Raw genomic sequence first — 52,808 nt, forward strand, 5'->3', positions numbered from 1 at the left:
CGGTGCTTGTGCGGTGTCGTCGATGACGGCGCACGAGATGTGGCAGGGGTCCTGCGTTATTCAGGGTGTGCGGTGCCCCGCGTCCGGAGGGTGCAGCACTGGGGTCTCCGGAGCGCCGGGCGTGCGGGGTGGGACGGGTCACGTGGTCGACCCGGCCCGTTCGGGCAGGGAGGTCAGGTGGGCGTGGTGCTCACGAGACCCCCAGCTGTCCGGACAGGACGAGGACGGCGGCCCCTGCGAGGACGACGTCTTCGTCGAGCGTGGCCATCCGCACCTGGAGCCCGCTGCCGATGACGGGCATCGTGCGACCACGGATGGTCTCGAGCGCTGCCTCCCGCAGGGGTCCGTCGAGCAGGTCCGCCGGACCGCTGATCAGGACCTCCGCGAGGTTCAGCGCACTGACGACAGGCGCGAGCGCGATGCCCAGCGTCCTGCCGACCGACGCCAGCGCAGCGTCGGACGTCTCGGTGTCGAGCCCGTCGACCGCGCGCCGCAGCGCCGGGACGGACAGGACGGTCTCCAGGCAGCCCCGGCGCCCGCAGGCGCACAGGTCGCCGTCGTCGACGACGGTCACGTGGCCCAGCTCGCCGGCCGCGTCCCCGTGCCCGCGCACGCGCGCGCCGTCGACCATGATGCCGGCGCCCACGCCCTCGCCCACGGTGAGGACGAGCAGGCCGTCCCCCGCGGCGCCGCCGAACGTGAACTCGCCGAGCGCGGCGATGTTCGCGTCGTTCGCGACGTGCACGGCGAGGCCGAGCTGCTCGGTGAGCTGCGCCGCGAGCGGCACGTCGTACCACCGGCGGTTCGGCGCCTCCACGACGCGGCCGACGGCGTCGACCACCCCCGGGGAGCCGATGCCCACGCCGATGACGGGCTGCGTGGCCGAGGCGATGAGGCCGCGGCAGAAGCGCGTGAGCAGGTCGACGAGCTCCGTGCCGGTCCGGCCGTCGACGGCGAGGCTCTGGCGCACCACGAAGTCCCCGGTGAGGGTGAGCACGGCGCCGCGCAGGACCTCGTCGTCGGTGAGGTCCACCGAGACGATCTGATAGGCGCTCGTGCGCATCCCGACGAGGATCGCGGGCTTGCCGACCCGCTGGCCCGGGCGCACGCCGAGCTCCTCGACCAGGCCCTCCGCGATGAGCACGGAGACGAGGTCGGAGATCGTGACACGGGTCAGCGACGTCGCCCGGGCGAGGTCGGCGCGCGAGGTGGGGCCCTCGTGGAAGAGGTGCTGCAGCACGAGGGAGCGGTTGTGGGCCCGAGCGTGCTCGGGGAGCACCTTGGAGGTGGGTCTGAGCCCTGAGCTCAGCCTCCTCCGCGGGGCACCGGTCCCGGTGACTGCCGTTGTCATGTTTGTTAGTAGACCGCCTTTACTAAGTGGGTGTCAACCTGCTCGCCCGGTCGTGACCGAACCGTTGTCGAGCGGCAACGTGGGCGACACGCGGCCCGGGCCACCGGTCCGTCGCACCTCCGCCCCGAGGGCGCACGGACCCTCGGTCAGCCGGCCGCTCGCGCGGAGATCCAGCCGCGCGCTCCCGCGTGCTCGACCGATCGCGTCGCGACGGTGACGGCGCTAACGAGCGCAGCGGCGAAAGGCTCCCCCGCGCAGAGCGCGGCCGCGAACGCCCCGTGGACGACGTCCCCCGCCCCCAGCGTGTCGACGACGCGGCGCGGCGACGGCACGGCCACCTGCGACCGGCGCCCGTCGTGCAGCACCTCGACCGGGCGCGCACCGCGCGTCCGCGCGACGAAGCGCGGACCGCGCCGCGCGAGGTCCGCCAGGGTCGCGTCCGAGCCCCGCCCCGACGCGTCCTCGTCGTCGAGCGGGACGCCCGGGACCCGGAAGTCCGCCGACAGCACGACGGCGTCGCAGAGCGCGACCATCTCCGGCGCCTGCGGCTTCCACGAGCCCCCGTCGAGCACGACGACGCACCCCGCGTCCCGGGCGCGTCGCGCCACCGCGAGCGCGAGCGGGGCGAGGTGACCGTCGAGCAGCAGGACGTCGCCGGGTCCCACCGGGCCGAGCAGGGCGTCGACGTCGTCCGCTCCCCCCGGCGGCACGAGGTCGCCGAGCGTCGTGGCGTTCGTGCTCACCACCGCACGCTCCCCCGACCCGGCCGTGACGAGGACGGTCGAGAGCGCAGGCTGCACGGCACCCCGGCGTGCCGCCGGGACGGCGTCGACGAGCTCGACGCCGGCAGAGACGACGTCGGCGCGGACCGCGTCCGCCAGCGGCCCGCTGCCGACCGCCGTCACCAGACGGGTCGACACCCCGAGCGCGACCGCCGTCGCCGCCGCGTTGGCGGCGGGCCCACCGAAGGTCGCGTCGAGCGAGCGGGCCACGACCTTCTCGTCGGGGCCTGGCAGGCGGTCGACGACCTGGACGACGTCGAGCGTCAGGAGTCCGCAGCACACGAGCACCCGCCCATCCTGCCGTCGAGTGGCGGCATGTGGCGACGAGGTCACGACCAGTTCACAACACGGTCACGATGTCCGGGAGCGTGTCCGGTTCGCACGCTTGGCCCCCTACTCTCGCAGCATGCGCACCAGCACCCGCCGGCTCCCCGCCCTCGTCGTCGCACTCGTCCTCGGCGGGGCTCTCCTCGCGGGGTGCTCCGGCGACGCCGGCGACGCGGAGTCGGGCGCCGCGCCCCTGACCTCCGAAGACCGCGCCGTGGAGGGCGACGCCGGGGGCGAGCTCGCCGAGGCGGGCTCCGACGACCCGGTGTCGGGCATCGCGACCGGCGACGAGGCCGCCCAGGCCGAGTCCGCGCGGGAGGTCGTCACGACCGGGTGGGTCACGGTCGTGACCGCGGACCCCGTCGCGGGCGCGGAGGAGGTCGCGGACCTCGCGGAGAGCGCCGGTGGGCGCGTCGAGACCCGCAACCAGTCGGGCGACGCCGAGGAGGGGACCGCACACGCCGAGCTGACGATCCGGGTCCCGGCCGACCGGACGACGGCCACGATCGACGCGCTCGGGCAGGTCGGCGAGGTGGACGACCTGTCGGTCGAGGCGGTCGACGTCACCGGCGCCGCGCGTGACCTCGACGCCCGGGTCGAGGCGCTCACCACGTCCGTGGACCGGCTGCGCGACCTCATGGGATCGGCCGGCACCACCGAGGACCTGCTCGCCGCCGAGCAGGAGCTCACGACGCGCCAGGCAGAGCTCGAGTCCCTCCAGTCGCAGCGGGCGGCCCTCACGGACCAGGTCGCGATGTCGACCGTGACCGTCACGCTGGTCCAGGTCGCACCCGTCGAGCAGCTCTCCCCCGGCGGCTTCCTCGGCGGGCTGGAGAACGGCTGGAACGCCCTGCTCGCGACGCTCAACGGGCTCGTCGTGGTGCTCGGGGCCCTGCTGCCGTGGCTCGTGCTGGGCGGGGCCGTCGCGCTCGTCGTCCGGTGGGTGCTGCGCCGTCGTCGGCGCGCCACCGCCGGCGGGACACCGCCGTCGGCGGGTGACCCGGCCGCACCCGACGGCGGACCCGGAGCAGCGCCCGGCGAGGGCGCGGAGGCCGGCGCCCAGCCGCTCGTCGGGGCGACGCGTGACTGACGGATCCACGGACCCGGACGGTGCCCGCGGCGAGGTGGGGCGGCTCTGGGACGCGGACCCGAGCGGCCCGGACGGCTCGGACGGCCACGCGGTCGGGTACCTGGTGACGCGAGAGTGCACGCACTGGGACACCGTCGGTCCGCACGCGTTCCCGCGGCACGTGAACCCCGAGCCGCGGCTGCAGTGGCGGGCCCATTTCGACGACCCGGCACGCGACGACGTGTACTGCGACGACCCGGACGCCCCGCGCGTCGGGCGCCACGACGACACGCTGACGATCGCGGGCGACGTCCTGCACGTGCAGTGGCTCGAGGGCACCGACGCGGAGACCGCCTGGGCGCGCCACGGCTGGTGAGCCGGCCATCCGGCTGCCGCGGCACGGAAGACGACGGACGGCCCGCACCGAGAGGTGCGGGCCGTCCGTCGCAGGGGTGGAGGTGCGGGGAATCGAACCCCGAACGGGTGGTTTGAGTGAACCCATATGGCACAACGGTTTTCACCCGTGCCGCCGTGACCCATAGTGGGGTCTCATGGGGCTACGATGGGCTCGTATCCGCAGTCGATGCATACGCCGTATGCATCGGCAGCACCGGAGAGAAGCGCGCCAGCGACCGCGAGGCCCAGCGTGCGAACACCCCGGAGTGCGACGACCTATGCGCCCAGGAGGAACCGTGAGCCAGGACTACGTGCCGACCGACAACGAGGTGCGCTCGATGTTCTGCGTCGGCATCTCTGACCCGACTAACCCCGAACCCGTCCCCGCGCGGCAGGCTTACGACGGGTATGACCGGTGGCTCGTGGCACGCGATCGCGCCGCGTTCGAGTCCATCGACGTGGACGCCCTCGCGAAGGAGTTGGCGCGGCACGTGACGTGGACCACGGAGACCCTGGCCGACGGAAAGATCGAGTCGGTGTGCTCAGCCTGCGGGTGGGTGATCGACAGCACCAGACAGTGGATGGCTGGTGACCAACTGAACCTGCACCACGCCACGGCGATCAAGGCGCACCTGCTGGGCACCACATGATCACTCCCCGCCCGCGCAAGTCACGCGACGGCACCGTGTCGTGGCAGATCATGTTCCGCCACGACGGCCGCATGACGTCGCGCACCTTCCCCACCGAGAAAGGCGCGCGCGAGTTCGCCAGACTCCTCGACCAGCTCGGGAAGGCCGAAGCGCTCAAGGTTCTCGACGAGCGCGAGGGGGCCGACGCCAACACCCCCACGTTCGGGGCATGGGCGCGCGAACACGTCGACTCCCTCACAGGCGTCACCGACGGCACCCGCGACCGCTACCGCCGCATCCTCGACACCAGACTCGCCGGACTCACCCCGCTGCCCGTCGACTCCGTAACGCCCGCACGTGTCGCCGCATGGGTCAACGGCCTCGAACGCGAAGGGTTGTCCGGGAAGTCGATCAGCAACCTGCACGGCTTCCTGTCGTCCGTCTACAAGGCAGCCATGCGCCGCGGACTCGTCACCGCCAACCCCTGCGACGGGACGCGCATCCCCAAGACCGAGCGCGAGGAGATGGTCACGCTCACCGACGTCGAGTTCGCCACATTCCTCGCGCACGTCCGCCCCGACGCACGCGACATGGTGACCTGCCTCCCCTTCACCGGGCTCCGATTCTCCGAGCTCGCCGCGCTGCAGGTCCGGGACGTCGACTTCAACGCCGGGATGCTCACCGTGACCCGCGCATGGAAGTACACGGAGAACAACGCGCTCGTCCTCGGCCCGCCCAAGTCGCGCCGGTCACGACGAACCATCCCCGTGCCGCGCGTCGCACTCGAAGCCCTCGCACGCGCCGCCGACGGGAAAGCCTCGACCGACTACCTGTTCACCAACACCGCCCGCAAGCCCTGGACCCGCTCACGCTTCCACGAGGGCGTGTGGCAGCCCGCCGCGAAGACGGTCGCGCCCATCATCGGGAAGAAGCCCACACCGCACGGCATGAGGCACACGTGCGCGTCGTGGATGCTCAAGGGCGGGGCGCCGATGGTTGTGGTGCAGCGTCACCTCGGGCACGAGTCGATTGCCGTTACCGAGTCCGTCTACTCACACCTCGAGCCGTCCCTCATCGCATCCGCGGTGAACGCGCTGGACCACGCCGGCGCCACCGCGTTCCCCCAGATCGAAGGATGACCGCGCCCGTTTGGCGGGGTGCTCGTAGCGCGTGTAGTGTCTCGCTCCGTCGGCGGGCTGTGGCGCAGCTTGGTAGCGCACCTGACTGGGGGTCAGGGGGTCGCAGGTTCAAATCCTGTCAGCCCGACCACCGAAGGCGGATCGTGCCTAACCGGCGCGGTCCGCCTTCTCTATGCCGCACCCTAGTCGCCCACGCACAGCAGCGCGCATAGCAACCCAGGCACGAGACCCGTCGGCCGGTCCTGCGACGGCTCAGGTGCGGGCGTGCTGGCAGGCTGCACGGGCTCAGGAGGCGTCACGGGTGCAGGCTTCGGGGCGGGCGCAGGCGCAGCAGGCGCCGGTGCAGGGGCCACCACCTCGGGCGCCGGTTGCGGTGCAGGCTCCGGCGCATCCACCTCCTGCACCGGCTCAGGCAGCGGCTCCACGTCCACCACGACCGGCGGGGTAGCGTCCTCAGGTGCCGGCTCAACCGTCGCAGGTGGCGAGCTGGGAGACGGCTTCGGTGTCGTCGGCGTCGGTGTGGGTGACTGGCCGACGTTCTGCTCCACGCCCTGCCGCTGATGCACCTCCTGCCGCAATGGCTCCTGCATCGCTGCACGGTTCACCGCCGCCAACCAGAACACCACCGACGCGACAAACAGGGCAGCACACACCACGACGGCGACCACCCAACCGGGCGGTCGCCGTCTTTTCTCGTCTCCGGGCTCGTGGTCACGCTCGCGGTAACCGTCCAACACCCCTTGCGCGTAGGCGTCGTCCTCTGGCTTCATCCCGCCGTCGTCCTCGTCGACAACCCGCAGCATCCCTCTGCCCTCCCTGGCACTTGCGTACCAGGTGCACGCTAGCCCGCGCGATGCTCCTCCGCACTCGGGGGCGTGTCACCGTCGATCGTCTCCAAGCCGTCCACGATTCGCTGCGCACGGCCCGTCAGCTTGTCGTGCGACGTGCCGAGCGCGACCGCGATACGGCGGATGTGCGCCAGCGTCATCGGCGCCTTGCCGTGCACCAGCTTGGACAGGGTCGTGCGAGGTATACCCGTGCGCTCCGCAAGATCGGTCGCGGACATGGCCGGTGTCTGACCGGCCATGCGGCTACGGACCAGTGCGGCGAGGACACGGTCGAACTCGTCAGGCTGCGGGCGCGTTCCACTAGGCATACCTGTAATGATGCCACCACCAGCACGTTTGATACAGATCTGGCGCACCTCTTGCGTGAGTCGTGCCACATGTGGCACAGTTCTCCACATGGAACGCACCAACCTCACAGAAGAGGACGCCGACATGGTCCTCGACGCCGAGGCGTCGCGGCGCATCACCACGATCCGCAAGCAGCACAGGATCAGCATCCGGGCACTCGCCGCCGGAGCCGGCATGTCGAAGCGAACGCTCGACCGCCGCATCGACGAAGGCGGCTGGTACCTCCACGAGCTGCGCGCCATCGCCAACCACCTGGGCGTCTCCATCGGGGACCTCACGGCCGACTAGCGCGCCCTCCACCGTTCCATATGGAACACACCGCACGACTCAACTGCACAGCGGCCGTACCCACTACCCGCAAGAGCGCGACTCGCGCCACGACGGCGGCAGGACAGGGATCGACTCGTGAGAGCCCCGGGGGAACGAAGAGGGAGGCATCCCTTCAACGATGCGCGATCAGCAACGGCTACCCCGCAAGCACCAGGGCGGCATGCCGTGAACCCCGGTTAGCCAAAGCACGGGGTGTCGCGCACGTACAGCAGCACCCCCCTGTTCACGCGCCCGGCATCGACGTCGGTCGCCCCCCGAGAGGAAGTGCCCCGTGGCACTCAAGTTGAACCTCACCGCTAAGCGTCGGCAGGCGCTGCAGGATGTGGCGGACGGAAAGGTCGAGTTGTACTGGCCGATTGCCCCGAACGCCCCCATCTACTTCGAAAAGGACGGTGGATTCGGGCGCCAGGCAGACACTCGGTCCCTGAACTGGCTCCGAGCCGAGCGCCTCATCACCCACTCGCCGAGCGACCGCTACCGCCGCTCCTCCGCCATCCTCACGAGCGACGGCCGGGCCGCACTCGACGGCCCGTCCGATGACTGACGAACTCGACGCCGTTGCGACCGACTGGCGCCCGTCCGCACGTGACGACCGTGCCGCGATCCACGACGCGATCGAACGAGCCGCAGCAGCCAACGACGGACACGTGCACATCGCCGACGTCCGCGGCTACCTCACCCGCGACGTCGACCCCCACCGTGTCGGCGCCGCCATCTGCGCGCTCGTCCGTGCCGGAGTCCTCGTCGGCACCGGCACCTACCGCGACAACGGCAACCACCGCAGCCGCAACCGCACCAGGCCCGCCGAGGTGCGCTACCTCACCCAACCCATCCCGGAGGCCACGTGAGCGACGACCTGGACTTCCACGACGCCGCCTGGTTCGCCCAGCGCATCGACATGTCCCTCGACTGGGTGCGCCGCCACACCAACACACTCCCCCACCACCGCATCGGCCGCCTCGTGAAGTACGACGCCCACTGCGTCGCCCTCTACCGCGATCGCACAGCCACCAACCCTGACGAAATGCGCCGGACACAGCGGTCCCGCGCAAGGAAGTGAGCCCACCATGTTCAACCCGTTCCGCCGCCTGCGCGCGGCTTTCAACAACCACCCGTTCTCCGCAGCCTCCGTCGAGACGTTCCTCGCCGACGATCACGGCACCAACGACGCCCCGGCCCACACAGGCACGCGCACCCCGGTCTACGACGGCCTCGTCGCGGAGAAGCTCGCCACCGCCCGCGACGCCATGCCGCCCCTGCCGAGCACGCAGCACATCGCCGAGATGGTCGAGGAGGGCAAGGCCGACGCCGACCTGTACGACGACCTCCTCGACGCCCTCGTCGCATCCCCCGAGCAGGTCTGGGACATCTTCACCGTGGACACGGGGTCGGACCGATGAGCGCCCTCGCCATCATCCTCGGCCTCGTCGCCCTGGACCACTGGCTCAAGCACCGCCACGACGCCGACATGCGCCGCATCGAGGCCTACGCGAACGAGGTGTCGTCATGAGCGCCGCCGTGCCGACCTGGAACCCTGACGCGCACGAACCGTGGCACCCGTCCACGTACTGGGACGAACTCAAGAACCAGGGCCTAATGCCCGAGCCGTTCGCCACCGTCAGCCCCGAGGGCCCCGCGAACATCCCCGAGCCGATGCCCGAGATCGACCGCCCTGTCGGCGAGGTGCTGCCCGACGCGATCACCGTCCCCGGCGCGCTCGTCATCCCGCCGAAGCAGGCACACCGACCCGCCTACGCCAACCCCACGTTCCGCAACCTCATGGGGCGCATTGGTCCCGGTGCAGCGGACCAGGTCGAACGTGAGCTGTCCCGGGCGCGCGCGTTTGAGGTTATCGCACGGGCGGCGGTCGAGTTCGTCGAGGACAACAGCGACGAGAAGCAGGCCGTGCTCATCGAGGCCGTGCGCGAGAACCGGGCGGCGGTGCAGACCGATGGTTGACGCCCGCTTCCTCACCGTTGCGGTCGAGATCTTCGATCAGGAGTACGGCGTCTGGTGTGACGCGTGCTCGCTGCCGTCCGCCAAGACCGTCACGTTCGCTACGACTATCGGCGACCGGACTCGACTCGGTAGCCGGACAGTCTGCGTCGACTGCGGAGCCACGTCGTGAACCGCTCCGACGAGCCCCTCCACGACCAGCGCATGGAGGACCGGCACCGGCACGAAATGGACGCCGCCCGCCAGTACGCGCTCGACACCATCCGACTCGCCGACCCCGACCCGCCCAAACGCCGCGAGCCACGACCCCCGCGACCACCCGAACCGCGATGGGGCGACGACATCCCCGACCCGATCAACGACCCCGGCATCGAGACCGACGCCGAGTACATCGCCAGCGTCATCGAGCACAGGAGGAAGTTCCCATGGTGAACGCTCAGCAGTTCCGCAAGAAGCCTGTCGTCATCGAGGCCATGCAGATGGCCAACCAGCGCCAGAACTGGACCGACGACGAAGCCGAAGAGATGACCGACCACCACGCCGACGTTGCGCGCTGGATCGAGTCACACGGTGGCACGGTCGAGGACTATGGCGTGAACTTCCTCGAGATCGAGACGCTCGAAGGAACCATGAACGCGAGCCTCGGTGACTGGGTCATCCGCGGGGTGCAGGGCGAGTTCTACCCCTGCAAGCCCGACATCTTCGCGGCGACCTACGAAGCGGTCTAGCCATGACCGCCGACACCAAGGCCGAGGGCGACCTGCTGGCCGAACTCGCAGCCCGTGACGACGAGGTCCTCGCAGCATCCGAAGCACTCCGCCGCGTCGAGGACTTCAACACCCCCGAATGGTTCGACGCGCACGGCATCTGGGCCGACGCCGTAGACCGCCGCGACGAGGTCATCCGCCGCATCGACACACACCAGGAGTCGTGATGGTCGCCAAGCGATCCGAAGTGGAACGCGCCGTGGTCGTGCTGATGCGGAACCTCGCGCCGGAGAAGTGGCAGCACCCGGACGGATGGGCCGACGCTTTGCCGCCCGAAGCGCGCGACGACATCTTGACCGTCATCGGCGCATTCATCACACTCCGCTACCAGCTCGACAGCACTCGGGCCGAACTCCACGCGACACGCGCTGCACTCCGCAAGTCCGTGTCTCGTGCGACGCAGGCCCGTGAGCGCATCCCCCTGCTCCATCGCGCTCCCGCCCGTGACTTCATCGAGCGTGTCCTGTCCGAGCACATCCTCCTCGGCTATGGGCAGTGCTCATGCGGCGCAGCCTTCCCCACGCAAGGGCACTACTCGCGCGACCACCGGCAGCACCTCGCCGTCGTGATCGTCGCCGCTGTCGAGGAGAACGAGAAGCGCGATCGACGCGCCACCATCCGCGACATGACCGGCGACGCGACCGCAGACGGGCCGACCGGCGACGGATTCGAGGCCACCCGATGAACGCCCGCCGCGAGCTGATCACCGACGTCCTCAACACCCTGCACCTGCACCTCGACCGCGAGAAGCAGGAAGTCACCCTCCACCCACGCAAGCCGCGCATCAAGATCCGCCGCGACGACCGCGTGTACCTCATAACCATCAAGGAGAAGCGATGAGCACGTACATGTACCTCGTGTGCCGCGACCACCAGCCACCTCTCATCGCTGAAGAGGAGTCGGGCCAGCACTTCTATGACCTGCCGCGCATCCGCGAGGAGATCGCCAACCGAGCCGCCCTCGCCACAGCGCACGAATCGGGCGACCTCTGGCGTCAGTACGACCAGATGGGATCCGGCCATCCCGATGCTGCCGCCGCCTACTTCCGACGTAACTCGGGCGCGTTCCTCTCGCGGCACCTTGAGTGCCGCATCGGGATCCGCGACGAGTACGGCCGCGACCACACCGAACCGGAGCCGGGCGAATGACAGCCGCCGACACGGTCCCCGCAGCCGCCACCCTCCGCCACGCCATCGAACGCGAGAACGCATCCCTCGGCCGCTGCCGAGGTGATGAGCGGTGCCACAACGACCATCTCGACCTCCTCAACCAGTACCGCCGCGCCCGCGACGTCTTCGCCGAGGATGCGCCCACCGACGACGACAAGAAGTGGGCACTCGGCATCCTCTACAACGCCCGCAGCACCTACGGGACAGGAGCAACGTCATGACCGCACCCCTCATCTTCATGGACACCGAGACCACCGGCCTGTCGCTCGACGACGACATCTGGGAGTTCGCCGGCATCCGCCGCCACCCGGATGGCCAGGAGATCGAACTCCACCTGTTCATCGACCACGACGTCGCGAAGTGCGGCAGGCTTCCGGACTCGTTCCATCGCGACCACATGGCGCGGTGGCCCAGCGGGTCGGTAGGTGCGGTCGCGCATGCGGACGCGGCCCGTCAGATCTCGCGCTTCCTCGCCCGGGATGTCGAGCACGGCAAGGCTCATGTTGTCGGCGCTGTGCCGAACTTCGACACCGAGCGCCTGGCGCTGCTGCTGACCGCGCACGGATATCCGACCGGCTGGCACCACCACCTGATCGACATCGAGAACCTCGCCGTCGGATGGCTTGCCGGGCAGGCCGCAGCGAACAACGGCACCGATGCTCCCGTGCCCCCGTGGGACTCCGACGACCTGTCCCGCGCGGTCGGTGTCGAACCCCCGACCGACGAGCGGCACACCGCCATGGGAGACGCGCGCTGGGCCATGGCCGTCTACGACCGCGTCATGGGAGAGAGGCCATGACCGCCACGACCGAGCTTGCACCCGGCATCCACCTCGGCATCCGAGACGGGGACTACCACCCGATGCCCGGCCTGTCCTCCACCGGCATCAAGAACATGCTCAAGTCGCCCGCGCACTACCAGTGGTACCGCACGCACCGGAAGGAACGGCTCGCGTTCGACCTCGGCCACGCAGCCCACGCCAAGATCCTCGGCGTCGGCCTCGGCGTCATCGCCTACCCCGACGAACACCTCACGCCGTCCGGGAACGTGTCCACGAAGGCCGCGACCATCCAGTGGGCCACCGAGCAGCGCGCACATGGTCTCGTGCCCATCGCACCCGACCAGATCACCGCCGTCGACAACATGGCCAAGGCGATCGAGGACCACCCCATCGCCGGACCGCTATTCACGAACGGCGCACCCGAGGTGTCGCTCTTCTGGGACGACCCCGAGACCGGCGTCCGGTGCAAGGGCCGCATCGACTGGCTACGTGGTGAACCCGTCGCCGTCGACCTCAAGACCGCGCGCACCGCCGACCCCCGACGGTTCGGACGCACCGCCGCCGACTACGGGTACGCCGAACAGGCCGTCCACTACCTCAACGGGCTGCAGGCCACACGCGGCGACACCGACGCCCGGTTCTTCCAGGTCCTCGTCGAGACCGACGCTCCACACTTCGTGTCCGTCGTCGAGCTCGACGAGACGTTCCGCATGCTCGCCGCCGAACGAGTACGCCGTGCCATCGACACCTACGCCGAATGCGTCGCGACCGGCGAATGGCCGGGGTACGCGCCCACGATCCACCCCGTCGCCGCGCCTTCCTGGTACGCCGCAGATGAAGAGGAGTTGCCCGACTCATGGACCTGACCGAAGCCGCTGCCCCCCGCAGCGACCAGCTCAACGCTGACGACCTCATCGGCGGGCCGATCACCGTGACGATCACCGAGGTGAAGATCGTCGGCGGAGAGCAGCCCGTACAGGTGCACACCATCGAGACCCCCGGACGCCCCTGGAAGCCCAGCAAGGGGATGCTCAGGGTTCTCATGGCCGCATGGGGCAAGGACGAGTCCGTGTTCGCCGGCCGTCGCCTCACCCTCTTCCGAGAGCCCAAGGTGAAGTGGGCGGGCCAGCAGATCGGCGGCGTTCAAATCTCGCACATGTCGCACATCGACAAGCCGCTGGTGACGAGCCTGACGACGGCGAAGGGTAAGCGCGAGGCGTTCACCGTTCAGCCCCTCACATCCGAGCCCACCGCCGAGCAGGTCGCCGCATGCGACGACCATGCCCAGCTGCGTTCCATGTGGAACGCATCCGGCCCCGAACGGCGCGCCCAGATCGAGGCGCGCGTCAAGGAGCTCCCGACCGCACAGGAGGACGAGCAGCCATGACCACCCAGCGATTCGACCTCCGCAAGACTCACGCCCCGCTTAAAGAGCGTCTCTTGAGGCGCACCGCCCGAGTCGGCGAGTGCTGGATCTGGGGCGGCTATCTGACCTCAGACGGCTACGGGCGAATCGGCACAGTCCGCAACCGAACCGCTGCCACACACCGCGTCTCCTACGAACTGTTCGTCGGACCCATTCCGCAAGGGATGCAGCTCGATCACCTATGCCGGAACCGCGCGTGCGTGAACCCCGACCACCTCGAGCCGGTCACGCCCGGGGAGAACACCCGCAGGTCTCCGGTGACTCGGGCCTCAATCAATCGCGTCAAGACCCACTGCATTCGAGGCCACGAGTTCACCCCGGACAACACGTACACCTACGCGGAGAAGAAGCGAGTGTGCATCACCTGCCGACGCGCGCGAGATGTCGCCCGGCGCGCCGGGCGCCGGGCACAGAGAAGCGGAGAAGCAGCATGACCGGAATGCGATACGCGATGGGACTCGGCCAGAGCCCCGCGCCCGGCTACCGCGAGAACACCAACGACTGGCGACTCCGGGCAGCCTGCCGCGACGCCGACCCCGAACTGTTCCACTCGGTCGAAGGTGAACGCGGCTACGCCAAGCTGCGGCGCGAGGTCGAAGCGCTCGCCATCTGCAAGGAGTGCCCCGTCCGCGAACTCTGCCGCGCCGACATCCTCGACTACGCCGTCAACGGACTGCACCCCGGACTTGCTGAATGGGGAGTCATCGGCGGACTCGCCGAGGATCAGCGCAAGCCCATCATCCGAGAGGCAAGGGCGGCAGCACGCGAGGCACGCAAGACGGGACAGGCAGAGCCCAAGCACCGCCGTGCCGCATGCGGCACCCCATCCGGCTACACCCTGCACTTCCGCCGCGGAGAGAAGCCCTGCGAAGCATGCCGCGCCGCAGGAACCGAAGCCCAGCGCCGGCGCCGCGCAGTCACCAAAGCCGCCTGCGCATCCCCCGACTGCCCGAACAAGGCCCGCTCCCACGGCATGTGCCGCAACCACCACCTGCAAGCACAGGCCGCAGCATGAACCGGCCGAAGATAGTCGACTTGTTCTGCTGCGCCGGCGGGGCAGCTACGGGCTATCACCGCGCCGGGTTCAACGTCGTCGGTGTCGACATCGCCCCCCAGCCCAACTACCCGTTCGAGTTCCACCAGGGAGACGCGCTCGACTTCATCTCCGAGCACTGGCGCGAGTTCGACGCCATCCACGCGTCGCCCCCGTGCCAAAGCCACACCGCACTGACCAAGGGGAACCGGAAGCGCGACGGATGGACCGACGAGCATGTCGACTTCATCCCCGAGGCCCGGCGCCTACTTCACGCGACCGGCCTGCCCTACATCATCGAGAACGTCCAGGGCGCACCCGTCCGACGCGACATGACGCTCTGCGGCGAGATGTTCGGACTCGGCGTCATCCGACACCGGTACTTCGAGCTCGGGCGCTGGGCCGGCGCGGCTCCCGCACACAAGCCGCACCGCACCGGGGCCGAGTGCGCGGGTGGCGGCACGGCGAGTACTTCGACGGCCCCTACTTCGCCGTCCATGGTGACGGCGGAGGCAAGGGCACCGTTGTCGAGTGGCAGCAGGCCATGGGTATCGACTGGTCCGACGTCCGCCGCGAGATCGCCGAGGCCATCCCCCCGGCGTACACGGAGCACATCGGCACCCAGCTCCTCGCCCACCTCTCGAACGAGGCCGCCGCATGATCCGCCACCTCACCGTCTGGTCGGGCCTGTTCCTCATCGCGTGCCTCGCCGCAACCCAGTGGGCGCGCACCATGCACCCCGAGATCGTGCCCGGCTGGTGGTGCATCAACGCGATCGTCGCCGGGTTCCTCGTCGCTTCCCTGTTCATCCGAAGGAGTTCCGATGAGTGAGCCGACGACGATCCACGTCGACCTCCCCGCGGGCCTGTGGTGGACGTCGAACGACCTGCGCGGGTCGCATCACAAGTGGGACTCGAAGGTTCGCGCGGTCCGGATGCTCGGCAAGTCCGCCGCCATCGCCCAGCGCGCACGACGCCACAACGTCGTCGAGCTCGAGGTCTGGGTCGGCTACCCCACGAACGTGCGCGCCGATCCGCCCAACGTCGCAGGCACCGTCTCGAAGCACTGCCTCGACGGCATGGTCGACGCCGGGATCCTGCCCGACGACGACTCCCGCCACATCACCGCCACCACCTACCGCCGCGAACCCAACCGGTGCGCGCGCGGCATCCACACACTCCGCTTCGTACTCACTGAGGTGACGCCATGACCGCCACGACGCACGTCCCCATCCTCGACGCCGAGACGCTGTGCGAGGAAGGCGCCTGGAACGCCTACCTCGACCGCGTCGGACCCGGTGCCGCGCGAAACGCCATCTGCGAACTCAAGGCCGACCTGCGCGCGCAACGTCGAGCGAGAATCCCCGACGGAGCAGGCAAGCAGGCAGACCGTGAGTACAAGGCATGGCTCCGAACCCAGGCACGGTTCGAGGGGCACGTCAACCGCCGCCTCGGTGAGGTGCAGGCGCTCATCAGGACCACCTCCGAGCCCACCGGAAACGTCCTGCGCCGAGCCATGACCGAGCTCGTCGACACCATCGCCGCGCTCACCAAGGCCATCGACGACACCGACCTCGAACACCTCCTCGACGACCACTTCATCGTCCTGGGCAACGAGCGCATGACGCTCGCAGAAGCGCTCGACACCGGGCTGTTCGATCGGCGCCAGCGATGACCCCCGCAACCCTCCGCGAGCAGGCCGCCATGCGCCGCGCCGACGCCTGGGTCTGGTGGATCAGCACCGCACGCCCTCACGGCTTCCCCGAGAACCAGTGGGACACCGACGCGCGCGACACCTACTACACGGCCCGCGACGCACTCACCGCAGCACGGGAGGACCAGTGAGCACGCCCAACGTCTGCGGCTGCGGCAAGCCCTACGACACCACCCCCACCGGCCGGCTCTGGCACAAGACCATCTACGGCCACGGACCATCCCCCGCACGAGAGGAGGCGCAGTGGACCCCTACGACCCCTGGGACAACCAGCAACTCGCACGCGTGATCGCCCGCACCAAGTCCATCCTCGGCCACGCAGACGGGCGCGAGAAGCAGGCCATCGACGAAGCCCTCCTCGTCCTCCAGGGCGCCACCGACGCCGAGATCGCGATGCTCCGGGAAGGGGCGAGCTGATGGCACGCATGCGCTACATCAAGCCGGAGTTCTGGACCGACTCGACCATGGTCAGCCTGTCCCGCGACGCACGGCTCTTCTACATCGGCACGTGGAACTTCACCATCTGCGAGCAGGGCCACCTCGAGGACGACCCGGTGCGGCTCAAGATGCAGATCTTCCCCGCCGACAACGTCGATGTTGGATCACTTCTGGATGAGTTGATCGACTCCGGTCGGATCATCCGAATGGAGTCCAACGGACGCACGTTCCTTCAGGTCAAGGCCCTCTCGAGCCACCAGAAGACCGACCCTCGTTGGGCGCCCAGGTGCGTGGCCTGCAAGAACGCTGACGAAACCTCACCGAACCCCACCGAAACTCGGGAGAGTTCCGGAGAGTTCTCCAAGACTCCCCGGAAAACGCCCAAGGAGGGGAGGGGAGGGGATAGGAGAGGAGAAGAGACTTCGTCCAACGCTCCGCGTCGGACCAGCGCGGCAGACCCCGGCTTCGACTCCTTCTGGGAGGTCTACCCCCGGCGCGAAGCCAAGAAGGCAGCCGAGAAGGCATGGGCCAAGGCAGCCAAGGAAGCCACCCCCGGCCGCATCATCCTCGGAGCCAAGCGCTACCGGGACGACCCCAACCGCGAGGCACCCTTCACCGCGCTGCCTGCAACCTGGCTCAACGGTGGCCGCTGGGACGACGACCCGCTCCCCACCCGCAAGACCGGCACCGACAACGTCACCCGCCCCACCTTCTGGGATCGAGGCCCCGTATGACCGACGACCGTGAGATGTGGGAGATCTACGACACCCGCACCGGAGAGAGCGCACAGATGTCCGTCTATCTGCGGCGCGAGCGAGCTGAAGCGGCCATCGCCTACTACATAAGGCGGGATGCCGAGGGCGGCCGTCCAGACCTTCATGACACAGTGCCGCACCTTGCTGCACGCAGGAGGGAGCGCTGATGACCGACGACCACTCCCCCGAGCTTGCCCTCCTCGGCATCGCGATGCACAAGCCCTCCGTCACGGCCGACGTCGACATCCACGAAGCAGACTTCGGGATCCCCAAGGCCGGCGCCGTGTGGGACATCATCGCGAACCTGTTCGGACGCGGTGAGCCTGCAGACCCACCGACGGTCTGGGCGAACGTCAGCCAGTCGTCGGTGCGTGGCATCGACGTCGGGTGGCTTGCTGACGTGTACGGCGACGCACCGCCCACCGCGCACGCCGACCACTACGCGCGCCTCGTCATGGACGAAGCCACGTACCGACGGCTTGAAGGGTGCGCACTTCGCATCCGGCAGACCGTGCAAGAGCGCGTGCCCGCAGCCGAAGCCGTCGAGATGGCGCGCGGCTGGGTCGACGCATCCAACCGGGCCGTCGCTGAGACCCACTTCATCGGCGACCGGCTCGAAGGCACCCTCGACATGCTCGAAGCCCCGGAGCCGGACTACACACCGACACCTTGGCGCGACATCAACGAGCGCATCGGCGGGCTGCGGCCCGGGGCCATGTACGTCATCGGTGCCCGCCCCGGATCCGGCAAGACGCTCATGGGCCTGCAGCTCGCGGTGCACATGGCGCGTCACGGGCACGTCGCGTTCTCGTCGCTCGAGATGACGCAGGCCGAGTTGCACCAACGCGTGCTGGCCCAGGTGACGGGGATCGCTCTCAACCGGTTCCTCGACCACCAGCTCGACGTCGCCGACTGGGGCAAGATCTCCGCGCACCGGCCCGAGATCGCGGGCCTGCCCCTGTCGATCGACGACTACTCGGCGGCCAGGGTCACGCACGTCCGGTCGCACGCACGCACCGTGGCACGTCGCGGCCCGCTCAAGGCCGTCGTCGTGGACTACATCGGGCTTATGCAGAACCCGCCCGGTGACCGCCGGCCACGTCACGAGATCGTCGGCGAGTACTCCCGCGGGCTGAAGCTGCTCGCGAAGGAGCTCAACGTGCCGGTCGTCGTCCTGGCGCAGTTGAACCGGCAGGGTGCGGGGCGTGCTGACTCGCGGCCCGTGCTGTCCGACCTTCGTGAGTCGGGCTCGCTGGAACAGGACGCTGACGTTGTGCTGCTGCTACACCGCGACGTCGAGGACGACCCGACCCTGCTGCACGTCGGCGTCCCGAAGAACCGCCAGGGCATGCAGGACGTCAAGCAGCTGCACTGGGACGCCGCACATGCCCGCCTGCTCGACCGCGCATGGCAGCCGTCAGGAGCCGTCGCATGACCATCAACCCCGCCCACCACCCGACCCGAGGAGACCGCATGAGCACCGACCGCACCCCGATCGACAGGGCCGCCGGATGGTTCCGCGGATGGCGCCCGTTCCCGACCGGAGTAATCCCCGATGACCTCGCGACCCTCGAGGACCGCGAGGCGGCGCGGGAGGTCCTGTCCGCTGCCCTGACGAACGACGCCGACCCGGACTGGCTCGCGGACGTGATCGAGGCCGCGGGTGACGAGTGGTGCAGCGTGGAGGACCGCATCGGAGGGCGTGGCCTCTTCATCGCCGATGCCGTGCGGGCCGCGATCCTCGGGGCCGACCAGTGAGCCGCCCCACGTTCCTCTGCGGCGGCGACCTCACCCCGGGGCCGCGCGACACCGACTGCCCGAACAGCCTCCACGACCACCCGCTGCCGTCCGGGTACGTGGACGCCGCGGAGGTCGCAGGGCGTCGCCTCCGCACCGGGTGGGCGAACCGCAAGTGCCCCGACTGCGGGCTCTACGGGTGGATTCCCGGACCTGGCTACGACACGAGGAGCGACCGATGACCGACCACCCCGCACCCAACCCGAACCAGCCCGATGCACCAGTCCCCTCCGCGTTCGACATGGCCCGCGTGCTTGCCGACGACCCGCGCTCCCGCATCACGCCCGAGTTCCGGGACGCCGCGTTCGTACTCGCTGAGCAGTGGGAGCACGACGGCACGCACACCCACGCGGACGGCGGGCTGGCGACCGTGCCCTGCGTCTCGGTCACGGCCGCTGTCCGCATCGTGTGGGACTACCTCGCTGCGGTGCTGCCCGAGGTCGAACGTCATGCGAAGGCAGCCGCCTGGGACGAGGGCGAGCACGCCGGGTGGCAGAACCACCAGTACGACGCAGACATGACCAACCCGTACCGCGAGAAGGGAGACGGCCGTGGGTGACTACACGCCCAGCACGGACGAGGTGCGCGGGCGGTACATCTTCGATGACTACAGCCCCGATCCCGCTGCGGCGTTCGACCGTTGGATCGCCGAGCACGACGCCGAGCGCGAGAAGGCCGTGCGCGAACGCATCGCACAGGACATCGGCCGGGACATCGCGATGGTCGAAGCGTGGCCCGCGGAGAGCCACGACCAGGCGGGCCAGTACGCGGCCGTGCGTGAAGGGCTGATCCGCGCCGCTCGGATCGCACGCGAGGGGGTGGCACCGTGAGCAAGCGATGCAACGCCACTGACCCCCACTACGCGCACATCACCGCCTACTGGTCCACATGGGCCGGGAAGTGGGTCGAGTACGTGTGCCCCGGCATCAGGGAGACGCCATGACCGATATGCCAAACATCTCAGAGTCCGACCTGCGCGACGAGAAGCCCGGAGGCATGGACCTGCTGGACGAAGCCACACGACTCGCGGACGTAGCGCCTCCCGGGTCGGCTGCGGAACGCATCCTCGTGACGCCGAGGGTTCTGCGCGCCCTGGTCGAACGGGTGCAGCGGTTCGAGTCCACCGCCCGAGCCGACATCGAGCAGATCCAGCGCGAGGCATCCGACGAGCCTTACACCGAGCCGGACCACCTCGACGACATGCTCGGCATCGACCCGAACAACCTCGCCGACCGACTCGCAGGGCGCGCTGCCGAGTACCGCAGGCAGCGCGACGACGCCGCACGACGGGCACGAGAGGCGCGGGGCAAGCTCGACGGCGTGCGCGACTGGGCCGAGAAGGGCAACCACCCGGACGACCCCGATGGGTGGCAGGCCGGATACGAGACAGCCGCCCGTGACGTGCTCGCCATCATCGACGCTGACGGGCCTGTGCGCCGATCTGAGGGCACGGGCGGCGCCCAAGCCACCTGGGGAGGTCCCGACGTCTGAGAGGCGCACAGACGCCCGCACGCGCCCACGAGCGATCCGCATAGACGCATGCGACCCACATGGGGACGATTCGCTAGACTTGGCACACCACCCGGCGGACGCGCCGGGTGGACTTCCAACAAGGGAGAACCGGCCCGTGGACAATCTCACCGCCCTCGCCGCACGAGACAGCCTCCTCGCCATCGTCGCCGCATGGCCCGCACTCCACGCCCGACTCACGCCCGGCGGCGCATCCAACGGCGGAGGCACGCGCACCGCACCCGGCAGCCGGCCGCCCATCAACATCCACATCTCCGACCTCATGCACGAGATCGCCTCGGCCGCAGAGTTCTACGGACAGGTGCTCCTCGAAGAGACCGACGACTGGCAGCCCGACACCAGCCAGATGCCCGGACTCCTGCGCTCCGTCGCCCTCCGCTTCGGCCACTTCACCCATAGCGGCGACGACAAGACCGCCTACGACTTCACCGACACCGCGCACGAACTGCGGCGCAAGGTCACGCACACACTCGAGCAGCCCGAACCCCCGCGCTGGATGGGGCCGTGCGTCCAGCCCGGATGCGACGGCGAGTACCGACTGCACGAAGGACGCACCGACGCGCGCTGCCCCGAATGCGGCGAGAGTGCCGGCCTCCTCGAGATCCAGTCACACCTCGCCGAGGCATTCCAGTCCAGGCTCATGACCCGGTCGGAGATCATCTCCGCGCTGTACGTAGTTGGGTTCGAGGTAAAGCCCAAGACGCTTGAGCGATGGGTCGAACGGTGGGCCAACTGGAAGGCGGCAGTAGACGGCGGCAGCAAGGCGAAGCGGCCGAGGCAATGCCTCGAGCCTGTCGTTCGGGACCCTGACCTGTTCCACTTCCGCGACGCGAAGGCGCTTGCCGCACGATCCGCACCGCGCCGTGACGACGCCCAGATGGCGAAAGGCGAACTTGTCGGTTAGCCTTAGGGCAAGATTGCACGTTCTGTCGATAGGCCCTCGGTTCACACCGGGGGCCTTCGTCATGTACAGACCACACGCCCGCCCCTCGGTGACCACCACCCGAGGGCACGGGCGGGCAACGTGGAGGGTGACGATGCCCCGCGACAAGCAGCACCAAGCCGACGTCGCGAAGCTCCGAGCCAGACGCATCCCAACCTGTGCGATCTGCGGACAACGCATCGACTACGTACTGCGCTGGCCCGACCCCGACAGCTTCAGCCTCGATCACACCAAGGCCGTGGCCCACTACCCACACCTCGAGCACGACCCCGGCAACCACCGAGCAACACACCTCGGATGCAACTCCTCGCGCCAGACGCGAGAAGACCGGCCCGGACTCGGCTCCACCTCCCGCTCCTGGTAGACCTAATCGACCACCTGGCAAGAGGTGAACCGGCATGGCTGAGCGCACCTGCACGGTCGAAGGATGCGAACGTAGGCACGAGGCCCGCGGCCTATGCAGGGCGCACTACAAAGCCCAGCGCAAGGCTGAGGGCTACCAACCGCCACCAGTTCAGGCTGAATGCAAGGCGTGCGGCGCTGCCTTCGGACGGCTCGACCGCAAGCAGGTCTACTGTTCCGCCGAGTGCCGCGAGCCCATGCGTGTGAGCCAGATCAAGGCCGTGATGGACGGCTACGGGGCGCGGTGCCGGATCTTCCGCCATCTCTGTGCATCGTGCGCATCCCCGGTGTTCACAGGGCGCCGCACTGAGCCTCGCAGTTTCACCTGCTCGGCGGCCTGCTCGGACGAGTTCCGGCGATGCCAGGACCGCAAGAAGCGGCGCTGGCATGCGTGCGTCGACTGCAACGCGCAATGGGCCGCGAAGCCAAGGTCTGGGCCAAGGCATCCGGCCCCGACGCGCATCACGGGCATCCTTCTAGACGAGAGCCAGAGGCAGGGACACATCTGGGTCCGATGCCCTGAGTGCCGCTCGGACGCGATGGCTCGCAGCCGAGAGAGGGCGAGCGCGACACGAGTCCGGGTCCCTGATGAGCCGCGAAACCACAGGTCGAGAGCGCGACGCTACGGTGTCAACTACGAGCCGATCAAACCTCGCAGCATCTTCGAGCGAGATGGATGGACCTGCGGCATCTGCTCAACCAGGGTTGACGCGACTCTTGCATGGCCACACCCAATGAGCGCAAGTCTCGACCACGTCATCCCGCTCTCGCGCGGAGGTGAGCATGCGCCGGGCAATGTCCAGTGCACGCACCTTACTTGCAACGTTCGGAAGGGTGCGAAAGTCCCAGCAGCCCCCTGAGGGGTAAGGGGGTCGGCGCCACCAGGAGTCCTGAGGGGCGGCCACCGCCGGGGTGGTGTTCTTTCCCCCTCCCGGGGGGGTACCCCATCGCGCGCGTGAGGAGGATCCCCCGTGGCCGGTGTTCTGGATGCGTTCGAGAAGACGGTTGAGGCTCTTCCTACTGCCGATGTTGACGCGGCGGCGGTTGCCCTTGGTCGGACTCTGGCGCAGCAGATCGACGCCTCGGAGTTCCTTGAGGGCGAGGCGCGGACGAAGGCGCTATACCTGACGCCACACCTGATGAACGTGCTGAAGGAGTTGCTGGCGACGCCGGCGGCGCGTGCTGCTGTGCAGGGCGTGGCTCCGGTGGCCCAGTCGGGGAAGGCGGGGCGGTTGAAGCGTCTGGCGGTGGTTCCTGGTGGTGCGTCCTAAGCGGTACGGGTCGGAGACGCCGCGAGTCTTCACTCCTCCGCTGCGGGAGTTGACGCCGGAGACGTCTCTGGGGTTCGCCGCGGTCGAGTTTGCTCTCGAGGTGTGCGGGATCGACCTGTACCCGTGGCAGAAGTGGCTGCTGATCCACGCGCTCGAACTTGACCCGGCGTTGACGGCGGACACGATCACGAAGCGCGGTCGCTTGGACCCGATCTTCCGATTCCGCAAGGTCATCGTGCTGGTGGCTCGGCAGAACGGGAAGTCGACGCTGTCGCAGGTGCTGAGCTTGTTCTTCCTGTATGTGCTGGGGACGGGCCTGGTGCTGGGGACGGCGCAGGATCTGGACACGGCCGAAGAGGTGTGGGACGGCGCGCTCGACATCATCGAGGACACGCCGGAGCTCGCCGCACTGGCTGACAAGCCGGTGAAGGTGAACGGCAAGAAGACGATCCGGCTGAAGACGGGTGAGCGGTACAAGGTCAAGGCGGCGAACCGTCGCGCTGGCCGTGGGCTCTCCGGTGACCTGATCCTGCTGGACGAGCTGCGCGAGCATCAGTCGTGGGACGCGTGGGGTGCGATCACGAAGACGACGCAGGCCCGGCCGGCGGCGATGATCTGGGCGCTGTCGAACGCAGGGGATGCGTCCAGTGTCGTGCTGCGGTATCTGCGGAAGCAGGCTCATGCGGCGCTCGGCGATCCGGACGGCATCAACGCGTCCGACGACCCGAGCACGCTCCTGCCTTCCGAGGCTGAGATCGAAGGCATGACCGATCTCGCGGACGACGATGGCGGCGAAGAGCTCGAGCCGGAGGATTTCGAGGATGACCCGGACACGCTAGGGCTGTTCGAGTGGTCGGCTCCACCGGGCTGCGACGTGACGGATCGTGACGGTTGGGCGTGGTCAAACCCGTCAATGGGGTACGGCATCAGCGAGCGGACGATCGCCGGGGACGCCAAGGGCGACCCGGAGTGGGTGTTCCGCACTGAGGTGCTGTGCCAGTGGTCGGACGGCTCTCTTGAAGGGCCATTCCCCCCCGGCATGTGGGAAAACCACTTCGAGTTGGGCGACCCGAAGGGCTGCCTCGACCCGGAGTCGGGCATCCCTGCCGGCGGGGTCTTCGTCTTCTGTGTGGATGTGTCCTGGGATCGCTCGCAGGCGCACATCGCGGTGGCGGGGCGCCGCGCAGACGGCCGCGTGCATGTCGAAGTCGTGGCGTCGCGCTACGGCACTGACTGGGTAATCCCGTGGCTCTTGGCTCGCCCTGATGGTTCGGACGTGGCGCGCAAGGACTCTCCTGGTCTCGTCGGTGTGGCGTTGCAGTCTGCCGGCGCTCCTGTCTCGTCGATCCTGGCCGCCCTGAAGGCGTCCGGGATCACTGTCATCGAGTGGGCCGGTTCAGACCTAGGGCGTGGCACTGGTGAGTTCTACGACCTGGTGCGTTCCGGGGAGTTGCGGCACCGAGCTCAGCCGGTTCTGGACGTTCCGGCCGCTACTGCTCTCCCGAAGCCACTGGCTGATGCGTGGGTGTGGGATCGCAAGAAGTCTCCGGTGGACTCGGCCCCGCTGATGGCTGTTACCGGTGCCACGTGGGCGCTGTTGAACCACAAGCCTCCGGTCAGGTCGGCCTATGAGGACAACGACTTGATCGTGATCTGAAGGGGGCGGGTGTATGGGCTTCATCAGCCGCTTCCTGGGCATCGACCGCGTGCCGTCGTACCCGTTCGACACCTCAGATGCCGCGCAGCGTGTGCTTCCGGAGCCGTACGAGCCTTGGATGGGGGCGGGATCGTACGGGATCGCGGTGGCGGACCCTGGCGTTCCTCTTGCGGAGCTTCACAAGGCTCGCGTCGAGGCGATCTGGCGGACGCAGCCGAACGTGCGCAAGGTTGTGGACTTCTGTGCGCGCAACATCGCGAGCATCCCCATGAACGCCTACGAGCGGGTGTCGGACACGGATCGGCAGCGTCTGCATGGTCATGTCCTGGCCGAGACGCTCCGTTCCCCGCAGCCGCGCGTGTCCCCGTACCGGTTCTGGCACTCTGTCCTGTCGGATGGGCTGCTGTACGACCGGTGGGCGGCCATCATGGAGCCGCAGGACGATGGGAGCCTGAACCTGGTTCAGGTGCCGTCGTGGCGGCTGCGGTTCGACGTCGACGCGCTCCGCCGGGTTACGACGGCCTGGTTCTGGGTGGGTGACGCCATGCGTCGCCAGGACGGCGACGTCGATGGCTGGCGTCCGCTCGACCTGTCGATGCTGCTGTTCGACCACGGGTACGCGCCCAAGATCGCCGGCCTGTCTCCCCTGGAGACACTGGCGGACATTCTCGCCGAGTCGTCGGAGGCGGTTCAGTACCGCCGGCAGGTGTGGAACAACGGCGCGCGGGTCCCGGCGTGGATCGAGCGCCCGGCGCCGGCTCAGCCAGGGGGTGACTGGTCTCCGCAGGCCAAGGAGCGCTTCACGGCAGGGTTCCGAGCCTCCTACACGGGCGACGGCCCCCAGGCGGGCGGCGTTCCCCTGCTCGAGGACGGCATGAAGCTCCATGGCCTGGACGCCTTCACCCCGCAGGACGCGATGGACCTTGAGGGGCGACGTCTGACCGCGATCGAGTGCGCTGCGGCGTGGCACATCGCCCCGGAGCTTGTCGGTGCACAGCAGGGAAACTACTCGAACGTGCGCGAGTTCCGGCAGATGCTGTACCGCGACTCGCTCGGGCCGTACATCTCGGCATGGGAGGGCACTCTCAACGCCCAGTTGGTTCCTGAGGTTGCCGGATCGCGTCGCCTGTATGTCGAGGCGAACGTCGAGGCGAAGCTGCGCGGTTCGTTCGAGGAGCAGGCGGAGGTCAAGCAGTCCGCGACTGGTGCGCCGTGGCTCACTCGAAACGAGGCGCGCGCACTGGAGAACCGGCCCCCGATCGAAGGTGGCGACGATCTCGTCGTGCCGCTCAACGTTCTCGTAGGGGGCCAGGCTTCGCCTCGGGACTCCGCTCCGAAGGCTCGGACGTGGCAGGTCAAGGCGCGGGCGGACGAGTCGGTCGTGGAGAAGGCTCGCCAGGTGCTTGAGGCGTTCTTCGAGCGTCAGCACCGGGTTCTGGCGTCGCTGGCTGGTGCTGGCGGTGTCACGTGGGACGAGGAGCGGTGGAACCGAGAGCTTGCCGCTGACCTGGTCGCTCTGAACGCTCTGATTGCCACTCAGGCGGGCAAGTCTGCGCTTGAGCGGCTTGGCTTCGACCCATCTCTGTGGGACGAGGGCTTGACGCTCGGGTGGCTGAGGGCGAACGCCTCCGGTGTTGCGGAGGGCATCAACGGACGCACCCGTGTCGAGGTTGAAGAGGCTGCCGGCAAGGACGACCCGGTCGTGTCGATCAATGACCTGTTCGCGGGTGTCGTCATGGCGCGCGCGGCTCAGATCGCCACGACTCAGGTCACGGCGGTCTCTGGTTTCGGCACGACTGAGGCGGCTAAGCAGGCTGGTCTCACCGCGGTGAAGACGTGGCGCACCACTGCGACCCCTTCGCGCCACTCACGCCTGAACGGCGAGACAGTCCCCGTTGGGGAGACGTTCAGCAACGGGGCTCGGTGGCCTGGCGACTCAACCCTGGACGACGACGATCGTGCGGGCTGTACCTGCGAGATCGACGTGACCGTGGAGGCATGATGCACACCAAGGATTTCCGAGCGGCCGTGAAGGCTGTAGGACCCCAGGACGGCCTGGAGGACGGGCAGTTCGAGGCGATCGTGTCCGTCTTCGGGAACGTCGACTCCTACGGGGACGTCGTTATGCCGGGTGCGTTCGCTGGCGACCTGAGCCGCTGGGCGCAGAAGGGCGACCCCCTGCCTGTCATCTGGTCCCACGACTGGGCTGACCCGTTCGCACACCTCGGGCGCGTTCTCGCGGCCGAGGAGCGAGACGGCGGACTCTGGGTGCGGGCGCAGATCGACGATCTCGCGGACAACCCGAAGGCTGCGCAGGTGTACCGGCTCCTGAAGGGGCGCCGTGTCACCCAGTTCTCGTTCGCCTACGACGTCCTCAAGGGCGGGTTCGAGACGGTCGACGGGCAGGACGTCTACGCCCTGCACGAGCTCAAGGTCCACGAGGTGGGTCCATGCCTCCTGGGCGTGAACCAGGACACCGAGCTCCTCGCGGTCAAGGCTCAGCGGCTCGCTGCTGACGCGAAGGCTGGCCGGGTCCTGTCGCAGAAGAACTACGAGACGCTCGTCTCCGCCCGGGACGCGATCGACGGTGTGATCACCGCGGCGCTGCCTGAGGAGGAGCCCAAGGCGGCGGCCAAGAAGTGCGACCGCGACAATCCCCAGCAACTCGGCGACGGGCGTTTCAAGACGTGCCCGGAGCACAACGTCGAGCACGGGCGCGAGAAGAGCGCCCCCGAAACTCCCGCACCGACCGGTGCGGGTCCGACCGAAGAGCCGAGCCAGGCCGACGCTACGGCGGATGTCGACGAGGAGCCCACCGGGGCCAAGTCGACCGACCCCGCAGCGTTCGCTCCGCGACGTGCCCTCGCGGTCGCCACCATCACCACCCTCTGAGAGAGGCAAGACGATGAATCTCAAGGCGCAGATGGCGGCCCTGAAGGCTGCCATGCAGAAGACGGTCGACACGGCGAAGGCCGAGGACCGCGACCTGACTCCCGAGGAGTCCACGGACATCGAAGCGAAGGCCGCCGAGCACGCTGAGCTCGCCGAGCGGCTCGAGAAGTCACAGAAGGCGAGTGCGCTCGTCTCCGGGCTGGCCGACGCGCCCGCCGATGTGCCCGACGGGGAGAATGGCCCCGAGGCTCCCGCGAAGGCGGGCGGCATCGGGCGTGCGTTCGTCGAGTCGGAGGGCTTCAAGGCCTTCCGCAAGTCGCACCCGACCGGCATCGGCTCTGGCTCCCCGGTCCGCATCGAGGCCAAGGGCCTCGGCGGTGTCCACGAGCTAGGGATCGGACGCAAGGCCACGATCGACAGCACCACCGGTCAGATCCGCACCGAGCGCGAGCCCGGCTACCGGAACTACCTCCCGGTCGACGAGCCGCTGTCGTTCCTCGACCTCATCACCACGGGGAACACCAACCAGGCGTACTCCGAGTACGCGCAGGTGATCTCGGAGAACAACAACGCTGCGGTCGTCGCGGAGGGTGCCCTCAAGCCCCTGTCGGACGTCACCACGGATATCCAGGAGTCGAAGGCGTTCACCTACGCCGACGGCTTCGACATCACGAACCAGACGCTCGCCGACGACGGCGCCCTCGCGGCGTTCATGGAGTCGCGTGTGCGCCGGCACGTGCTGGGTGTCGTCGAGCAGAAGATCTTCAACGGGACGGGCGCCGGCACGGAGCCGCTCGGCATCATGAACACCACGGGCACCCTCGCCCAGGCGTTCTCCACCGATGTCGTGACGACTCTCGCTCGGGCGCTGGAGAAGTTCCAGACGGCGAACGGGGACACGGACGCGCAGGCGATCGTGATGAACCCGGCTGACATCTGGAACCTGCGGCTGCTCAAGGGCACCGACGGGCACTACCTGCTCGGAAACCCGCTGCAGCAGGGGCCGATCCCGACGCCGTGGGGCGTGCCGCTGGTTCGCTCGAACAAGATCACGGCTGGGACGGCGCTCGTCGGCCGGTTCGACTCGGTCAACTTCCTCCAGCTCGAGCCCCTCAACGTGCTGGCGTTCAACCAGCACAAGGATTACGCCCAGCTCAACATGGTGTACGTCCGGGCCGAGATGCGTGGGCGTCAGCTCTTCTACGCCCCGCGTGAGGTCGTCGTCGCTGACCTGGCGGTCTGATCATGGGTGCCACGGCCGGGATGGTCGTCGTGAACGGTGTCCGCTACAGGGCTGAGGACGCGAAGCGCCTTGGCCTCGTGGCGGACGAGACTCGCGACGACGGTGAGAAGCAGCGCAAGACTGCGCCGAACAAGGCGCGAACCACTGCGTCCACGAAGTGACGGATGGAGCGTGAGTCCAGGTGAGTGAACTGCCTCTTGCGTGGGAAGACGGCCTGGACTCACGCTCCACCGACAAGCAGGTGGCCCTCGATCATGCTTCGGCGGTTGTTCGTGGCATCGTCGGGTGGCACGTGTACCCGGAGCGGGCGGAGACGTTCACCGTCAACGGCTCCGGGGCGAGTGTAGTGTTCCTGCCGACTACGAACCTCGTGTCTGTTGTCGATGTTGTCGACGATGGGAAGTCCGTCGACGTCGAGTGGTCCACGGCGGGCTACCTGCGACATGCCAACGGGGCGCGCTTCACCGCCAAGCTTCGTGGCGTCCGGGCAGACGTCACCCACGGGTATGCAGACATCCCGCCCGACCTGGCTGACGTCGTCATGGGGCTCGCAGAGCGCATCATGCAGGACCCCACGCTGGCGCACGGGAACGAACGCCTCGGCGACTACTCCGTGACGTACGGCGACCTGTCGCCACTGCATCAGGCGATCGTGAACAAGTACACGCTGCCGAGGCTGGCATGAGAGTCCCGGCGACGTGGTGGCGTGACGAGGTCGAGATCCGACCGTTCAAGGGCAGCGGCGGGATGGGCGACGAGTTTGGGGACCCGTTCACGGTGCTGGGCTCAGTGGATGCGCGCCAGAGCGTCGTGCGGTCTGACTCTGGTGAGGAGTCCATCGCTGAGGTGACGGTGCACCTTCCGCCCCGCATCAAGGTCGGCGGGCTCATGGTCGACACGTTGCAGGCGGTCACGGAGCAGTCGGAGATTACGCACATGGGCCGGACGAGCGTGGCCCTGTCGGTGAAGCCTCACACGTCGCGCGGCCGACTGGTTTACGTGACGGTGGCGACGACCTAGCTCGCCTGCTGCCATGCGGACATCTGCACAGCCTGCGTGGCTTCCCTGTTCGCGGCGGCACGCTTGCTTGCCATGACGAGGAGTGCGACTGCTGCGGCGATGAGTGCGACGCCGAGGAACGGTGCGGACTGGGCGACGAAGAACAGTAGCCCGGAGTCGTCCGTCCCGACGCTCGTCACGGCGCCGATCGAGAACAGCGGCCACACGACGAGCAGCATGAGGACGCCAGCGGTGAGTAGCGGCCAGCCCCAGGCTCGGAGTGTCCCGGTAGGGCGGATCGGCTGAGTGTTCATACCACCTAGGGTACGAGCGGCTGGGGGTGTGTGACGGGTGAAGTTCTTCCTCCCCATTCTCTCCACAATTGAGCAGGCGGCGCGGGATGGTCTGGTTGAGGGCGCCGAGGTGGTCCTGGCCGAGTCGAATCGTCGCGCACCTGAGGACACGGGTGACCTGAAAGAGGCCGGCTTCGTCGAGGCGAACGACCTGACGGTGAAGGTCGGCTACCAGTCCCCCATCGGGTACCCGTACATCCTGCGGCAGCACGAGGACCTCGACATCAAGCACGACACGGGTGAGGCGAAGTTCCTCGAGCGCGCCGAGAAGGCGAAGCGGTCCGAGGTGCTCGCGATCGTGGAGCGACACGTCAAGGGGGCGCTCGATGGGTGAGTCCTACATCCCCCTCGGGCAGCACCGACGCTCCATCGAGATCCTCCAGGCAGTCATCGCCCGGCTCGAGGAGGGCGGTGAGGATGACTGACTCCGAACTGACCAAGCGGCTCTGCGAGCTGCTCGGCGCCCTGCCTGGCTGGGCGTGGGGCACGGGCTACACGGCGTCGGACGTGGGCGTGTTCTACGGCCGGATCGGCACCTCACCGGAGCAGGCGTGCGGCGTGCGCGTGTATGACGGCGACGACGAGCTCGTGACAGGCCTGAAGGTCCGGCGTGTGCAGCTCCGGTTCCGTGGCGCGAGGAACGTGCCCGACGGTGCGGACCTCCTGGCTGATGTCGCGTTCGGCGCGCTCCAAGGGCTCTCCCGCTGGGAGGGGATCAACGGTGTCCGGCGGCTCTCGATTGCGCCGACGGGTGCCGACACCAACGGCCGTGAAGAGCGGACCGACAACTACATCGTGACTGTCGATAACGCGGAGGCGTGACATGACGAACACCGAGCAGCGATACCAGGAGGCCGGGATGCGGCCTCCGCGCGACACCGATGGCTTCCCGTCTGAGACGTGGACCGTCGACAAGCTCCGTGGCTACGCGGCGGAGCACTCCATCGACCTGGGCGGGGCTTCCGTCAAGGCGGACATCCTCGCGGCCGTCACGGCGCCGCAGGTTGACGAGACCGATCCCTTCCTGGAGGCATGATGTCCCCCGTTCCCCTTCCCGCCGGCACAACGCTCGGCAAGTCCTACGAGTACGGCCTCGACGTCAACACGGGCACGTCGGAGACGCCGGTCTGGACTCCGTTCCGACGGATCTCCAACTTCAACTTCACACCCACGCCGACCACCACTGATGCGCAGACGTACGACGACCTGGGTGCGCAGAACCAGTCGGTGACGGGCTGGTCGTGGGCTCTGGCGTTCTCCTCGCAGGTGAACCGTTCCGCGACGACGGGCGAGTACCTGCCCGAGGTCGAGGCGCTGCGTGAGCGGACGCTGCCGACCGCGAAGGGTGGTGACGCACAGATCGAGGTGCGCTGGTACCACAAGCCGGAGTCGGGCGAGCCGAACCCGAGCGACGCCGGCCAGGGCATCGCGACGGTCGCGTACACGCGGTCCAACGCGGGCTCAGACGGTGCCCCGGAGACCTGGGCGTGGACCCTCACGGGTGTCGGACCCTACGCGGTCATCACGAACCCCTTCACGGGTTGGGAGCCTGAGACGCCGTGACCGTCGTCGACTTCGGGTCGTGGGCTCGGCCGGATCTCGTCTTGACGCTGGGGGGCGGCACCTTCACGGTGAAGCCTCCCAGCGTGGCCGACATGCGGCAGGTGCTCGCGCTAGCTGTGCGGGCCGAGGTTGGGCGGGACCAGGTGCCGGACGAGATCCGGGCCGTCCTGGATGGCCTGCCTAGCGACTCTCACCCGGCACTCGGGGACACGTACCGCGAGATGGTCGAGGCCCGCGTCGACCCGGAGACACTGGCCCGCATCGGCGTGTACGCGACCCTGTTCTGGGCGCGTGGGCGCGAGTACGCGGACTTCGTGGCTGAGCGCATCTGGGGTCCTGAGCGTGACCTTGCCGAGGCTGAGGGCAAGGCCGGTGGTGCTCGCCCAAAAGGGTCGAGGAGTGGACGGCGGCGGACTGGGCGGAGTACGGCCTCGGTGAGCCGATCGACCACGACGAGCAAGGTATCCCCATCTACGCCGACTACCGGCAGATCCCCCGCGACGCCCAAGAAGTAGCGGCCGTCCCGGGTGTGCCGCTGATCGACGGGTCGCTGCTGGGGATCGTCAGCAACTGGCGGCTCGTGGTGGCGGACTTCCTGTCGATCTACCACCTGGACCTGTACGACCCGGCAGTGCTTGAGCGCCCGTGGCCCGGTATCCGGACCGCACTGTTCGCACTCTTCGATCACCCGGACTCGCTTCTGAGGCGGGCACTGACCAGGAGGTGAGCGGACGCGATGACCACTGCCGCCGAGCTCGAGGTTCTTTTCACCGCAAACACGGCGCAGGTCGAGGCTGCCGAGAAGGACGTCAAGAGCGCCGGCAAGCGCATCGAGTCCACGCCGATCGAGGCGAAGGTCGACGCGAACACGAAGCCGGCTCTCGACGGCATGGAGAAGGTCGAGGCTGCGGCCAAGCGCATCGTGTCGGCTGACACGGTGGCGCGGGTCGACGCGGATATCTCCACGTCGGAGAAGATGCTCGACGAGCTGCAGGGGCAGCTTGAGTACCTGGGCGCGCTGAGCACCGAGCTCGATGTGACCGCGGATGTCGGCAAGGCGGAGCGGCAGATCCAGACGGTGGAGCGCCAGCTCGACAAGCTGCGGTCGGCGCGCGCGGTTATGGAGGTTGACGCCGACACGTCCAAGGCCGAGTCGGCGTTGGACGGGCTGGCGGACGACGCCGGGGATGCGGGCGCTACGGCGGGTGCTGAGGCCGGCGGCGGGCTCATGGACGGCATCGTCGGGGCGCTGGACTCTACGCCGATCGTCGGGGCCGTGGTGGGCATCGGTGCACTGGCTGCGGCGGGCCTGGTGGCGGCGATCAACAGCGGTCTGCAGGTCGAGGTGCGCCAGGACCGGTTGCAGGCGCTGACGGGCATCAGTGAGCCTGAGGCGGCTCGTCTGGGGCGCGCTGCCGGCGAGGCGTACGCGAACGTCTTCGGCGAGTCCATCGAGGCGAACATGGACACGGCGCGCCTGGCCGTGCAGCAGGGCCTGCTGGACCCGTCGGCGACGACTCGGCAGTCGCAGGCGATCATCGAGTCGCTGTCGGGCATCTCGGACGTGCTCGAGGAGGACGTGAAGCCTGTCTCGGTCGCTGTGACGCAGCTTCTGCGGACTGGCCTCGTGAAGACGGCGGATGAGGCGTTCGACCTCCTCGCGACGGGCGCGCGTGAGGGTGTTAACGCGCAGGAGGATCTGCTGGACACGTTCACCGAGTACCCAGCCTTGTTCGAACGCCTAGGGCTGTCTGGCGAGGAAGCGCTCGGGCTGATCAACCAGGGCCTCGACGCGGGCGCGCGAAACAGCGACCTCGCGGCGGATGCGTTGAAGGAGTTCCAGATCCGCGCGACGGATGGGTCGACGGCCTCTGCTGACGGGTTTAAGCTCCTCGGCCTGAACGCTGAGGAGATGACGCGTCAGATCGCGGCCGGCGGGGATTCTGCCCGCGATGGCCTCGGGGCGGTGCTTGACCGTCTGCGTGAGATCGAGGACCCGGTGGCGCGAAACGCTGCCGCCGTGGCCCTGTTCGGCACTCAGGCGGAGGACCTCGGCGAGGCGCTGTTCGCCATGGACCTGTCGAACGCGGTCGATCAGCTCAACGGCGTCACGGGGTCCGCGCAGGCGATGTTCGACACGCTCGCGAACAACGACGCGACGAAGATGGAAGAGGCGCAGCGGAACATCGAGGTCGCGGCGGATGGCATCAAGGGCGCCCTTGCTGCGGCGTTCTCGGAGCCGCTCGGGGACTTCGCGACGTTCGTCTCGGAGAACCGCGGCGAGGTGGTGGGGTTCCTCCTTGACGTCGCCAACGGGGCGCTGGATCTGGGGCGCACCATCGTCGAAGGGATGGCGACCGGGACCGAGGCCATCGGCGACTTCGTGTCGACGTCGTTCCCGCCGCTGCTCGAGGCGATCGCGGGGGCCGTGGAGGGTATCGACCGGCTCACGCCCGGCGACCAGGGGGCTGTGGCGTTCCGTGAGTGGGCGGATGGCGCGATCGCGTCGCTCGAGGACTTCGACGCCACGACGGAGACGGCCGCGGAGACGATGCGGACGGAGCTGATCGAGAACGGCATTGACCCGGCGCAGCAGAAGCTCAACGAGTTCGGCATCCCGCAGATGCTGCAGGCCGAGTTTCATGACGCGACGCTGGCGGCGGCTCAGTCGCTCGACTCGGTCGGGTACTCGGCTGATGGCGCGTCGCAGCTGGTGGACGCGTTCACGGTGGCGCAGGACGGTTCGGTGCAGGCCGGGGCTGAGCTCAACGGGCAGCTCACGGCCGCTGTTGCCGCACTGGATGCTGAGGCTGCGGCTGGTGCGCGTGCGGGCGAGTCGCAGGAGTCGCTGGCCGCGAAGTATGAGCTCGGTCGGCAGGCGCTGTTCAACCAGCTCACACAGATGGGCCTCACGGAGGATCAGGCGTGGCAGCTCATCGACACGTATGGCGCGGTGCCGGGCAAGGTGGATACGGCGATCTCTTCGAACGCTGGGCCGGTGCGGACGACGGTCGGCAACCTGGCGTACGAGATCACGCATCTGCCTGACGGGTCGTTCGTCGTGAACTCGACGGTGAACTGGTCCCCGAGCCAGCTCGATACGGTCCTCAACAACATGCAGGCCCGCGCGAACAACCGGAACATCATGGTCGGTTCGACGATGGTGCAGGCGCAGGCTGCGGGCGGCGTGCTCGAGTTCATGGCTGAGGGCGGCCTGCGTGATCTGACGCCGATGACGTCGGTTGCGCAGATGGTGCCGGCGAACACGTGGCGTGTGGTTGGTGACCGCGGGGATGTGCCTGAAGCGTACATCCCGCTGGACGGGTCGGCCCGGTCCATGGCGATCCTCGCGGAGACGATGAAGCGCATGGGCGTCTCGCCGATGGCTTCGGGCGGAGTGTCTCAGTCCGGTTCTACGCGTGTCGGGCCTGTCACGGCGCGACTGGCGCGTGAGGACATCCGCGAGCTCGGCGAGTACATCTTGGCCGGCTCGCGGAATGTAGCCGCTGGAACGCTCGCCGCGGCCAATCGTTCTGCTGCGGGCTCGTCGAACACGATGGGGAGGTCGCACTGATGGGTGTTGCGGTTGCGGTTCTTCCGGCTGATGGTGCGCCTCAGGTGGGTATCACGGTGACGGGTCTGGATCCGGTGGTGTCGTCGGTGATCTCGGTCGAGGTGTCGTGGGATGGCGGCGACACCTGGCATGGGGTGCGTGGTGCGCAGCGTGTGACCCGTACGGGTAGCGCGTTCTTCCGGGATTTCGTGCCGCCGTTGAACGTGGAGGCGATGTACCGGGTGGTCGTGCACTCGGGGCCGGATAGTCTGCCGGACATGCGCTTTGAGTGGACGGGTACGCCTGGTGCGTCGACATCGCAGGCGGTCTCGGCTGCCGGAGCGACCGTGAGGGTCAACTACGTCACGAACCCGTCGGCTGAGCTGGATGCGGCTGTGGCGTCGATGGGCTCGGGGATCGCGTCGGTCGCTCGTGTGGGCGGCCCGGGCTCCGGCATGGATGTTGCCTCTGGGGACTACCGGTTTCAGATCACCGGGACGACACCGGGTACGACTTCTGCGAACTTCACGCCTGCTGGCCAGGCGGCAGTCGTGCCGGGTCAGTGGGTGGTGTTCACGGGGCACGTCAATCGCTTCACTGACGGGACCAACCTGGCGCTGCAGTTGCAGTACCGCGCCGGGGCGTCTGTCGTGTCCACGTCTGGGCTCTCGTGGTTCGCGTTGACGGGCGGGTCGTTGGCGTCGGACACCACTCTTGTGAGCATCGTCGGGCAGGTCCCGGCGGGTGCGGACAATGCCCGCGCAGTGGTGCGGTTCTCGTCTGGCATGGGCGGCTCGATCGTTGCGCCCCCGGATGGGTTCGTGGCCAACGCGGATGATCTCCTGCTGACTATCTTCGACACGGAGGCGGAGGCGAGGGCGCTTGCCAGCCGGAAGCAGACCTCATTGGGCGACGAGTACGTCACGCTGAATTCGACCCTTGCGACGCACGGCGCCGTGAACATGGGGGTCCCGGTGGGATCCGTGGGGCAGGCTGGCGTGCCTATCCTCTTGATGTGCCACGGCTCGGGCGGAAGTGCGGACACGTTCACGACGTCGTCCGCATGGGAGGCGATGCGCTCGTGGCTGGTCGCGAACGGGTGGGCTTGGGTTGAGGGTGCCGGCGGCGGCGGGGACGCTGTTGATTCGTGGGGTAACACTGCGGACCAGGCTGCCTACCTCGCCTACTACGACTGGGCCAAGGCTCACGCAGACCTAGGGCCGGTCGTGGTGCTCGGCCGCTCTATGGGTGGCATTGTCGCGTCATGGCTTGCGACCCAGTCGCCGATCTCCGACGACGTGCAGGGCCTCATCATGAACAGCGCCGTTTCGACGCTGTTCGTGGGAGACCCGCCCGGAGTGGGGACTGTCATCACGCGCTCATCCGGGGCGTACTTCTCTAACCTCTCGACAGCGTACGGGGTCACGCTCGGGGATCCTGGGTGGTACGAGGCACTGCAGGTCGCCGCTGCTGAACACGCGCCGGAGAACTGGCCGGCGTCCGTGTGGGATGGGCGCAGGGTGCTGCACTGCTACGGCACCGACGACACGTCCGTGCCGTGGTTCCCGCGGGGCGGTCAGCGCATGCGTGAGATCTGGGCTGGGCGGCTTGCTGTTGATCGTTTCGACGCGAAGGTGGGTGGTGACCACTCGATCGCGAGTGGAAGCTACGACCGCGTCGAGGCGATGGGGCCGTTCCTCTCGGAGATCTATAGCTCCGGCGGTGGTGGTGGCGAGTCAAGCCCCCTGCCTCCCTACTTCGATGGCGACACCCCGGCCGTTCCTGCGACAACCCAGGACACGATCACAGTCGAGTCGGACACGGCTTGGATTCAGGACCCGCTGGACCCGCGTGGTGCGGTTCCGGTCGCTTGCTTGAAGGCGAACGGTGCGGTGTCGATCCTGTCGTCGTCGTTCTCGTCGATGACGCGCGGGCAGGTGGCTGACTACGCGGCGGTGGAGGGTGCGCGCTACCCGGTGGGTTCGGTGGGTGCGCGTCAGGCTCCGTCGCGCGTGCCGGTGCACTTCCGGGCCGATGCTGCAGCACAGGGTGAGCTGGTGCGGGCGATGCGCCGCCTGTTCGACTCGGCCGGCGTGCTGGTGCTGCGTGGTCTGCCGGCAGACATCCCGCTGGATGCGGTGGCACACGTCATCGCGGGGGACGTCGAGGAAGTGCCCGTGGTGGGTGGCCTGGTCGGGTTCCGCAACGACTGGCACCTGATGGTGGACCAGGTGCGCCCGACGTCGATGAAGGTGACCGTCCCCTACTTCACCTATGACCAGGTGCACGCGCTGTGGCAGGAGTGGGAGTCGGGCGCGTCGTACGAGGACGTGATCGCGACACGGCCGGGCGACACGTACATCGACTTCCAGCGCGACCCGACCGTCCCGTAGCCCGCACCGCCCCCTGACAACTCAACACCGTGGAGGTGCCTTGTGCGCGTCGTTTCCGATGATCTGGACGCGGAGGTTGCAGGCACCACGTCGGGCGACCGGCTCGAGGTCCATGCTTTCCGTGGCGGTGTGGTGGTCGCGGAGAACTTGGACGTGTCGGCATGGAGTTTCAATTGGTCGGCTGATCGTGACGTGCAGGGGCAGGCGTCGTTCACGTTCGCGGACCCGGACGGCACTCTCGCTCCGTGGTCTCTCGCGGACCCGCTCGGGCCGGGTGGGTCGCGCCTGCAGGTGACGTACGTGTTTGGCGCGTCGGGAACCCGGGTGCCGCTCGGTGAGTGGCGGATCCGTTCGGTCTCGCCGCAGGAGCAGTGGCGTACGTACAACTCGGGCGAGTCGGTGCTGCGCGTGTCGGGCGGCGGGTCGGTGCAGGTGGACGCAGACGAGGAGACGGCGACGATCCAGCTCGCACGTCTGGACGCGGAGACGGTCGTCGAGGACACGGTGCTTGGCGAGGTCGGCAGGCTGCTCGGGGACATCTGCCCGGTGGTTGTGTTCCCCGGCGTGACGGACCGGAACATGCCGGCGGGGTACATCTACGACGAGTCGCGCCTGGACCACGTGAAGGACCTCCTGGGCCTGGTTCGGGCGGCGTACCGGATGGGTGCGGACGGTTCGCTCGAGGTGGTTCCGGCGACTGGCGTTGGTCCGGTGTGGACGATCGCGGGCGGGGAGTCCGGGGTGCTGGTGGGTGTTTCCCGGTCCCTGTCGGACGACGGCGTGTACAACGCGGTGATTGCCCGTGGTGAGACTGAGGATGGTAGCCCGCTCGTGGGGCGTGCGTTCATCACGGACGGCCCGTTGGCGTGGGGTGGCCCGTTCGGCGAGGTGCCGATGTTCCATCAGTCGATCGGCACTACGCGCGCGGCGGTGCAGCAGGATGCGGCATCGACGTTGGCGACGCACCGTGCGTCAGGTGAGGTCGACCTTGAGGTGGACTGCCTGACGCACCCGGGGTTGCAGCCGAACGACGTCGTGACGGTGGCGGCTTCTACGGCGGCCGGTGAGCAGTCGTTGACGGGCCGCGTGGTGGGCATGAGGCTGACGGGCGCGTCCACCCCGGGCAAGCGCATGAGCCTGACGGTGCGCGTCCCGGCGGATGCGTTGGAGGCGGTTGCGAGGAAGGTGTCTCGTGGCTGACATCCCGATCGTCCGGGACTACCCGGGCCTCATCGTGGCTGATTCGACGGGGATGCCTGTGCTGAACGTGAACGGGTCGATCCAGGTAGGAGTGCCGTGGCCTGCCGGGTACATCCCCACGGTTGGGGATCCGGTGAGGGTCGTCATGATCAACGGCCACATGTCGATCCTGGGGCCGACTGTCGTAGGGCCTCGCGCGCTGGGGGGCACGGTGTCTGGTGCGGCGTCTGGTGGGCTGGTGCCGGTCGATACGTCGTTCGGGACGGTCCAGGCTCGGTATACGGGTGATGAGCCGGCGCTGGGTACGAACGTGTTCCTGGATTGGCAGGCGACGACGGCGCGCATCATGGCGGGTGCTGCGGTGACGCCGCCGACGCCCCCGCCGCCACCTGATCCGACACCTCCGCCGCCGCCACCGAAGCCTCAGACGGGCACGCACACGGTGACGGCGACGGACTCGGGGTCGTACCAGGTGGGCGGCTCGTGGGCGTACCAGGGGACGAACGTCTTCCAGTCGTCGTACGGCGGCGCCAGGGAGAACCGTGGCGCGTGGTTCTACGGGTCGCGGCCGACGCAGATCCGGGGCCGCACGGTCACGGGGGCACGCATCCGGCTCGGTGCCCGCCTGCGCATAGGTGACTACAACAACGCGCTCCCGCTGCACCTGTACCTGACGACGAACACGGGCAAGCCGGGCGGTGACGTGAACCGTGTCGCCGGGCCGCACGACATCACCCTGCCCCCGAACGCGGGTGCTGGCTGGCACTCACTGCCGACCTCATGGGGTCAGGCACTCGCGAACAACGGCGGCGGCATCGGCATCGTCGGTGGCCCGTACATGGGCGTCAACGGTGTAGGCGCCGACCCTGCCTCCGGGCAGCTTCAACTCGACTGGACCAGGTGAGGGGACGACATGGCAAGCAACGACCTCGGGGTGTATCACCCGCTGGGTACGGACGAGTTCGCGCCGCACTCGGACATGGAGGCGCTGGCGGACTCGCTCGAGGGCCGCGTGTTCGTCCCGGTGGCGAACGTGACGGCGCGTGCGTCACTGGCCTCGGCTGTGTCGCCCTCGTCGTCGGAGCCGCTGCTGGTGTACAGGGCGGACGCTCCGGCCGGTCTGCGGTGGGAGTTCACGACCAACGGGACCACATGGACGGCGCTCATCGCGGACGTGCCATGGACCAACATCACGCTTGCGGATGGCGTCGGCGTGACTCACTCGTCCCAGGTGCCGAAGTACCGCGTCATCGGGGACAGGTGCTACCTCAAGGGCGTCATGACCCGTGCGGCTGGCATGGGCTCCACCTTCGCGATCTGGGCAATCAGCCTGCCACCGTCGCCCACGTCCAACGGTGAGTTCCCGATCAACTCCGTCGGGGCGATGGCACAGGGAGCGTCCGGGCCGACCGTGGCGGGCGTCAACGTCCGCAACGACGGTGCGATGCGCGTCGCTGCAACGGCCGCCACGATCGGGTCCAACGCCATCGTCACGCTCGACGGCGCGAGCTACCCGACCGCGTGATCGCGGGACGGCTGAGGGGGCGCACATGATCGACGGGATCCCGGTGTGGATGAGCGACCTGTCCGGATGGGGTGTGGTCGCGGTCCTCGTGATCATGCTCCTCACCGGGCGCGGACTCGCCACCCGCCGCGAGGTGGACGCAGCCGAGAAGCGTGCCGACACGTGGCACGCAGCCTGGACCACAGCCATGACCACCATCCAGGAGAAGGACGAGCAGAACGCCGAACTCCTCGAGAACTCACGCACCACGCTACGAATCGTACAGGCCCTACCAGTACCGGCTGACCGACCCGCAGCCCCGAGCGCGTCGGAGGACACCTCGTGAGCATTTGGCGTCGGAAGAACGAGCAGGCCCAAGCGCAGGTCCAGGCAGACAAGGCGTTGGCCCGGTCTGTGGACGAGCTTCACGCGACGGTGATGCGCGGGCCAGAGGTGCGCAAGGTCGCCGCGAAACTTCGTGAGGCGCGCATCGAGAACCACTTCGCGGAACGTATCCGCGATGCCTACAGCGGAGGGTCTTCGTCATGAGAACTGCGATCGAGGTCGCGGCGTGGGTCGCGTTCCTCGCATGGGCCATGTTCGTGACGTGGTACTCGATCCGCGCGCGTTGGTGGAAGTCGCCGGAGGGCCGAAACGTGTGGGGCGTCGGTCTCGCCCTAGCCATCGCTCTCGGGATCATCGTCGCCGCGTACACGCTGGGGGACTACGCGGCCCGCCCCTACGTGGTGCTCGTCGTGTATGTGGGCCTGGCCGCGCTGGGCATCCAGCGAACCATCCAGCTCGAACGCGCCCAGCGCCGACACCGGAAGGAGATGTGATGTCCTACTTCCTCTCGCCCGCGCTAGGGCGGCTCCGGTTCGAGATCAGCATGCTGTGGCCGCACCGGGACAAGACGTCGGACGGGTGGATCGGGGACACGTCGCACGCGGCACGCCCGTCCGACCACAACCCGGCACCCCCGGACGGCATCGTCCGCGCCATCGACATCGACGAGGACCTTGTCGCCGGTCTCACGGCTACCGGCGAGGCGATGCCCCTGGTGAACCAGATCATCGCCGACCCGCGTACCCGCTACGTGATCTACGAGGGCCGCATCTGGACCCGCGACACCGGGCAGTGGCGCACGTACACCGGGCCGAACGCGCACAGGCACCACGTCCACGTGTCCGTCCGCTCTGTGTCCGGTCTCGACCGTGACGCCCGCCCGTGGAACATCTCCCGCTCGACCTCGAGCGGTGGCGGCGGGTCCGTCACCGTGCCCGACTTTTCCGGCGGCATCCCCGTCGCCCCGACCCCGGAGGACTGGTTCGACATGGCTACCAAGGATGATCTGCGGGCGGTGCTCAACGAGTACGGCCTGCTGACGAAGCCGGAGAAGAAGGAAGTTCTCGACGCTGCGCGGGAGATCAAGCCGGACGGTACGACGTTCCGCTACCTGCGCGAGATCCCGGAGCGCGTGAAGAACCTGCTCCCCATGCTGTCGGAGTCCGAGCAGCGCGAGGTGCTCGAGAACGCCCGATACAACAAGGAGGGCGGCGAGAACGATCGGTTCGTCCACGAGATCCCGACCCGCATCACGGGGCCGGTGCTCGCCGAGCTCACCGCTACCCGTGCGGCACTGGCGGCGGTGGCGGAGAACGCCGGCGCCGACCCTCAGGCGATCGCGGACATCGTGAAGAGCGGCGTCGACAAGGCGCTGTCTGACCTCAAGCTGACCATCTCCCGAGAGGACGCCTGATGCTGACCAAGGCTTTCTGGAAGGGCGCCGCTGAGCGCGCCATTAAGACGTTCGTGCAGACGTTCATCGCGACCCTCGTGGCCGCGGCGGGCGCCGCCGTGTCGGCGTGGGACGTGGACTGGATGACAGGCCTGTCGAGTGCACTGGGCGTGTCCCTGCTCGCGACGTTCTTCTCGGCTGCGACGTCACTCGGCAACGCGGACTTCACCGCCGGCAAGGACGACCTGCACCCGGACACGTACGTCGGCGTCATCGTGGCGGACGACGACGAGAAGCCTGCCGTCTGACCCGTGGCACGGTACGACCCTGACGCGGACCGTGACTGGCGCGTCGACTCACGACTGAACGACCTCGAGGACCGGATCTCCACCGTGGAGGACGGTCCTTTCCCATGCCGGGACTGCGGCACCCCGTACAACTCGCGCGCGGCTGCGGCTGCGTGCTGCGACGACTGAGGAGTGCCGATGACCACGGTTCGCATCGACCTAAGACGCCCGACCGAGGATGGGGTCGATGTTCCGTCTGGCGGGTTCCTCGACTGGGCACCGACACGACGCCGGCACGTGGAGACGGGCGAGGACGACTACGTTGTCCTGCCCGACTCGTTCACCGTGCCGGCGTCGGAGTCGGTCGAGGTGCAGGCCGCTGCCACGGGTGCGGACTGGTGCTGGAAGGTGTCGGAGCGCACGCCTCGTGGTGGACAGACCCGGTTCCTCGCGGTGCCTGAGTCTGCCCTGGTCGTGGACTACGGCGATCTCGTCGAGGTGGACCCGGCCACGTTCGAGCCCACTGCCGCACCTGAGGCGGCGTGGTGGACGGCGCACGGTGCGCTCGTCGAGATCGTGCAGGACCTGCAGGTGGCCGCTGTGCCGCCCGAGCAGATCGCTACGGCTGTGCAGACGTTCCTCGCGGACAACCCGATCGAGGGCGTCACTCAGGCCACGCTCGAAGCCGCCATCGCGGAGATCGAGTTGCTGCCTGGGCCGCAGGGTCCGGCTGGGCCTACTGGTGCTGCCGGGGCTGCTGGTGCGACCGGCGCCACAGGCGCCACGGGTGGGCCTGGTCCTGACGGCGAGGATGGCGAGGATGGCCGCGAGGTCGAGATCCGCAACGACGGCACCGCGGTCCAGTGGCGCTACGTCGGGGACCCCACATGGACCAACGTCGTCACGCTCGGCGAGATTACCGGCCCCGAAGGCCCACAGGGGCCTGCCGGTGAGCCGGGGCAGGACGCTACGGGCGGCGGTTCGGGCCTGCTCAACGCGGTCCGCATCGTCGGTGACTCGATGGCGTCGAACCAGCAGGACAGCACCGGGCTGACGGGCGCGCAGCATCTTGCGGCAGCCCTCGGTGGCGACGTCGAGGTCATCAGCCGCGCCGACTACGGGGCCTACGCGACGTGGGCAGCCATCGCATCGGGTGGGCGCCCGCTTGCCCTCACCGTGCAGAACAACACCATCCCCACGTCGGGCGCTGTCACGATCACCGAGGCGGACGCACCCTCGCCCTGGTGGATCACGTCCGGCACGCACGTCGGCACCCTCGCGGGCGTGCACGGGACCATCGTGGAGGTGGGCGACAGGACCGGCAACGCGACATTCACCCGCGCGAGCTCGGGGACTGCGGTCGCGTGCCTGCCCGGTTCCGTGTTCGTCCCGGACCAGCTCGACCCGGAGTGCGCGTGGGTGTGGTGGGCTGGCACGAACGACGAGAAGGAGCCGTTCAGCCTGGAACAGTTCCGCACGGACCTGCGCGCGTTCCTCGACGCACACCCCGGTCGCGCGCTCGTCATCACCCCGGCGTGGCGCACGGGCGACGACCCCGGCGAGACCCGCTGGGAACGCCTCATCGACATGGAGGAGATCTGCGTCGAGGAGGCCGGGCCGCGCGTGCTCAACTCGCGCCTGTTCTTCGCACGCCACGGTGTGCAGTGGGCGGGCGTCGCCCCGACGCCGGCGGACGACGCCGCGTCGACCGCGAACCAGGTCCCGCCGTCGCTGCTGCACGACCACGTGCACCTCAACAACGACGGGCGCCGGGCCATTTGGGGCAAGGTCGCGTCGATGCTGCTGGGCATGGGCATCGTCACTGGCACCACGGGCACGGTCGACCCGCCGCCCACCGACACCACACCGCCTGCCGCCCCCACAGGGCTGGACGACACGGCTGTCACATCTACGTCGGTGGCGCTGACGTGGACGGCCCCGGAGCCTGGTGCTACGTACCGGGTGCGGACCAACGGCGGCACACCGTCCGCATGGTTCTCCGGGACCACACGCACCGTCACCGGTCTCACGCCGTCCACGGCGTACACGTTCGCTGTGCAGGCACGTGACGCGGCGGGCAACGAGGGCGCGTGGTCGTCGGATCTCAACGTCTCGACTATCGCCGCACCGTCCGACACGACGCCCCCGACACAGCCCGTCGTCGGCACCCCCACGTCCGTGACGGCTACCGGCGCCACCGTGCCCTGGTCGGCCTCCTCGGACGCTGTGGGCGTCACCGGCTACCGCGTCACGGGTGCGGGTCCCGAGCAGAACGTCACCACCCTGTTCGCCAACCTCACCGGCCTCACCGCTGGCACCCAGTACACCGTTCTGGTGTACGCACGGGACGCGGCAGGCAACGAGTCCACGCCTGGGTCGGTCACGTTCACCACGTCCGGCGCACCCACCGGCCCTGTCCCCGTGGCGCACTACCAGCTCAACGAGGGCTCGGGCACAACGACAGCCGACGACGCGGGCAGCCACGACCTCACCCTGAGCGGGACAGGGTGGACGACGGGGCGCACGGGGAGCGGCCTCACCGGCCCGGCCTCTGCCGTGCCCAGCCCCATCTGGGACGCCGCCCTGACGGACTTCACGTTCATGGCGTGGGTCCGGCAGGTCACGGGTGGCGTGCAGGCCGTCATCACGTTCGGAGACACGACCGGCCCTGGCTGGCTCGCGCTCTACCACTCCGGCACCTCGTTCCGGTACGGGCTGTACGGCACCGTCGCGGAGACCGAAGACTCCATCGTCCCGTCCGGTGTCACGTCCGGGTCGTGGCAGCACCTGTGCTTCACGTACACCGGGGGCAAGGCGAACTTCTACCGCAACGGCGTGCTCGAACGGGTGGCGGGCCTCGTGTCCCTGCCGGACTTCACGAAGGTGCGCATCGGTACGGCGCTGACCGGCTCCGGCATCGCGCTCGTGAACCTCGCCGGCACGGTAGACGACATCCGGCTGTACGCGAGCGTTCTGACGCAGCCTGAGATCGCAGCCATCGCCGCTTCCTAGACTCCCGGGTGCGCGCCCCCAATCCCGGGACACTGGCCCCTCGTTCTCGCTTCGGCGGGAGCGAGGGGCCTTTCGTCGTCCCCGGAACGTGTGCGCCGCGTGGTGTCCGAACAGGTCTGCACACTTTCCATGCGGGCAGCGTCGCGTGCGGGTGTGACACGACGAGACGCCACCCGGATGTGCTCCGGGTGGCGTCTCTGTGTGTCTTCACTGTCTGGGGATGCATACGCGGTGTGCATACGTGGCCTGCCGTGTCGTGCATCCTGCCAGTTCAGCAGGGGTGGAGGTGCGGGGAATCGAACCCCGGTCCGGTGACGCCGATCGAGGACTTCTCCGGGCGCAGTCTGCTGCAGATTTTCTCGGCCCCCGCACTCACGCAGACAAGGTGCGGACGGGCTCAGTCACCATAGAAGTCCCCGCAGCCCCGGTGACGAGGACTGCGAGCAGTGGCTCTCTAGATGACGCCAGGATCCGAGTCGAGAGCTAGCTCGGGCTGACGGACTTCAGGACTCGCTCAGGCGGCGAGTGCGAAGTCGGTGCGCTTGTTATCGGCACCTGTAGTTTGCAGACATCGTTTACGAGATAAGCCTGCATCCTCGGCCCGCTTCTCCTCGAAGCACGACCACCGTCGAAACCGATCACCCCCTGTGCAGTTGTCAACCACTGCCCCTCCCCGGGACGAACCCGTCGGGCGGTGCAGCAAGGTACAGCCTACGGGATCAACACCGACAGCCCACCACGTATTTCCCTCCGGTCCGCCGCACCCTCGGGCGTGCGTTCGAGGGCCCCGCCCGGTGCCCTACCTCTTACGGCTCAGGACGTCCGCGAGCAGGCCGCCGGCGATGCCGAGCAGGAACACGTCCTTCGCCAGACCGATCCCCTGGTCGCTCGGACGGATCCCGTCCTCGCGCGTCATGCCGGGCGTCTTGAGGTACAGACCCACGAGGCCAGCGGAGAAGGCGGCGAGCGCGGGTGCGACGAGCGCCGTCGGCACGAACGGCGTGACGAGCGCCGCGCCGAGCGCGATCTCGGCCGTCGAGAGGGACTTCGTGAACTGCTGCGGCTCGATCTCGTCGAGGAACGGGTACACCCCTGCGGCCATGCCGTGATAGCCCTGCGCCGCCTCGTCGTCGGCGTCGCGCTTGCTCAGGCCGGAGTTGAGGATGAACGCACCTGCGGCGAGGCGCGGGATGTACTGGCGCAGCTTGACCATGGGTCCTCCTGTCGGCGTCGGGCGCCGCCGCTGCCGGCGGCCGGTCTCGACCGTACGACGCCGCGGGCGCTCCCACCAGCCCCAGGACGGGGACGTCGACCCGACGTCAGCGGATCTCGCGCTGACGCATCGCACGCAGCGCCTCGCGGTTGTCCTGCTTCTCGCGCAGCGCCTGGCGCTTGTCGTACTCCTTCTTGCCGCGCGCGAGCGCGATCTCGACCTTCGCGCGGCCGTCGAGGAAGTAGAGCTGGAGCGGGACCACGGTGTGGCCCTTCTCGCGGGTCTTCGCCTCGAGCCGCAGGATCTCCTCCTTGTGGAGCAGGAGCTTGCGCTTGCGCCGCGGCGCGTGGTTGTTCCACGTGCCCTCGGTGTACTCGGGGATGTGGACGTTCTCGAGCCACGCCTCGCCGCGGTCGACGTCGATGTACCCGTCGACCAGCGACGCACGCCCCATGCGCAGCGCCTTGACCTCGGTGCCGGACAGGACGATCCCCGCCTCGAGCACGTCCTCGATCACGTAGTCGTGGCGTGCCTTGCGGTTGCTGGCGACGACCTTGCGGCCGTTGTCCTTCGCCATGTCGTCCTACCGTCCTCGTGGGTCTGATGCTGTTCGGCTCGTCAGGGTACGGGTGCCCGACGCCGCCCGGTACCGATTATCCCGCAGGTGCGGCTACAACCGGCTCATCGGGTCGACGGTGTTCCCGTCGACGTAGACCTCGAAGTGGAGGTGGCACGCGCTCGAGGTGCCCGTGTTGCCCGAATACCCGACGATCGAGCCCTTGTCGACCCACTGGCCCGGCGAGACCGCGAACCGCGACAGGTGGTTGTAGCTCGACATCACGCTCTGCCCGCCCATGATGCCGTGGTTGACGAGGACCTGGTTGCCCAGGCCGCCGTAGCGGCGCGCGAATAGCACCGTGCCGGACGCCGACGCGATGATGGGCGTCCCGCAGTAGGCACGGAAGTCGGTCCCGGCGTGCAGGCGCCAGATGCCGAGGGTCGGGTGCAGGCGCATGCCATAGCTCGACGTGATGTGCGGCACGGTCGTCGGGTAGGAGAGCCCGCTCGACGTCGGAGGGGGCGGGGCGGGCGGGGCGGGCGCGACGCTGCCGCCTCCCCCACCACCGCCACCGCCGCCGCCCTGGTTCTGCTGGTTCTGCTGGTTCTGCTGCTCCTGCCGGCGGCGCTCCTCCTCCTGACGACGACGCTCGGCCTCCTCGGCGATCTTGCGGTCGCGTTCGGCCTGCTCGGCGATGATGCCCTTGAGCTCGCTCTGCAGCGACGCCTGGTCCTTCTCGTTCTGCTCGATCTGCTTGAGCGCCGCGGCCTTGCGGTCCTCGATCGTCGCCTTCTTGGCCTGCTGCTCGACGATGAGCTGCTCGACCTCGGCCTTGCGGTCGGCAGCGGCCTTGCGCGCGGCCTGCGCCTCGACCACGTTCTGGTCCGCCTGGGCCTTGAGGTCGGTGATCGTCTCGCGGACCGCCTCGAGCCGGGCCTCGCGGTTGCGCCCGACCGCCTCGGCCTCCTGGAGCTCCTGGAGCGTCCGGGACTGGCTGCGCGCCGCGGTCGACGACGCGGCGTACTCCTCGATGAACTCTTCGGTGCTCTCGGCCCCGGTGACGATGCCGAGGCTCGACACGTCGCCCTGGCCCCGGTAGGCGCTGCGCGCCATCTCGGCGATGCTCGACCGCGCGTCGGCCACCTGGGTCGCGCTCTGCTCGATCTCCTGGGCGATCGACGCCTCCTGGGCGAGCGCGTCCTCGAGGCGCTGCGCGAGGAGCTCCGCCTCGCGCTGCGTGCGCTCGACCTCGGCCTCGGCCGCCTCGAGCTCGGCCTGGGCGACGGGCAGGCGTGCCTCGATCTCCTGGAGGTCGAGCACGGCCTGCTGCAGCGCCGCGTCGGTGCCCTCGAGCTCGGCCGCGAGCTGCTCGCGGTTGCCGAGGATCTCCTGCTGCCGTCGCTCGGCCGCTGCCCTCCGGTCGTCGATGTCGTCCGCGCTCGCTCCCGTGACGACGCCGGTGACGAGGACGACCGCGGCGAGGACGGCGGCGAGCAGGCGCCGCGGCGACCGGGCCGCACCGCGGTGTGCGGGACTGTTCGTGGGGGTCATCTCATACCCTCGTGTGCCGGTTGAGCGTGACGACCGAGGAGATGGCCGCCAGCAGGAACGCGATGCCGACGAGGACCGGCGCGATCGCCAGGACGTCCGACTCGTCGACGTAGGCCACCCACGTGACGGACTGCGAGAGCCAGTCGGTCACGAGGTACTTCACCCCGACCCACAGCCCGCCGACGGCGAGCAGCGCACCGAAGACGGCGGCTATCGCCCCCTCGAGCAGGAACGGGAGCTGGATGAAGAGGTTGGACGCGCCGACGAGGCGCATGATCCCTGTCTCCCGCCGCCGGCTGAGCGCGGAGAGCCGGATCGTCGTCGTGATGAGCAGCACCGCCGCGAGCAGCATGACAGCCGCGAGACCGGCGGACAGCAGGGACGCGCGGTTGAGCGCGAGGAACAGCGAGTCGAAGATGCGGCGCTGGTCCTCGACCACCTCGACGCCCGGCCGACCCGTGACGACGTCGTTGACGACCTCGTAGTTCTCCGGGTTCGTGAGCTTGAGCCGGAACGACGCCTGCATGTCCTCGACCGTGAGCTCCGTGCCGAGATAGCCGTCGGGGTAGCGCTCGGCGAACGCCTCGAACGCGTCGTCCTTGGACTCGAAGTACACGGTCTGGATCTCGTCGCCGAGCTCGGACTCGAACACGTCCTCGAGGGCGGCGATCTGCTCGGGGCTGGCCTCGCCGCCGGCGCACGTCGGCTCCGGGGAGCCGACGGGACAGAGGAAGACCGAGACCTCGACCTTGTCGTACCAGTCGTCCTTGAGCTTGTCGATCTGCGTCTGCAGGAGCATGGACGCCCCGACGAACGTCAGCGACACGAACGTCACGAGCACCACGGAGACCGTCATCGACAGATTGCGGCGCAGGCCCTGGCCGATCTCGGTGAGGATGAACTGGAGGCGCACGCCGCTCACTCCCCCGCCGCGGCCTCGGCGTGCCGCCGGGCCTTGAGCGCGCTCTCGCGGCGGACGACGACGCTCGTCGGGGCGGAGGCCGGTGCCGCGCCCGGCCGGGCGCCGGCCGGCCCGGCACTCGCGTCCGTGTCGTCGAGCGGAGGCTCCGGCACGCCCTCGGGCGCGTCCTGCGCGGGCGGGACCGTCGGGTCGGGGATCACCTGGCCGCGCGCACCGTACGCGCCGTGCGCCTGGTCGCGGACGAGGGACCCCGTGTCGAGCTCGAGCACGCGCTTGCGCATCTGGTTGACGATCTCCTCGTCGTGCGTCGCCATGACGACGGTCGTGCCCGTGCGGTTGATGCGGTCGAGCAGGCGCATGATCCCGAGCGACGTCGTGGGGTCGAGGTTCCCGGTCGGCTCGTCGGCGAGCAGGATGGGCGGCCGGTTGACCATCGCGCGGGCGATGGCGACGCGCTGCTGCTCACCGCCGGACAGCTCGTGCGGACGACGCTTCTCCTTGCCCTTGAGACCGACCATCTCGAGCGTCTCGGGGACCGTGATCGCGATGGTGTGCCGTGGCGTGCCGATGACCTGGAGCGCGAACGCGACGTTCTCGAAGACCGTCTTGTTCGGCAGGAGCCGGAAGTCCTGGAACACGACGCCGATCTGGCGCCGCAGGTGCGGCACCTTCCAGCTCGACATCCGGCCGAGGTCGCGGCCCGCGACGAAGACCTTGCCCTTCGTCGGGCGCTCCTCGCGCAGGATGAGGTGCAGGCACGTCGACTTCCCGGAGCCCGACGCCCCGACGAGGAACACGAACTCGCCGCGCCGGACCTCCAGGGACACGTCGTCGACCGCAGGTCTCGCGCCGCGCGCGTAGACCTTGGAGACGTTCTCGAAGCGGATCACGGCACGCACAACTCTCGGGTCAGGGAGCGAACCAGGTTCGCCGGACGTTCGAGAGTAGGCACGGCCGCACGGGCCTCAGCGGCGGACACGCCGCGGTCGCACGCATCAGATCGTTGCCCGAGTCACCCGACTTCGCGGGTGCGCGGGGGGTCAGGCGTCGATCTGCGCCCCGCGACGCCAGCGGACCCCGGCCTCGATGAAACCGTCGATGTCGCCGTCGAACACTCCGGAGGTGTTGCCCACCTCGTGCTCGGTGCGCAGGTCCTTGACCATCTGGTACGGGTGCAGCACGTACGAGCGCATCTGGTCGCCCCAGCTCGCCTTGATGTCGCCCGCGAGCTCCTTCTTCTTCGCGCTCTCCTCCTCCTGGCGCACGAGCAGCAGGCGGGACTGGAGCACACGCAGCGCGGCAGCGCGGTTCTGGATCTGCGACTTCTCGTTCTGCATCGACACGACGATGCCCGTCGGGATGTGCGTCATGCGCACCGCCGAGTCGGTCGTGTTGACCGACTGCCCGCCCGGGCCGGACGAGCGGAACACGTCGACCTTGATCTCCGACTCCGGGATCTCGATCGAGTCGGTCTGCTCGATGAGCGGGATGACCTCGACGGCCGCGAACGACGTCTGGCGGCGCCCCTGGTTGTCGAACGGCGAGATGCGCACGAGGCGGTGCGTGCCCGCCTCGACCGACAGGTGCCCGAACGCGTAGGGCGCCTTCACCTCGAACGTCGCCGACTTCAGGCCCGCCTCCTCCGCGTAGGAGGTGTCGAGCACCGTCGTGGGGTAGCCGTGGCGCTCGGCCCAGCGCAGGTACATGCGCATCAGCATCTCGGCAAAGTCCGCGGCGTCCACGCCGCCGGCACCCGAGCGGATCGTCACGACGGCCTCGCGGGCGTCGTACTCGCCGGCCAGGAGCGTGCGCACCTCGAGCAGGTCGAGGTCCTTGCGGATCGCGGCGATCTCGCCCTCGGCCTCCGCCAGCGCGGCGGCGAGATCCGGGTCGTCACCGATCTCCTGGCCCATCTCGACCAGCGTCTCGACGTCATCGATGCGCTGCCCGAGCTTCTTCACCCGGTCCAGCTCCGACTGCGCGGACGACAGCGCGGAGGTCACCTTCTGCGCCGCGTCCGGGTCGTCCCACAGGTCCGGCGCCGACGCCTTCTCGGAGAGGTCGGCGATCTTCGCGCGCAGCATCTCCGGGTCGCTCACGCTCTCGATGGACTCGAGCGTGCTGCGCAGCGCCTTGATCTCGGCGGGAAAGTCGATGGTGGCCACGAGGTTCAAGGTTACGCGACCTCACGGGCGCGGGTCGCCGTCGGGCGTGCTCGGGGTGCCCGACGGCGACGCGCGCCTCAGGCCGTCGGCTCGCCCTTCGCGGTGGCGCCCGTGCTCCCGGCGTTCTCGCCGGACGCCGCACCGGTCGTCGTCGCGGCGCCCCCGTCTGCCTGTTCCCGCTCGGCAGCGGCGCGGCGCCCCTCGTCGCGCGCTTTCGCGAGCATGTCCTCCAGGCGCTTGCGCCGGCGACGGCGCTCGTCGCGGATACCGAGGAAGAGGACCAGGAGGATGGCCAGGAGCAAGAGCTGTGGGAGCGGGACGGCCCACGTGGTCACCGTCGTCGTGACCGGCTCGAGCTGGGCGGCGTCGATCTCGTCCTCCGCCACGGGGACGGGCGTGACGGTGACCGTGGTGGTCACCGGACCGAGCGGCCAGAACTGGTCGACCTCGACCGTCCGGCTCATCGATCCGCCCGGGAGGAGCTCGGTCATCGGCTCCGCAGTGGCGTCCTGCGACGCGAGCCCGAAGAGCGCGGACGTCTCGACGGTGCTGTCGGCGCCGAGGCGGATGTTGCCGTCGTTCACGACGTCGTAGGAGACGCGCACCTCGCCCGGCGCGAACGGGTTCCAGGACGGCGTGTACGAGGCGCTGACGTCGGGCACCGTGAGCACGGGCTGGACCTCGCCCGTCACGCGCGTCAGGACGCGGAACCCGACGCGGCTCGTGACGCCGACGCTGTTGCCGCCCTCGTCGGTTCCGGTGCTGCTCACCGAGGCGGCGATGCCGGCGGGGTGGTCGCCGGGT

The 52,808-nt window shown here is 68.8% G+C and carries 74 protein-coding genes, 1 tRNA gene, 1 other RNA gene and 1 pseudogene (1 of these 77 only partly in view); 64 read left to right on the forward strand and 13 right to left on the reverse strand.

Going from position 1 to position 52,808, the window contains the following annotated elements:
* Positions 1-190: 190 nt before the first annotated feature.
* Positions 191-1,351 carry an ROK family protein gene (locus AC4H2G_RS13255; RefSeq protein WP_494366200.1) on the reverse strand — a complete coding sequence of 387 codons (1,161 nt, stop codon included), beginning with the start codon at positions 1,349-1,351 and terminating at the stop codon, positions 191-193.
* A gap of 146 nt (positions 1,352-1,497) precedes the next feature.
* The gene (locus AC4H2G_RS13260; protein WP_494366201.1) at positions 1,498-2,421 is read right to left on the reverse strand and encodes a PfkB family carbohydrate kinase; all 924 of its coding nucleotides are present in this window, start codon (positions 2,419-2,421) and stop codon (positions 1,498-1,500) included.
* A 118-nt stretch (positions 2,422-2,539) separates the two neighbouring features.
* Between AC4H2G_RS13260 and AC4H2G_RS13265 the strand changes: the two genes are divergently transcribed.
* The 5 genes from AC4H2G_RS13265 (at position 2,540) to AC4H2G_RS13285 (ending at position 5,823) form a co-directional block, all read left to right on the forward strand.
* Positions 2,540-3,550, forward strand: a complete 1,011-nt coding sequence (locus AC4H2G_RS13265; RefSeq protein WP_494366202.1) for a DUF4349 domain-containing protein — start codon at positions 2,540-2,542, stop codon at positions 3,548-3,550.
* Positions 3,543-3,905 carry a hypothetical protein gene (locus tag AC4H2G_RS13270; protein ID WP_494366203.1) on the forward strand — a complete coding sequence of 121 codons (363 nt, stop codon included), beginning with the start codon at positions 3,543-3,545 and terminating at the stop codon, positions 3,903-3,905. The genes AC4H2G_RS13265 and AC4H2G_RS13270 overlap by 8 nt, the downstream gene beginning before the upstream one ends.
* 316 nt (positions 3,906-4,221) lie before the next feature.
* Entirely contained in the window at positions 4,222-4,575 is a 354-nt protein-coding gene (locus AC4H2G_RS13275; RefSeq protein WP_494366204.1) for a hypothetical protein, read from the forward strand.
* On the forward strand, positions 4,572-5,693 hold the full coding sequence (locus AC4H2G_RS13280; protein ID WP_494366205.1) for a tyrosine-type recombinase/integrase: 1,122 nt from the start codon (positions 4,572-4,574) through the stop codon (positions 5,691-5,693). Before AC4H2G_RS13275 ends, AC4H2G_RS13280 begins: the two co-directional genes overlap by 4 nt.
* 53 nt (positions 5,694-5,746) lie before the next feature.
* Positions 5,747-5,823, forward strand: a tRNA-Pro gene (locus AC4H2G_RS13285).
* 52 nt (positions 5,824-5,875) lie between these two features.
* Here AC4H2G_RS13285 and AC4H2G_RS13290 read toward each other — a convergent pair.
* Both AC4H2G_RS13290 and AC4H2G_RS13295 read right to left on the reverse strand, forming a co-directional pair.
* Entirely contained in the window at positions 5,876-6,496 is a 621-nt protein-coding gene (locus AC4H2G_RS13290; RefSeq protein WP_494366206.1) for a hypothetical protein, read from the reverse strand.
* A 38-nt stretch (positions 6,497-6,534) separates the two neighbouring features.
* Complete coding sequence (locus AC4H2G_RS13295; RefSeq protein ID WP_494366207.1) at positions 6,535-6,918, reverse strand: helix-turn-helix transcriptional regulator; 384 nt, start codon at positions 6,916-6,918, stop codon at positions 6,535-6,537.
* A 19-nt stretch (positions 6,919-6,937) separates the two neighbouring features.
* On the opposite strand from AC4H2G_RS13295, the gene AC4H2G_RS13300 reads away from it, so the two are divergent.
* The 42 genes and pseudogenes from AC4H2G_RS13300 to AC4H2G_RS13505 all read left to right on the forward strand — a co-directional run bounded on the left by AC4H2G_RS13300 (position 6,938) and on the right by AC4H2G_RS13505 (position 30,012).
* A complete protein-coding gene (locus tag AC4H2G_RS13300) occupies positions 6,938-7,177 on the forward strand; it encodes a helix-turn-helix domain-containing protein (RefSeq protein WP_494366208.1) in 240 nt (79 codons plus the stop codon).
* Between the two features lie 313 nt (positions 7,178-7,490).
* Entirely contained in the window at positions 7,491-7,763 is a 273-nt protein-coding gene (locus tag AC4H2G_RS13305; protein ID WP_494366209.1) for a hypothetical protein, read from the forward strand.
* Positions 7,756-8,067: a hypothetical protein gene (locus tag AC4H2G_RS13310; RefSeq protein WP_494366210.1), complete on the forward strand. Its 312-nt coding sequence runs from the start codon at positions 7,756-7,758 to the stop codon at positions 8,065-8,067. Before AC4H2G_RS13305 ends, AC4H2G_RS13310 begins: the two co-directional genes overlap by 8 nt.
* A complete protein-coding gene (locus AC4H2G_RS13315; protein ID WP_494366211.1) occupies positions 8,064-8,279 on the forward strand; it encodes a hypothetical protein in 216 nt (71 codons plus the stop codon). Before AC4H2G_RS13310 ends, AC4H2G_RS13315 begins: the two co-directional genes overlap by 4 nt.
* Positions 8,280-8,286: 7 nt before the next feature.
* Positions 8,287-8,619 (forward strand): hypothetical protein, encoded by a 333-nt coding sequence (locus tag AC4H2G_RS13320; protein WP_494366212.1) that lies wholly within the window; start codon positions 8,287-8,289, stop codon positions 8,617-8,619.
* Between the two features lie 106 nt (positions 8,620-8,725).
* Complete coding sequence (locus AC4H2G_RS13325) at positions 8,726-9,178, forward strand: hypothetical protein (protein ID WP_494366213.1); 453 nt, start codon at positions 8,726-8,728, stop codon at positions 9,176-9,178.
* A gap of 165 nt (positions 9,179-9,343) precedes the next feature.
* Positions 9,344-9,607, forward strand: a complete 264-nt coding sequence (locus tag AC4H2G_RS13330; RefSeq protein WP_494366214.1) for a hypothetical protein — start codon at positions 9,344-9,346, stop codon at positions 9,605-9,607.
* On the forward strand, positions 9,601-9,903 hold the full coding sequence (locus AC4H2G_RS13335; RefSeq protein ID WP_494366215.1) for a hypothetical protein: 303 nt from the start codon (positions 9,601-9,603) through the stop codon (positions 9,901-9,903). The genes AC4H2G_RS13330 and AC4H2G_RS13335 overlap by 7 nt, the downstream gene beginning before the upstream one ends.
* A 2-nt stretch (positions 9,904-9,905) precedes the next feature.
* The gene (locus AC4H2G_RS13340; RefSeq protein ID WP_494366216.1) at positions 9,906-10,109 is read left to right on the forward strand and encodes a hypothetical protein; all 204 of its coding nucleotides are present in this window, start codon (positions 9,906-9,908) and stop codon (positions 10,107-10,109) included.
* Complete coding sequence (locus AC4H2G_RS13345; RefSeq protein ID WP_494366217.1) at positions 10,109-10,627, forward strand: hypothetical protein; 519 nt, start codon at positions 10,109-10,111, stop codon at positions 10,625-10,627. The genes AC4H2G_RS13340 and AC4H2G_RS13345 overlap by 1 nt, the downstream gene beginning before the upstream one ends.
* Positions 10,624-10,782, forward strand: a complete 159-nt coding sequence (locus tag AC4H2G_RS13350) for a hypothetical protein (RefSeq protein WP_494366218.1) — start codon at positions 10,624-10,626, stop codon at positions 10,780-10,782. Before AC4H2G_RS13345 ends, AC4H2G_RS13350 begins: the two co-directional genes overlap by 4 nt.
* The gene (locus tag AC4H2G_RS13355) at positions 10,779-11,090 is read left to right on the forward strand and encodes a hypothetical protein (RefSeq protein WP_494366219.1); all 312 of its coding nucleotides are present in this window, start codon (positions 10,779-10,781) and stop codon (positions 11,088-11,090) included. The genes AC4H2G_RS13350 and AC4H2G_RS13355 overlap by 4 nt, the downstream gene beginning before the upstream one ends.
* Entirely contained in the window at positions 11,087-11,332 is a 246-nt protein-coding gene (locus AC4H2G_RS13360) for a hypothetical protein (RefSeq protein ID WP_494366220.1), read from the forward strand. Before AC4H2G_RS13355 ends, AC4H2G_RS13360 begins: the two co-directional genes overlap by 4 nt.
* 17 nt (positions 11,333-11,349) lie before the next feature.
* A complete protein-coding gene (locus tag AC4H2G_RS13365; RefSeq protein ID WP_494366221.1) occupies positions 11,350-11,910 on the forward strand; it encodes a 3'-5' exonuclease family protein in 561 nt (186 codons plus the stop codon).
* Positions 11,907-12,758: a PD-(D/E)XK nuclease-like domain-containing protein gene (locus AC4H2G_RS13370; RefSeq protein WP_494366222.1), complete on the forward strand. Its 852-nt coding sequence runs from the start codon at positions 11,907-11,909 to the stop codon at positions 12,756-12,758. Before AC4H2G_RS13365 ends, AC4H2G_RS13370 begins: the two co-directional genes overlap by 4 nt.
* Positions 12,749-13,279 carry a hypothetical protein gene (locus AC4H2G_RS13375; RefSeq protein ID WP_494366223.1) on the forward strand — a complete coding sequence of 177 codons (531 nt, stop codon included), beginning with the start codon at positions 12,749-12,751 and terminating at the stop codon, positions 13,277-13,279. Before AC4H2G_RS13370 ends, AC4H2G_RS13375 begins: the two co-directional genes overlap by 10 nt.
* Complete coding sequence (locus tag AC4H2G_RS13380; protein ID WP_494366224.1) at positions 13,276-13,752, forward strand: HNH endonuclease signature motif containing protein; 477 nt, start codon at positions 13,276-13,278, stop codon at positions 13,750-13,752. Before AC4H2G_RS13375 ends, AC4H2G_RS13380 begins: the two co-directional genes overlap by 4 nt.
* The gene (locus AC4H2G_RS13385; RefSeq protein ID WP_494366225.1) at positions 13,749-14,333 is read left to right on the forward strand and encodes a WhiB family transcriptional regulator; all 585 of its coding nucleotides are present in this window, start codon (positions 13,749-13,751) and stop codon (positions 14,331-14,333) included. The genes AC4H2G_RS13380 and AC4H2G_RS13385 overlap by 4 nt, the downstream gene beginning before the upstream one ends.
* Positions 14,330-14,653, forward strand: a pseudogene (locus tag AC4H2G_RS13390) (DNA cytosine methyltransferase); the annotation flags it as partial. The gene AC4H2G_RS13385 and the pseudogene AC4H2G_RS13390, both read left to right, overlap by 4 nt.
* Before the next feature lie 143 nt (positions 14,654-14,796).
* Entirely contained in the window at positions 14,797-15,012 is a 216-nt protein-coding gene (locus tag AC4H2G_RS13395) for a hypothetical protein (protein ID WP_494366469.1), read from the forward strand.
* Positions 15,009-15,182: a hypothetical protein gene (locus AC4H2G_RS13400; protein ID WP_494366470.1), complete on the forward strand. Its 174-nt coding sequence runs from the start codon at positions 15,009-15,011 to the stop codon at positions 15,180-15,182. The genes AC4H2G_RS13395 and AC4H2G_RS13400 overlap by 4 nt, the downstream gene beginning before the upstream one ends.
* Complete coding sequence (locus AC4H2G_RS13405) at positions 15,175-15,561, forward strand: hypothetical protein (protein ID WP_494366226.1); 387 nt, start codon at positions 15,175-15,177, stop codon at positions 15,559-15,561. Before AC4H2G_RS13400 ends, AC4H2G_RS13405 begins: the two co-directional genes overlap by 8 nt.
* Positions 15,558-16,025: a hypothetical protein gene (locus tag AC4H2G_RS13410; RefSeq protein WP_494366227.1), complete on the forward strand. Its 468-nt coding sequence runs from the start codon at positions 15,558-15,560 to the stop codon at positions 16,023-16,025. The genes AC4H2G_RS13405 and AC4H2G_RS13410 overlap by 4 nt, the downstream gene beginning before the upstream one ends.
* The gene (locus AC4H2G_RS13415) at positions 16,022-16,195 is read left to right on the forward strand and encodes a hypothetical protein (protein ID WP_494366228.1); all 174 of its coding nucleotides are present in this window, start codon (positions 16,022-16,024) and stop codon (positions 16,193-16,195) included. Before AC4H2G_RS13410 ends, AC4H2G_RS13415 begins: the two co-directional genes overlap by 4 nt.
* 112 nt (positions 16,196-16,307) lie before the next feature.
* The gene (locus tag AC4H2G_RS13420) at positions 16,308-16,481 is read left to right on the forward strand and encodes a hypothetical protein (RefSeq protein WP_494366229.1); all 174 of its coding nucleotides are present in this window, start codon (positions 16,308-16,310) and stop codon (positions 16,479-16,481) included.
* A gap of 8 nt (positions 16,482-16,489) precedes the next feature.
* Positions 16,490-17,236: an LvrA C-terminal domain-related protein gene (locus tag AC4H2G_RS13425; RefSeq protein WP_494366230.1), complete on the forward strand. Its 747-nt coding sequence runs from the start codon at positions 16,490-16,492 to the stop codon at positions 17,234-17,236.
* The gene (locus AC4H2G_RS13430; RefSeq protein ID WP_494366231.1) at positions 17,233-17,424 is read left to right on the forward strand and encodes a hypothetical protein; all 192 of its coding nucleotides are present in this window, start codon (positions 17,233-17,235) and stop codon (positions 17,422-17,424) included. Before AC4H2G_RS13425 ends, AC4H2G_RS13430 begins: the two co-directional genes overlap by 4 nt.
* Positions 17,424-18,692, forward strand: coding sequence for a replicative DNA helicase (locus AC4H2G_RS13435; RefSeq protein WP_494366232.1), 1,269 nt, complete (start codon positions 17,424-17,426; stop codon positions 18,690-18,692). Before AC4H2G_RS13430 ends, AC4H2G_RS13435 begins: the two co-directional genes overlap by 1 nt.
* 38 nt (positions 18,693-18,730) lie before the next feature.
* Positions 18,731-19,015 carry a hypothetical protein gene (locus tag AC4H2G_RS13440; protein ID WP_494366233.1) on the forward strand — a complete coding sequence of 95 codons (285 nt, stop codon included), beginning with the start codon at positions 18,731-18,733 and terminating at the stop codon, positions 19,013-19,015.
* Positions 19,016-19,232: 217 nt separating this feature from the next.
* On the forward strand, positions 19,233-19,613 hold the full coding sequence (locus AC4H2G_RS13445) for a hypothetical protein (RefSeq protein WP_494366234.1): 381 nt from the start codon (positions 19,233-19,235) through the stop codon (positions 19,611-19,613).
* Positions 19,606-19,884, forward strand: a complete 279-nt coding sequence (locus tag AC4H2G_RS13450) for a hypothetical protein (protein WP_494366235.1) — start codon at positions 19,606-19,608, stop codon at positions 19,882-19,884. Before AC4H2G_RS13445 ends, AC4H2G_RS13450 begins: the two co-directional genes overlap by 8 nt.
* A gap of 109 nt (positions 19,885-19,993) precedes the next feature.
* Entirely contained in the window at positions 19,994-20,545 is a 552-nt protein-coding gene (locus AC4H2G_RS13455; protein ID WP_494366236.1) for a hypothetical protein, read from the forward strand.
* Between the two features lie 136 nt (positions 20,546-20,681).
* On the forward strand, positions 20,682-21,488 hold the full coding sequence (locus AC4H2G_RS13460) for a hypothetical protein (protein WP_494366237.1): 807 nt from the start codon (positions 20,682-20,684) through the stop codon (positions 21,486-21,488).
* A gap of 980 nt (positions 21,489-22,468) precedes the next feature.
* The gene (locus AC4H2G_RS13465) at positions 22,469-22,789 is read left to right on the forward strand and encodes an HNH endonuclease (protein WP_494366238.1); all 321 of its coding nucleotides are present in this window, start codon (positions 22,469-22,471) and stop codon (positions 22,787-22,789) included.
* Between the two features lie 111 nt (positions 22,790-22,900).
* Entirely contained in the window at positions 22,901-23,200 is a 300-nt protein-coding gene (locus AC4H2G_RS13470; RefSeq protein ID WP_494366239.1) for a terminase small subunit, read from the forward strand.
* A 49-nt stretch (positions 23,201-23,249) separates the two neighbouring features.
* Positions 23,250-24,857, forward strand: coding sequence for a terminase large subunit domain-containing protein (locus tag AC4H2G_RS13475; RefSeq protein WP_494366240.1), 1,608 nt, complete (start codon positions 23,250-23,252; stop codon positions 24,855-24,857).
* A gap of 13 nt (positions 24,858-24,870) precedes the next feature.
* Positions 24,871-26,859, forward strand: a complete 1,989-nt coding sequence (locus AC4H2G_RS13480; protein WP_494366241.1) for a phage portal protein — start codon at positions 24,871-24,873, stop codon at positions 26,857-26,859.
* A complete protein-coding gene (locus AC4H2G_RS13485; RefSeq protein ID WP_494366242.1) occupies positions 26,859-27,749 on the forward strand; it encodes an HK97 family phage prohead protease in 891 nt (296 codons plus the stop codon). Before AC4H2G_RS13480 ends, AC4H2G_RS13485 begins: the two co-directional genes overlap by 1 nt.
* A 13-nt stretch (positions 27,750-27,762) precedes the next feature.
* Positions 27,763-28,992 (forward strand): phage major capsid protein, encoded by a 1,230-nt coding sequence (locus AC4H2G_RS13490; RefSeq protein WP_494366243.1) that lies wholly within the window; start codon positions 27,763-27,765, stop codon positions 28,990-28,992.
* A gap of 2 nt (positions 28,993-28,994) precedes the next feature.
* Entirely contained in the window at positions 28,995-29,153 is a 159-nt protein-coding gene (locus AC4H2G_RS13495) for a hypothetical protein (protein WP_494366244.1), read from the forward strand.
* Between the two features lie 20 nt (positions 29,154-29,173).
* On the forward strand, positions 29,174-29,677 hold the full coding sequence (locus tag AC4H2G_RS13500; protein WP_494366245.1) for a hypothetical protein: 504 nt from the start codon (positions 29,174-29,176) through the stop codon (positions 29,675-29,677).
* Positions 29,674-30,012, forward strand: coding sequence for a hypothetical protein (locus tag AC4H2G_RS13505; RefSeq protein ID WP_494366246.1), 339 nt, complete (start codon positions 29,674-29,676; stop codon positions 30,010-30,012). The genes AC4H2G_RS13500 and AC4H2G_RS13505 overlap by 4 nt, the downstream gene beginning before the upstream one ends.
* Here AC4H2G_RS13505 and AC4H2G_RS13510 read toward each other — a convergent pair.
* The gene (locus AC4H2G_RS13510) at positions 30,009-30,305 is read right to left on the reverse strand and encodes a hypothetical protein (protein ID WP_494366247.1); all 297 of its coding nucleotides are present in this window, start codon (positions 30,303-30,305) and stop codon (positions 30,009-30,011) included. The two genes, AC4H2G_RS13505 and AC4H2G_RS13510, sit on opposite strands and share 4 nt — an antisense overlap.
* 37 nt (positions 30,306-30,342) lie before the next feature.
* Here AC4H2G_RS13510 and AC4H2G_RS13515 point away from each other — a divergent pair, with 37 nt between their 5' ends.
* The 17 genes from AC4H2G_RS13515 to AC4H2G_RS13595 all read left to right on the forward strand — a co-directional run bounded on the left by AC4H2G_RS13515 (position 30,343) and on the right by AC4H2G_RS13595 (position 45,594).
* Entirely contained in the window at positions 30,343-30,678 is a 336-nt protein-coding gene (locus tag AC4H2G_RS13515; RefSeq protein WP_494366248.1) for a hypothetical protein, read from the forward strand.
* 83 nt (positions 30,679-30,761) lie between these two features.
* Positions 30,762-31,166, forward strand: coding sequence for a minor capsid protein (locus tag AC4H2G_RS13520; RefSeq protein WP_494366249.1), 405 nt, complete (start codon positions 30,762-30,764; stop codon positions 31,164-31,166).
* Between the two features lies 1 nt (position 31,167).
* On the forward strand, positions 31,168-31,380 hold the full coding sequence (locus tag AC4H2G_RS13525) for a hypothetical protein (RefSeq protein WP_494366250.1): 213 nt from the start codon (positions 31,168-31,170) through the stop codon (positions 31,378-31,380).
* The gene (locus AC4H2G_RS13530) at positions 31,380-31,907 is read left to right on the forward strand and encodes a phage tail tube protein (RefSeq protein ID WP_494366251.1); all 528 of its coding nucleotides are present in this window, start codon (positions 31,380-31,382) and stop codon (positions 31,905-31,907) included. Before AC4H2G_RS13525 ends, AC4H2G_RS13530 begins: the two co-directional genes overlap by 1 nt.
* Entirely contained in the window at positions 31,904-32,422 is a 519-nt protein-coding gene (locus AC4H2G_RS13535) for a DUF7426 family protein (protein ID WP_494366252.1), read from the forward strand. The genes AC4H2G_RS13530 and AC4H2G_RS13535 overlap by 4 nt, the downstream gene beginning before the upstream one ends.
* Positions 32,423-32,436: 14 nt before the next feature.
* Positions 32,437-32,634, forward strand: coding sequence for a hypothetical protein (locus tag AC4H2G_RS13540; RefSeq protein WP_494366253.1), 198 nt, complete (start codon positions 32,437-32,439; stop codon positions 32,632-32,634).
* A gap of 9 nt (positions 32,635-32,643) precedes the next feature.
* Positions 32,644-35,481 (forward strand): phage tail tape measure protein, encoded by a 2,838-nt coding sequence (locus AC4H2G_RS13545; protein WP_494366254.1) that lies wholly within the window; start codon positions 32,644-32,646, stop codon positions 35,479-35,481.
* 44 nt (positions 35,482-35,525) lie between these two features.
* On the forward strand, positions 35,526-37,853 hold the full coding sequence (locus tag AC4H2G_RS13550; RefSeq protein ID WP_494366255.1) for an alpha/beta hydrolase family protein: 2,328 nt from the start codon (positions 35,526-35,528) through the stop codon (positions 37,851-37,853).
* A gap of 42 nt (positions 37,854-37,895) precedes the next feature.
* The gene (locus AC4H2G_RS13555; RefSeq protein WP_494366256.1) at positions 37,896-39,053 is read left to right on the forward strand and encodes a hypothetical protein; all 1,158 of its coding nucleotides are present in this window, start codon (positions 37,896-37,898) and stop codon (positions 39,051-39,053) included.
* A gap of 442 nt (positions 39,054-39,495) precedes the next feature.
* Entirely contained in the window at positions 39,496-39,957 is a 462-nt protein-coding gene (locus tag AC4H2G_RS13560) for a hypothetical protein (RefSeq protein ID WP_494366257.1), read from the forward strand.
* 9 nt (positions 39,958-39,966) lie between these two features.
* A complete protein-coding gene (locus AC4H2G_RS13565; protein ID WP_494366258.1) occupies positions 39,967-40,578 on the forward strand; it encodes a hypothetical protein in 612 nt (203 codons plus the stop codon).
* A gap of 25 nt (positions 40,579-40,603) precedes the next feature.
* Entirely contained in the window at positions 40,604-40,903 is a 300-nt protein-coding gene (locus AC4H2G_RS13570) for a hypothetical protein (protein WP_494366259.1), read from the forward strand.
* Complete coding sequence (locus AC4H2G_RS13575) at positions 40,900-41,106, forward strand: DUF7620 family protein (RefSeq protein ID WP_494366260.1); 207 nt, start codon at positions 40,900-40,902, stop codon at positions 41,104-41,106. The genes AC4H2G_RS13570 and AC4H2G_RS13575 overlap by 4 nt, the downstream gene beginning before the upstream one ends.
* Complete coding sequence (locus AC4H2G_RS13580) at positions 41,103-41,396, forward strand: putative phage holin (RefSeq protein WP_494366261.1); 294 nt, start codon at positions 41,103-41,105, stop codon at positions 41,394-41,396. The genes AC4H2G_RS13575 and AC4H2G_RS13580 overlap by 4 nt, the downstream gene beginning before the upstream one ends.
* Complete coding sequence (locus AC4H2G_RS13585; RefSeq protein ID WP_494366262.1) at positions 41,396-42,316, forward strand: hypothetical protein; 921 nt, start codon at positions 41,396-41,398, stop codon at positions 42,314-42,316. The genes AC4H2G_RS13580 and AC4H2G_RS13585 overlap by 1 nt, the downstream gene beginning before the upstream one ends.
* Complete coding sequence (locus AC4H2G_RS13590) at positions 42,316-42,603, forward strand: holin (RefSeq protein WP_494366263.1); 288 nt, start codon at positions 42,316-42,318, stop codon at positions 42,601-42,603. The genes AC4H2G_RS13585 and AC4H2G_RS13590 overlap by 1 nt, the downstream gene beginning before the upstream one ends.
* A 177-nt stretch (positions 42,604-42,780) precedes the next feature.
* Positions 42,781-45,594: a fibronectin type III domain-containing protein gene (locus AC4H2G_RS13595; RefSeq protein WP_494366264.1), complete on the forward strand. Its 2,814-nt coding sequence runs from the start codon at positions 42,781-42,783 to the stop codon at positions 45,592-45,594.
* 278 nt (positions 45,595-45,872) lie between these two features.
* Here the strand turns inward: AC4H2G_RS13595 and ssrA are convergent.
* The 8 genes from ssrA to AC4H2G_RS13635 all read right to left on the reverse strand — a co-directional run.
* Positions 45,873-46,240: a transfer-messenger RNA gene (ssrA, locus tag AC4H2G_RS13600) on the reverse strand.
* A gap of 153 nt (positions 46,241-46,393) precedes the next feature.
* A complete protein-coding gene (locus AC4H2G_RS13605; protein ID WP_494366265.1) occupies positions 46,394-46,807 on the reverse strand; it encodes a hypothetical protein in 414 nt (137 codons plus the stop codon).
* A gap of 106 nt (positions 46,808-46,913) precedes the next feature.
* Positions 46,914-47,384, reverse strand: coding sequence for an SsrA-binding protein SmpB (gene smpB / locus AC4H2G_RS13610; RefSeq protein ID WP_494366266.1), 471 nt, complete (start codon positions 47,382-47,384; stop codon positions 46,914-46,916).
* Between the two features lie 93 nt (positions 47,385-47,477).
* Complete coding sequence (locus tag AC4H2G_RS13615; RefSeq protein ID WP_494366267.1) at positions 47,478-48,917, reverse strand: peptidoglycan DD-metalloendopeptidase family protein; 1,440 nt, start codon at positions 48,915-48,917, stop codon at positions 47,478-47,480.
* Position 48,918: 1 nt separating this feature from the next.
* Positions 48,919-49,830 (reverse strand): permease-like cell division protein FtsX, encoded by a 912-nt coding sequence (ftsX, locus tag AC4H2G_RS13620; RefSeq protein ID WP_494366268.1) that lies wholly within the window; start codon positions 49,828-49,830, stop codon positions 48,919-48,921.
* Positions 49,831-49,835: 5 nt separating this feature from the next.
* Positions 49,836-50,729 carry a cell division ATP-binding protein FtsE gene (ftsE, locus tag AC4H2G_RS13625; RefSeq protein WP_494366269.1) on the reverse strand — a complete coding sequence of 298 codons (894 nt, stop codon included), beginning with the start codon at positions 50,727-50,729 and terminating at the stop codon, positions 49,836-49,838.
* Between the two features lie 150 nt (positions 50,730-50,879).
* Complete coding sequence (gene prfB, locus AC4H2G_RS13630; RefSeq protein ID WP_494366270.1) at positions 50,880-52,004, reverse strand: peptide chain release factor 2; 1,125 nt, start codon at positions 52,002-52,004, stop codon at positions 50,880-50,882.
* A 77-nt stretch (positions 52,005-52,081) separates the two neighbouring features.
* Positions 52,082-52,808, reverse strand: the 3' portion of a protein-coding gene (locus tag AC4H2G_RS13635; protein ID WP_494366271.1) for a COG1470 family protein. 503 nt of this gene lie beyond the right edge of the window; 727 of the gene's 1,230 nt are visible here — the last part of the coding sequence; its start codon lies off the right edge, out of view; its stop codon occupies positions 52,082-52,084.

This window comes from Cellulosimicrobium sp. BMG9.23, assembly GCF_059159985.1.

Bases quoted from the DNA above. Each gene is read 5' to 3' on its own strand.
- AC4H2G_RS13505 (WP_494366246.1), top strand. From the start codon at position 29,674: ATGAGAGTCCCGGCGACGTGGTGGCGTGACGAGGTCGAGATCCGACCG.
- AC4H2G_RS13265 (WP_494366202.1), top strand. From the start codon at position 2,540: ATGCGCACCAGCACCCGCCGGCTCCCCGCCCTCGTCGTCGCACTCGTC.
- AC4H2G_RS13375 (WP_494366223.1), top strand. From the start codon at position 12,749: ATGGACCTGACCGAAGCCGCTGCCCCCCGCAGCGACCAGCTCAACGCT.
- AC4H2G_RS13425 (WP_494366230.1), top strand. From the start codon at position 16,490: ATGCGCTACATCAAGCCGGAGTTCTGGACCGACTCGACCATGGTCAGC.
- AC4H2G_RS13545 (WP_494366254.1), top strand. From the start codon at position 32,644: ATGACCACTGCCGCCGAGCTCGAGGTTCTTTTCACCGCAAACACGGCG.
- AC4H2G_RS13490 (WP_494366243.1), top strand. From the start codon at position 27,763: ATGAATCTCAAGGCGCAGATGGCGGCCCTGAAGGCTGCCATGCAGAAG.
- AC4H2G_RS13485 (WP_494366242.1), top strand. From the start codon at position 26,859: ATGCACACCAAGGATTTCCGAGCGGCCGTGAAGGCTGTAGGACCCCAG.
- AC4H2G_RS13290 (WP_494366206.1), bottom strand. From the start codon at position 6,496: ATGCTGCGGGTTGTCGACGAGGACGACGGCGGGATGAAGCCAGAGGAC.
- AC4H2G_RS13570 (WP_494366259.1), top strand. From the start codon at position 40,604: ATGATCGACGGGATCCCGGTGTGGATGAGCGACCTGTCCGGATGGGGT.
- AC4H2G_RS13585 (WP_494366262.1), top strand. From the start codon at position 41,396: ATGTCCTACTTCCTCTCGCCCGCGCTAGGGCGGCTCCGGTTCGAGATC.
- AC4H2G_RS13615 (WP_494366267.1), bottom strand. From the start codon at position 48,917: ATGACCCCCACGAACAGTCCCGCACACCGCGGTGCGGCCCGGTCGCCG.
- AC4H2G_RS13435 (WP_494366232.1), top strand. From the start codon at position 17,424: ATGACCGACGACCACTCCCCCGAGCTTGCCCTCCTCGGCATCGCGATG.
- AC4H2G_RS13530 (WP_494366251.1), top strand. From the start codon at position 31,380: ATGTCCCCCGTTCCCCTTCCCGCCGGCACAACGCTCGGCAAGTCCTAC.
- AC4H2G_RS13415 (WP_494366228.1), top strand. From the start codon at position 16,022: ATGACCCCCGCAACCCTCCGCGAGCAGGCCGCCATGCGCCGCGCCGAC.
- AC4H2G_RS13345 (WP_494366217.1), top strand. From the start codon at position 10,109: ATGGTCGCCAAGCGATCCGAAGTGGAACGCGCCGTGGTCGTGCTGATG.
- AC4H2G_RS13380 (WP_494366224.1), top strand. From the start codon at position 13,276: ATGACCACCCAGCGATTCGACCTCCGCAAGACTCACGCCCCGCTTAAA.
- AC4H2G_RS13495 (WP_494366244.1), top strand. From the start codon at position 28,995: ATGGGTGCCACGGCCGGGATGGTCGTCGTGAACGGTGTCCGCTACAGG.
- AC4H2G_RS13320 (WP_494366212.1), top strand. From the start codon at position 8,287: ATGTTCAACCCGTTCCGCCGCCTGCGCGCGGCTTTCAACAACCACCCG.
- AC4H2G_RS13590 (WP_494366263.1), top strand. From the start codon at position 42,316: ATGCTGACCAAGGCTTTCTGGAAGGGCGCCGCTGAGCGCGCCATTAAG.
- smpB (WP_494366266.1), bottom strand. From the start codon at position 47,384: ATGGCGAAGGACAACGGCCGCAAGGTCGTCGCCAGCAACCGCAAGGCA.
- AC4H2G_RS13365 (WP_494366221.1), top strand. From the start codon at position 11,350: ATGGACACCGAGACCACCGGCCTGTCGCTCGACGACGACATCTGGGAG.
- AC4H2G_RS13525 (WP_494366250.1), top strand. From the start codon at position 31,168: ATGACGAACACCGAGCAGCGATACCAGGAGGCCGGGATGCGGCCTCCG.
- AC4H2G_RS13605 (WP_494366265.1), bottom strand. From the start codon at position 46,807: ATGGTCAAGCTGCGCCAGTACATCCCGCGCCTCGCCGCAGGTGCGTTC.
- AC4H2G_RS13255 (WP_494366200.1), bottom strand. From the start codon at position 1,351: ATGACAACGGCAGTCACCGGGACCGGTGCCCCGCGGAGGAGGCTGAGC.
- AC4H2G_RS13325 (WP_494366213.1), top strand. From the start codon at position 8,726: ATGAGCGCCGCCGTGCCGACCTGGAACCCTGACGCGCACGAACCGTGG.
- AC4H2G_RS13445 (WP_494366234.1), top strand. From the start codon at position 19,233: ATGACCGACCACCCCGCACCCAACCCGAACCAGCCCGATGCACCAGTC.
- AC4H2G_RS13510 (WP_494366247.1), bottom strand. From the start codon at position 30,305: ATGAACACTCAGCCGATCCGCCCTACCGGGACACTCCGAGCCTGGGGC.
- AC4H2G_RS13355 (WP_494366219.1), top strand. From the start codon at position 10,779: ATGAGCACGTACATGTACCTCGTGTGCCGCGACCACCAGCCACCTCTC.
- AC4H2G_RS13385 (WP_494366225.1), top strand. From the start codon at position 13,749: ATGACCGGAATGCGATACGCGATGGGACTCGGCCAGAGCCCCGCGCCC.
- AC4H2G_RS13430 (WP_494366231.1), top strand. From the start codon at position 17,233: ATGACCGACGACCGTGAGATGTGGGAGATCTACGACACCCGCACCGGA.
- AC4H2G_RS13300 (WP_494366208.1), top strand. From the start codon at position 6,938: ATGGAACGCACCAACCTCACAGAAGAGGACGCCGACATGGTCCTCGAC.
- AC4H2G_RS13335 (WP_494366215.1), top strand. From the start codon at position 9,601: ATGGTGAACGCTCAGCAGTTCCGCAAGAAGCCTGTCGTCATCGAGGCC.
- AC4H2G_RS13310 (WP_494366210.1), top strand. From the start codon at position 7,756: ATGACTGACGAACTCGACGCCGTTGCGACCGACTGGCGCCCGTCCGCA.
- AC4H2G_RS13340 (WP_494366216.1), top strand. From the start codon at position 9,906: ATGACCGCCGACACCAAGGCCGAGGGCGACCTGCTGGCCGAACTCGCA.
- AC4H2G_RS13360 (WP_494366220.1), top strand. From the start codon at position 11,087: ATGACAGCCGCCGACACGGTCCCCGCAGCCGCCACCCTCCGCCACGCC.
- AC4H2G_RS13440 (WP_494366233.1), top strand. From the start codon at position 18,731: ATGAGCACCGACCGCACCCCGATCGACAGGGCCGCCGGATGGTTCCGC.
- AC4H2G_RS13280 (WP_494366205.1), top strand. From the start codon at position 4,572: ATGATCACTCCCCGCCCGCGCAAGTCACGCGACGGCACCGTGTCGTGG.
- AC4H2G_RS13455 (WP_494366236.1), top strand. From the start codon at position 19,994: ATGACCGATATGCCAAACATCTCAGAGTCCGACCTGCGCGACGAGAAG.
- AC4H2G_RS13580 (WP_494366261.1), top strand. From the start codon at position 41,103: ATGAGAACTGCGATCGAGGTCGCGGCGTGGGTCGCGTTCCTCGCATGG.
- AC4H2G_RS13480 (WP_494366241.1), top strand. From the start codon at position 24,871: ATGGGCTTCATCAGCCGCTTCCTGGGCATCGACCGCGTGCCGTCGTAC.
- AC4H2G_RS13520 (WP_494366249.1), top strand. From the start codon at position 30,762: ATGACTGACTCCGAACTGACCAAGCGGCTCTGCGAGCTGCTCGGCGCC.
- AC4H2G_RS13465 (WP_494366238.1), top strand. From the start codon at position 22,469: ATGGCTCGCAGCCGAGAGAGGGCGAGCGCGACACGAGTCCGGGTCCCT.
- AC4H2G_RS13370 (WP_494366222.1), top strand. From the start codon at position 11,907: ATGACCGCCACGACCGAGCTTGCACCCGGCATCCACCTCGGCATCCGA.
- AC4H2G_RS13350 (WP_494366218.1), top strand. From the start codon at position 10,624: ATGAACGCCCGCCGCGAGCTGATCACCGACGTCCTCAACACCCTGCAC.
- AC4H2G_RS13405 (WP_494366226.1), top strand. From the start codon at position 15,175: ATGAGTGAGCCGACGACGATCCACGTCGACCTCCCCGCGGGCCTGTGG.
- AC4H2G_RS13410 (WP_494366227.1), top strand. From the start codon at position 15,558: ATGACCGCCACGACGCACGTCCCCATCCTCGACGCCGAGACGCTGTGC.
- AC4H2G_RS13595 (WP_494366264.1), top strand. From the start codon at position 42,781: ATGACCACGGTTCGCATCGACCTAAGACGCCCGACCGAGGATGGGGTC.
- AC4H2G_RS13400 (WP_494366470.1), top strand. From the start codon at position 15,009: ATGATCCGCCACCTCACCGTCTGGTCGGGCCTGTTCCTCATCGCGTGC.
- AC4H2G_RS13565 (WP_494366258.1), top strand. From the start codon at position 39,967: ATGGCAAGCAACGACCTCGGGGTGTATCACCCGCTGGGTACGGACGAG.